Below are 57,671 nucleotides of genomic sequence, written 5' to 3' on the forward strand. Positions count from 1 at the left end.
GTCCCAGCCTCCTTCTTCGATTTGAGATACTATTTCAGAAGGTGTTGTCGAAATAAGATATGTCGAGAGATCATCTCCATGATTATTCGAACTGTAGTGTTTAAAAGCCAAGTTTATGTCAGTTTCAGATTGATCGCTGTATATCAATTTAACAGCTGCTTCATCCTTATATGTACCCAGGACTCCTTCTTTTTGATTGTATTTTATATCAGTTATTTCTTGATCTTTAGAAATAGCCTGGATGAAATCCATGATTACATCACTGTTATTTACAGAGCCACCATTTAATATATCCTTAGAAAGACTTTCTGGTTCAAATTCTTGAATGAAGAGATCCTCATCCTTTAATCTCACTGCAGTAAACAAGAACGTTATGGCTCCTTCTACTGAATTATACTTCTCTGCTACTTCATCATTGTGTAAATGAATGTGGCCGCCGTCCCCAATCTTTTCTTCGTCCGCCCATTTATACAGATCTTCTTCCTGATTCATAACCGTTTGCATATCTTCTAATGTGTCAGCAGATGCTTGCTCAATGTTTATACTATCTGCTTCTTCATCTAAGCTGAAGAATATAAGCAACCCTATCATAATAAGCATCCAGGCACCTATAGAAGCTAAAACAAGCTTCCTTTTCATAATTCCCTCCTAGAATTGAACGTATTTTGCAGGATCTAATTTACCAGACTTGCTAGAATTCCATGCAGGAGAGTGTAGTTCAAAATGAAGATGCATACCTGTTGATTGCCCAGTATTACCCATGTAGCCTATAAACTGACCTTTTTTGACATTAGCTCCTGCTGATACCTTCCTCGAAGCTAAAATAGAGTTTCATACTGTTTTCCTTCTATATTGTGCCTTATGATAATTGTGTTTCCGTATGAGCTTGAAAGATATGATTTTAACTACTACTCCATCTGCAGATGCCACTACCTGTACATTAGATCTACCACCACCACCGATATCTATACCGTTGTGATAAGTTCCCCAACGAGGACCAAAAGTTTAAGTAATATCACCTGTTACCGGTCTCATAAAGGCACCAGAGGTTACTTGTGGTACATCGCCACCATTATTAGGGGTATAAGTCGCTTGTGATTTGAATTTGTTAGCGTTTTTTAGGACCTTATCGACATACCAGTTAGCATGGTTATAGTTATAGATAGCTCCTCTTTGATCGGAAGCATAATTACTCCCAGCCAAGTAATTGGCAGCTGTATGTATTGCATCTTCAATCTGCCATGGATCAGCCTTTCCATCACCATTCCCATCTACACCATATCCACCACCGGCTTTTTGAGGTAAGGAGCGAACTTGGCAAAGGAACGGAAATAGTCATAGCATTCGATCATGATTGAATGCCGGAATCCCTTTTCTGAACCCATGTCTGATTCCGATGATCCGGAGGAAGGGAAATCGATTCAGCGATGGTTCTGTATCTATCCAGGGAGATATTGTTTTTTAATGATGAAGAGATTGGAGGATATCCAATCTCTTTTTTGCTTATCTGCACCTGAAAATGCGATAGCCTAGTATATCTTTATACTGCTTTGTGATCTCCTGGTGCTTTTCCAATATCTCTAATAATGCGTCATCTATATCTTCCGAAAGTGTGAAATCGGCAGCATGCTGCTCGTCGATTTGTTCAGAGGAAGCTTGGTATGTCGTGCTGTCAATTTGTTGAAAACCAGCCTGTTTGAAGACGGTAAGCCATTCGGCTTCGGTCCATAATTGCGGGAAGGTGTAAAAATCCATGATGTGATCCCGTTCGGTTTCTGGAATCGGCTGTTCCAGTACGGTTTCGATTGCAAGTAAGATGCCGTTTGGTTTCAGGACTCTTTTGAGCTCTGGAATGGTGGTGCCGACATTGGTGAAAGCCAGCACGGATTCGGAAAGGACGATATCAAAATTCGCTTCCGGATAGGGGAGATTTTCGGTGTCCCCGAGTTTGATATCGACCGGTGAATCGAGGGAGTTGAATCGCTGCCGGGCTTTCTCCACCATGATGCCATTATTGTCCAGTGCACTGATGCTGCAGCCGTATTGCTGTGCGAGATGGGCGGCTGTTTGCCCGGTACCGCAGCCGATCTCCAGCATTGCTGTTTGTTCATTGATTTTTTCCTCGGACAGGATCTGCTTTGTTAGTCTCAGTCCTCCTGGATGGGCGCCGCCTACGCCAAACAGGGCTAAACAATCGAGGTATGTGTAATGCAAATGAATCCCCGCCTTTCCATGTAATAAGCTATGAGCGCAGGGGAGATTTGTGCTGTATGCAAAAGCAGGACGTGCTCTTCGTGAATAAATTGGTGTTGTGAGGAGGAGTGCTATGAGTGTAATCAGGACAGATGAATGGCTGCTTCATGATTATGAGGATCCAGTCGGGATGTGCGGGCAGCTGACAGAACATTTCCCGGGAGCTTCTGCTTCTGAAATATATGATTACCTCGTCAGGCATGGCATGTATCGCCCGCTGAAGAAGCGGGGGGAACAGCTGCTGGATCAGAAGGTGTGGGAGATAGTGAAGCAGGACGAGGCTTTCCTGCAGAAGGAATGGGGAGGTCCGGATATACCGATCTTTATCTTTCCATCAGATGTGCATAATGAATGGCTCCAAGCACAATTGGGAGGCAAGTCCGGGCTGGCTTTCGGTGATAAGCTTTTTTTATTTATCTCCCCGAAAAACACGGAAGAGGAAATAAAGGCAATATTTACGCATGAATACAATCATGTCTGCCGGCTGAATCACTTTGACAAAAAGGAAGGGATGTACACGCTGCTGGATACGATCGTATTGGAGGGGATCGCGGAAAATGCGGTCAGGGAAAGACTGGGGGAGGAGCTGACTGCAAGCTGGGCATCCTTTTATTCGGATAAGGAAATCGCCAAAATGTGGGCGGATTACATTCTGCCCAAGCGGCGGCTATTACGTGAGGAGCAGGAATTTCAAGCGATTTTATTCGGTCATCGTAAATATCCGAAGATGCTTGGTTATTGTGCCGGTTATCATGTAGTGAAAAGGTATATGGAGAGAAATAGCCTATCAAGCAAGGACTTGCTGCCTGTTGAAGCGGATGTGATTGCCGGCGGGAATTAATGGTGCATGGAGCTTAGTGGATATGGACGATGATCATGGAGTCAGGGTGCACCAAGTCCTGACTTTTCGTCATACCCACTTCTCCATGGCTATGATGCCGTTATCCTGGTCTGCTGAGATAAACATGCTTTAGTTGAATGGTCAAATCCAGAATAGGGAAAGCAAGGCTATTCCTGCAATGGCTCCCAAGGCCACTCCCCAGCCAAATCCCCAGCCGCCGCCATACCCCCAGCCTCCGTAACCGAAGCCGCCCAGGTTCCGGGAGCGGCCAAGTGGCTGCAAATATACTCGGTTCTGATCTACACGCTGAATGATTCCTCTATGGATTCTGCCATCATGGCATCGGATTTCAACTGCTTTACCGCTGTATCTTTGGCATAATGAACGATATCTTCCAACTGACATATCTTCACCCCCATAACGTTTTAAGGATTCAGGGTATTATATGTCCCAAATAAAATATCGCAGGGTACACGTATCTTAGGGGTTTAGCGGAATCTTGGTGTCAAGGGGATCGAGGTGCCATGCTGCAATCTGGATTTGACAAAAAATCCAACAAACATTAGAATGAACGGTAATCAAGCAAAATCTAAATAACTTAATAATAAAGCTATGAATGCTATGGATCACACTATAGCAGGAGCAGCTTCTGGAGAGACCGCTATTTGCGCGGCGCCGAAGGGTTCACAATCTCAGGCAAAAGGACAGAAGAGTATCGGATATGTATTTGTGTTTTGCAGCGCGCGCATGACCAATAGTATTTGTTATTCTTGTGATCAAGAGATTGGAGAACCTCCGATCTCTTTTTTTATTGGGTTTTTGAAGGAGGAGTAAGATTTGGCACAACAAGGGCTGAAAAGGGACTTATCAAATAGACATGTACAGCTGATTGCCATTGGCGGTACGATCGGTACGGGGTTATTCCTGGGATCCGGGAAAGCGATCCAGCTGGCTGGCCCATCGATCATCTTTGCATATTTGATTGTTGGCATTGCGCTGTTTTTTGTGATGAGGGCGCTTGGGGAGCTGCTTTTATCAAAGGCAGGCTATCAATCCATCACGGACATAGCCGAAGATTATCTTGGACCTTGGGCATCGTTTGTGACGGGCTGGACGTATTGGTTTTGCTGGATAATGACAGCGATGGCGGATGTGATTGCTGTCGGGGTGTATGTGAATTATTGGTTCGATATCCCGCAATGGGTACCTGCACTTATCTGCGTCATCGTTTTATTGGGACTTAATTTACTTACGGTCAAGCTGTTTGGGGAATTGGAATTTTGGTTCGCCTTGATCAAGGTGATCACGATCTTGGCCCTGATCGGTATTGGCATCGTGCTGCTGGTGATTGGTTTCCAGACAGATACAGGAGCCGTTTCGGTTGCCAATCTATGGGAGCACGGAGGACTGTTTCCCAATGGGATTCCTGGCTTCCTGCTCGCCTTCCAGATGGTCGTCTTCGCGTATGTCGGTGTGGAATTGATCGGTGTATCGGCAGCCGAAACTGCTGACCCAGCCAAGAATATCCCCTCGGCGATCAATAAGATACCGTTACGGATCCTATTTTTCTACGTGGGCGCACTTTTGATTCTATTGATGATAAATCCATGGACAGAGCTGAATGCAGCAGAAAGCCCATTCGTGAAGACATTCAGCTTGGTCGGCATTCCGCTTGCGGCAGGCATCATCAACTTTGTCGTATTGACATCGGCAGCATCTGCCGGGAACAGCGGCATGTTCTCCACCAGCCGGACTTTATACAACTTGAGCAAGCAAGGACAAGGTCCATCGCAGCTTGCCAAATTGAATAAAAAGCACGTCCCGGCGAACGCTTTATGGCTGTCGGCAATCGTTGTATCCGTGGGGGCGCTCTTAAGCAAACTCATCCCGGATCAAGCCTTCAGCATTGTCACGACTATCAGTGCCATCTGTTTTATTTGGGTTTGGAGCATCATTCTTATCTGTCATATCAAATATAAGAAAACCCGTCCTGCATTGCAGGCAAAATCAACGTTCAAGGCACCGTTTGCGCCATTTGTGAACTATGCTGTGCTGGCGATGTTTGCAGGGGTCCTCGTTATCATGCTGTCGGCGGATGAAACGCGGCCGGCGCTGCTGCTGACGCCTTTGTGGTTTGTATTGCTGCTTGGGCTGTATGGGGGCAGAAAGAAACGGTCTAATTAAGGTAATCGAATGATAGGAACAGCTTCCGGCAAATGGAGGCTGTTCCTATTAATCTATGATATAAGTTAAGTTGTCCATCCAATCTCCACTATAATAGATTCTAAATGAAATGAGCGGGAAGGCGGGTAAAAAATATGCAATTCTTGACGTATGAACTGGCTCAGGAAATTGTCGGACGTACGATGAAGATATTGAATCAAAATATAAATGTCATGAATGAAGAAGGGGTGATCATAGGCTCCGGGGAAAGGGACAGGATCGATCAGCTCCATACCGGCGCGCTGCTAGTCCTGGAAAAAGGAGAAAGCATGGAAATAGATGATGCCAGTGCCGCAGAAATGAAAGGGGCAAGGCCAGGTATAAATTTACCGATACTTTTTAACGATCAAGTCGTCGGCGTGATAGGTATCACAGGGGAACCAGAGCAGATCCGGAATTATGCCCGGCTGGTGAAAATGGCGGCAGAATTAGTGCTGGAGCAGTCGTTTCTATTGGAGCGGGTGCAATGGAAGCAGCGACTTCAAAGTGAGATTGTCAATCAGCTTATCGCAGAAGGGGACTTGAATGAGGCATCAATCAAGCAGCGGGCTGGATTCCTGGGGATGGATGTAGGATGTCCGAGATTTGCTATCGTGATGGAAAAAATGGATGATGCCCAAATTACCACGCAAGGGCTGATCGAGGCTGTCCAATATGAGATTGGCAGAAACGATTTCATCGGAGTCAGTTATAACGAGGAAATAGTGGTTCTGAAGGCGGCAGGATCGAAACGGGAAATGACTCATTTTTTGGAACGTCTGCAAAAGATATCTTCTGAAAATGTACGAATGGGAATCGGCAGGGTGGCGAATCAGCTAAACCAATTAAAAGCCTCCTTCTCCCAGGCTAAAAATGCCATCATGGTCGGGAGTAAGCTTGATCCGGATAGGAACTGCTTCCCATATGAAAAGTATCAATTGGAGATCATGCTGTCGAAAGTGATCCGGGAAGAGGATAAGAGTGCCTTTTCTTACTATGATAATCTGCTGGATCAAGGCAGGAAGGGGGAGCTGATCGATACATTGGAAGCTTATATAAGAGAGGGCGGGGAATTGAACAAGATTGCAGAAAGCTTGTTTATTCACCGGAATACGCTGAGGTACCGTCTTGATAAGATCGCGGAGCTGACTGGAAAGGATCCGCGGGATGCTAAGGATTTGATGGAGCTGTATATGGCGAAGCTGCAGTGTGATTTGAGCTGATTGTGCAAATGCACAACCGAAGTGGAGGTTTTCCGGGACTTTTTCATTCTCTTTCACGATGAATCCATCTTAGAAAACGCTTACAATTGGTGTATAACGATTACACATTGTGTGGAGGGAACAGCATGGACGTTACTGTAAGCGCTTTAGGGGCGATATGTGCCTTGATCATAGCTATTGTACTTATCTTGAAAAAAGTGCCGCCCGCATATGGGATGGTTGCCGGAGCTTTGATCGGAGGCTTGATCGGCGGTGTGAATATCACGGATACAGTCGCCTTGATGATGGAAGGGGCACAGGATATCATTCCGGCGGTGCTGCGGATTTTGGCTGCGGGTATCCTGGCAGGTGTCCTGATCGAATCGGGGGCTGCTTCCTCGATTGCGGAAACGATTGTCAAAAAAATCGGGGAAACACGTGCATTGCTGGCATTATCCATTGCTACGATGATCCTGACAACGGTCGGGGTGTTCGTGGACGTGGCTGTCATCACCGTCTCCCCAATCGCTTTAGCGATTGCCAAGCGAGCTAATCTATCCAAAACGGCCATTCTTTTGGCGATGATCGGCGGAGGCAAGGCGGGGAATATCATGTCGCCCAACCCGAATGCGATCGCTGCTTCTGATGCATTCGGTATCCCGCTTACATCGGTCATGGCTGCAGGAATCATCCCAGCTATTTTCGGTGTGGCTGTTACGTATCTTTTGGCAAAGCGGCTCGTCAAAAAAGGTACTGCGGTGGCAAGCCAGGATGTTGAAATGACAGATAGTACAAAGCTGCCTTTATTTATCACCGCATTGATTGCACCGCTCATCACCATCATCCTGCTCTCCTTGCGTCCTTTATTCGATATCGATATCGATCCGATGGTTGCGCTGCCGGTTGGGGGTATCATTGGTGCCATTGCAATGAAAAAGACCAGGAAGATCAATGAATATGCGATTTCTGGTTTGAGTAAAATGTCCGGAGTGGCCATCATGCTGCTGGGGACTGGAACGCTGGCGGGGATCATTGCCAACTCTGCATTGAAGGATGTCCTGATTGATGCGTTGAATGCCACTGGGCTGCCGGCTTTTGTATTGGCTCCTGTTTCGGGTATCTTCATGTCCGCGGCAACTGCTTCCTCAACGGCTGGTACGGCAGTGGCAAGCAGCGTCTTCAGCGGCACCATTTTGGATTTGGGTGTGTCTGCTTTGGCTGGGGCTGCCATGATTCATGCAGGTGCAACGGTACTGGATCACTTGCCGCACGGGAGCTTTTTCCATGCGACAGCAGGAAGTGTCCATATGGCCATCAAGGAGCGCCTGAAGCTGATGCCATACGAATCCTTGGTCGGGCTGACACTCGCGATCATTTCAACGCTTATATTCGGGATCTTTAAGTTCTTTGGTTAAGGGAGTTAACGCTAATGGAGAGGATGGATTACCATGAAAATTGTATTCGCCCCTGACTCTTATAAAGAAAGTTTATCGGCTCTGGAGGCTGCTGATGCAATGGAGCGAGGCTTTCAATCGGTCTTTCCGGATGCTGTGTATAAGAAAATGCCAATGGCGGACGGAGGGGAAGGAACCGTTCAGTCACTTGTGGATGCAACGAGCGGTAAAATCGAAGAACGATTTGTAACGGGTCCCTTGGGTAAGCCGGTCAAAGCATTCTTTGGCTTGATGGGGGATGGGGGAACAGCTGTCATAGAGATGGCGGCAGCATCAGGGCTGCATCTTGTGCCTGCGGCTGACAGGAATCCGCTGTTGACATCTACCAGAGGAACCGGGGAATTGATGGCCGCTGCTCTTGATATGGGCGTGCATCATATTATCATCGGACTTGGGGGCAGTGCGACAAATGATGGCGGGGCCGGAATGATTCAGGCCCTGGGGGGAAGGCTGCTTGACGAAGCTGGAAGAGAAATCGGTGACGGCGGCGGTGCACTCTCCCAGCTTGCTGCCATAGACTTGGCTGGTCTGGATGACAGATTGAAGGATGTCCTGATCGAAGTGGCCTGTGACGTGGATAATCCTTTGACGGGACCAAGGGGGGCTTCGGCGATTTTCGGTCCCCAAAAGGGCGCCACGCCGGAGATGGTGGAGCAGCTGGATAAGAATCTGTCCCACTTTGCCGATGTTGCAGAGCAAGCGCTTGGGAGCTCCTTCCGGGAGATAGAGGGCGTAGGGGCAGCAGGTGGACTTGGAGCGAGTCTGCTGGCTTTTCTGGATGCAAAGCTGAAAAGGGGAATCGATATTGTCCTGGATGCGGTGAACTTCGATGAAGCAGTCAAGGATGCCGATCTTGTCATCACGGGGGAGGGGCGGATCGATAGTCAGACGATTTACGGCAAAACCCCGATCGGCGTAGCGAAAGCAGCTAAAAAATATGGTGTTCCTGTAATCGGGCTTGCGGGGGCATTGTCGGAAGATGCTGATGTTGTGCATGAGCACGGAATTGATGCGCTTTTCACGATCGTTCCGGGTGTGGTGACACTGCCGGATGCATTGGAACATGCTGCAGATTATATGGAAAGAGCGGCAAGAAACATTGCAGCGACGATGAAGGCGGTTAAATCCAAGCAGCTATCATAGGATACAAAGAAAAGGATCGACCTGGTTAAGATCGATCCTTTTTGGTATTCAATCAATAAGCGCGAGCAAACCAAACGGTATGTTTTGCTTCTTTGCCGCAATGCAGGCAAGTGTGCTTTTCAGCCGGCGGGTTGAATGGGATATTTCGGGTTGTGAATTTCGTTTCTTCTTTTACTTTATCTTCACAAGCGTCATCGCCGCACCAGCCTGCCAGGATCCAGCCAGGAATTTGACCGTTTTGTTCAGACTCGGTCAGATGCTGTTTCAGCTGGTCCATTGTATCGATATGTGTATGGGAGTGCTCTGCGCGGAAAGCTTTGGCTTTTTCGAACAGGCGGGTTTGCATGGTTTCCAGCTCTTTTTGGATCGCTTCGACAATGCCTTCCAGAGGAACCGATACTTTTTCTTCTGCATCACGGGCTTTCATAAGCGCTTGATCATTATCCAAATCACGCGGGCCAAGCTCCATGCGTACTGGCACACCTTTTAGCTCCCATTCATTGAATTTGAAGCCTGGTGATTGATCGGAATCATCGAGACGAACACGGATGCCTTGGGCTTTCAGGGCTGCGAAAATCTCATCCAATTTCTCGATGATGGCAGGGTTTTTCTTCCATGGACCAACAGGAATCAAAACGACTTGTGTCGGTGCCACTTTCGGCGGTAAAACAAGTCCTTGTTCATCGCCATGAACCATGATCATCGAACCGATGAGCCGTGTGGATGTACCCCATGATGTAGTATGCACATGCGTGTGTTTATTTTCTTTGTTCAGATATTTGATATCGAACGCTTCAGCGAACTTGGTACCCAAGTAGTGGGAAGTCCCTGCTTGAACAGCTTTTCCATCCTTCATCATCGCTTCGATCGAGAATGTATCGACCGCACCGGCAAAGCGTTCGGATGGTGTCTTTTGCCCATCATAAACTGGAATCGCAAGCAAATCCTCCACGACTTCCTTGTATATGTTCAGCATTTGCATCGTTTCCTTGCGCGCATCCTCTTCATCCACATGAGCGGTGTGACCTTCCTGCCATAGGAATTCAGAAGTACGGATGAATGGGAGAGTTTTCTTTTCCCAGCGGAAGACATTCGCCCATTGATTGATCAACACCGGCAGATCCCGATAGCTCTTGATCCAATTGGAATATAAATGACCAATCATCGTCTCGGATGTCGGACGCAGCGCTAACCGTTCCTCCAGCTTCTCCCCGGCAGCCTCTGTCACCCAAGGAAGCTCCGGTGAGAAGCCTTCGATATGATCCTTTTCCTTCTGGAAGAAAGATTCCGGAATCAGCATAGGGAAGTAGGCATTGCGGTGTCCGGTTTCCTTGAAACGCTTATCCATCGCTTCCTGGATATGCTCCCAAATTTCATAGCCGTCGGGCTTGAATGCAATACTCCCGCGGACTGGCGTATAATCGACCAAATCGGCTTTTTGAATGGTATCGATATACCACTTGGTAAAATCATTTGTATTCTCGGACATCGTTGTTTCCTCCTAAGTAATATAAAAAAGCATAAAGCGTCCGAAAAGGACGTCTTTATGCTTGATAGACGTGGTACCACCTTCATTCGGCTTAATCATGCATTAAGCCCTCGCAGCGTCTGTAACGGAACGACCCGGTTAGGTTTGCCTAACATCTCCGTGGCAGGGTTCAATAAGAAGAGGTGATATAGCTCTCAGCCAAGGCTATATTTTCTGTTTCACGATCCTTATTTACTTGATCACATCATCGATTGCATATGTATAAATTAATATAGCAATAGGCGGCGGGGAATTCAATAACATTAAGTGCTGCACGGCAAAAAAAATATCCTTCCTGGGGTGCGGGAAGTCTGTCTTAAAGGAATGAAAAGGGGACAACAGCAGAGCATCATTGATAAATTCAGGATTGATTGCGATTATCTGAAGAAAAAAGAAGAAGCTCACCATCAACGATGAGCTTCTTTCCGTTATCTAGTTGAGGATATTTAAAGAAAATACTGCGCTGCCAAGATCTCCTTCTTTAACTGCATTTTCATTTTGATTCTGGTCAGAAAAGCCTGCTAAACCGCTCAGTATGATTGTGCCGATAAACAGAAATGAGAGAACTAGCTTTTTCATATAAAACCCTCCCTATTATAGTAGAGCCAAGGCATAGTATCTGGAAGCAAGTTCGTACTGATTACTTTCAGTATAATATTCTGCCAACTCCTTTGAAAACCTCCTTACATTGTAATTATCGTTAATTTTTGTAAAATAATCTATGCCTTCTTGCCATACGCTTTCAAAATTCAATTTATCTTCATATTTTTTGTGAAGCATGGCAAATTCCCACTTTTTCGCTGTATCATCCTTTTTGGTGCTTATGCTGAAACCTTCTGTGTACGTTTTCAGTGCTTTGGAAGTTTGATTGGTCTTCCAATAGCAATCAGCCAGCAGATATAAGATTTTTAAATGGATGCGTTCTTGATTTCCTTTCAGTGCTTCTTCAAGATAATGAATTGCCACAGCTGGAAGATTGCGTTTGACATACAGGACGCCAAGGTTGAGGTTCGATGAAGTGATGAAATTATGATTTTCAAGTCTCTTGAATGATGTCAAGGCTCTTTGGAGACATGCTTCTGCACGATCATACTTGTGTAAATCCGCAAAATTGAGCCCTTGCATCATTTCTGTACGGGCGAGTAAAAACTCTAATGTCTTATGGGGTCTAAAGGCCTCTGCTGCTCTCTCTCCATGAAGCACAGATAACGATGTAATGTCGAGATAAAAATACGTCATTGCCTTGCGGAGGTGAAATTCGCCTATCTCTGCCGGATCTTCTAATTGATCTAAATATCTTTCGGCTTTCTCGAAGCAGTTCAGTGCTTCCTGGAAACGATTTTCATCGTAGAAGATGATACCTTCTGCTATATGCAAGTGGTGGAGATGAATATCATGGAAGTGGTCAGTGTATTTTTTGGCGTCAGCAAGGGACATGGCAGCATGGACAGGATCTTTATTCATTAAATAGAAGCGGCTTTCCAGCAAGAAATAGGTGATAAGCGTACTGATATCGTAATCGGCGATCATGTTCTTTATATCCTGATGGATACTTGCAGCAGTATCTCTTTTATCTAATCGAATATTGATAGACCAGTTGTCCAATCGATCCACAATATCAGTATGATTAAAGATATTCTCTCCCATAGCGCGAAACTCCTTCAAAAAAGTTATTTATTGTTCGATTTTACCATTTTTTGTCGCATTTCATGGTGGGAATAATTGGATTTTCCGTGAGTGAATATTGCTGGTTTATATGCCTATCTTTCCTGATCTTCTTCATGCAGCAGCTGCCGGTCTTTCTGGTGGATAAATTATAAAACCAGCGTTACTAGAGTTGACATTACCCTTAATTACTGTAATAATAACTTTAATTTGAATACTGGTACCTTTAATTCAGTCCCGTGAGGCTGACAAGGACATTCGGAAACTATGCGGAGTAATGGGATAGCTATACCCTTATATCCCCATGTTCAAAGAGGCTTCCTGTCAGTGATGGCAGGAAGCCTCTTTTCTTTTTCCTCGGTACCAGTTTTAGTCTGACTAAAACAGGAGGAATCACAATGGAAAAGATAGATCATGATTTTTCTTTAAGGGAAGTACCTAAATCGCATCGAAACGGTTTTTGGAGGATGCTCATGGTAATGCTTGGGTTTACCTTCTTTTCCGCGAGTATGATAGCGGGAGGAACGTTGGGACTAGGATTATCCATGACGCAATTCATCTGGATTGTACTGGCAGGAAATTTAATTTTAGGTATATACACAGGCGCGCTCGCTTATATCTCGGCGAAAACTGGCCTCTCCACACATTTATTGACACGCTATGCATTTGGTGAAAAGGGATCTTATGTATCTTCTTTCCTGTTGAGTGCTACACAAATCGGCTGGTTCGGTGTCGGAGTGGCAATGTTCGCTGTGCCAGTTCAAAAGGTGACCGGAATTGATACTGCTATATTGATTGTTATTTTTGGATTATTGATGACAGCTACAGCTTTCTTCGGAATGAAAGCTCTAACGATTTTAAGCTTTATCGCTGTCCCGGCAATAATTGTCCTGGGTGGATATTCTGCTTTTGGGGCAGTGAATGATATTGGCGGCTTGGATATGCTTATGCAGCATAAGCCCACCGAAGTGCTGGGTACAGCGGCAGCACTGACAATCGGTGTCGGTTCGTTCATCAGCGGGGGAACGTTAACACCGGACTTCACTCGATTCGCGAAGAGCCCAAAAGTGGGTGTCTCTACGACAGTTATCGCATTTCTTATCGGAAATTCCCTTATGTTCGCGTTCGGTGCAATTGGCGCAATCGTTACAGGTCAGTCGGATATTTCAGAAGTGATGTTCATGCAAGGGCTTATCATACCGGCAATTATCGTCTTGGGCTTGAATATTTGGACGACAAACGATAACGCGATCTATGCTGCGAGCCTGGGAATCTCCAACATTACTAAAATCAAGAAAAACAAAGTGGTTATCGTAAATGGTATTATCGGCACAATCTTGGCTATGTGGCTGTATAACAATTTTACAGGTTTTCTTACAGCGCTAGGGTCTGTATTACCGCCGATCGGCGCCATTTTGATTGCGGATTATTTCATCGTACGCCGCGGGAAGTATCCGGAGTTCGACACGATGACATTCAAAGCAGTGAATTGGAATGCGATGGCAGCGTGGGCTGTCGGGGCCGGCGCAGCGAAGTTCCTGCCGGGTATACCGCCGCTGAATGGATTGATTGGTGCGGCGGCAGTATATGTGGTTCTTTCAATCATTACAGCAAAAGCAGCGGAAGCGAAACTAAATCTCAATGTGGAAAAGGTGACAGAATCATGATTATTACAAATGCGAAGCTAAGAAATAGAGAAGGACTCTGGCAAATACGAATCACAGAAGGAAAAATCGAAAGAATCGCTCCATCGATCGAATCAAACCGTGACGAGCAAATCATGGATGTGCAGGGCAACCTGGTACTGCCGCCATTTATTGAACCGCATATTCACCTGGATACAACGCTGACCGCAGGCGAGCCGAACTGGAATGAAAGCGGGACATTATTTGAAGGCATCCAGCGCTGGGCTGAGCGCAAAGAGCTGCTGACGCTGGAGGATGTGAAAACGAGGGCGAAGCAAGCATTGAAATGGCAGATTGCCCAAGGCATCCAGCATGTCCGGACGCATGTGGATGTCACGGACCCGAATTTGACAGCATTGAAGGCATTGCTGGAAGTGAAGGAGGAGATGGCTGCTTATGTGGACCTGCAGCTTGTGGCTTTTCCACAGGAAGGCATCCTCTCTTATCCAAGCGGGGAAGAGCTGCTTGAAGAAGCACTCCGCATGGGAGCCGATGTCGTTGGAGGAATCCCGCATTATGAATTCACTCGTGAGTACGGCGTGGAATCCTTACAGAAAGCCTTTGAATTAGCGGAAAAATATGACCGTCTCGTAGACATCCATTGTGATGAAATCGACGACGAACAATCCCGATTTGTCGAAGTAGTGGCAGCCGAGGCATATCGATACGGCATGGGAGAACGAGTGACGGCCAGCCATACGACGGCCATGGGCTCTTATAACGATGCCTATACTTCCAAGCTCTTCCGATTGCTCAAACTATCCAATATCAACATGGTTGCCAACCCATTGGTCAATATACACCTTCAAGGGCGCTTCGACACGTATCCGAAACGAAGAGGAATCACAAGGGTGAAGGAGCTGACAGAAGCTGGAATCAACGTCAGCTTTGGACATGATGACATCTTCGATCCATGGTATCCGCTGGGAACAGGCAACATGCTGCAAGTCCTGCACATGGGCATCCACGTCACACAGCTGATGGGCTATGAACAAATCGTTAATTCCATCGATATGATCACAGCAAATAGCGCAAAAACGCTGCACATCGAAGACAAATACGGCATCGAAGAAGGAAAGCCTGCCAACTTGATCGTGCTGGAAGCAGAGAATGAATACGAAGCGATCCGGAAGCAGGCGGCTGTTCTGTATTCTGTACGGAATGGTGAGGTTATTGCGGAGACGAAGCCGAGGGATACGAAATTGACGCTAGCTGGTAATATTGAAAGAATAACATTTTCTAAATAAATATGATGTAATGATTATCGAAGGAACCCAGATAAAATTTGTCTGGGTTCTTATCTACGTGTCAAACATTTTCTTAACCGACTTCATTGACGAATATTAACGGGTTATATGATGTTGTCCGATATCTATTTGAGCTTAGAAATAGACTTTATATTAATCTTGTATTTGCCATGATCTAATGCTGCTCCATTAGCAAGAAGAAGCATTAAAAAGAGTAATAACCCAACAAATAGTATATAGAGATTACTTTCTGTTATAAATGCCAGTAAACAAACAACAGAGAAAGCTAAGGAAAACAGATATACGAAAGCTGTCCGCATAATAAGTCTAAACTTTGGTCTGCTAGTTCTTATCTGCAAAGTGGGTAAGTGGGAAAAGTCTATATTTCTTTTCAATCTTTGTTTTTGTTTATTCATTAGGAATAAGAAAGTCCAAATTAGTATACCTGTTAGTAATAACGTTATAATGATATTTAAATATAAAGAGCTTTTTATAGTGGCTAAATCAGTTAATGGAAGTAAAAACCCTGAGAACGTTGTAGCAATCCCAGAACCTATAGCGCCGTACTTTAAACTATTGCTAAGATCTATCTTTTGATGGGTGGTAAGTTGCAAAGCAACATCGCGATCTATCTTATAGCCAGGATTACGCAGAAGCCAGAAAAGAAAGGGAAATATGTTTCTCCAAATTGAATTCCCTATATCTATAACATAAAATTCATCATTATAGATGAGGATTCTATACCTATTATTGCCTTTAACTCTTCTAATTTCCCCTCTGTCTGTATTCCTCATAATATCAACACCTAAAGTTCGTTATATTTTTATTCTCGAAAGCTAAAAATGTAGTATATACGTAAATAAAATCAACAAGGAATAGTATAAAGTATCAAGATAATGAAGTAATCTTGATACTTTATCTATTGTGTTATGTCAATGGACCGCTAACAACACCTTTTTTAATATCATTCTCCTCAAGCCACTGCTTATACAAGGAATGGAAACGATCCTCATCACTATCTTTAAATCCTTCAAAGATAACTTCATCAATATTTTCTTCATTAAAGTAGAGGACACTATCTGCCACCAGTCCTTGTGGATAAACACAGGCAGAGTAATCAAACATTTTTTGTTCTCCATCTAGTTCTATGATAGGACCGCGGTTTAAAATCATTAGTTTACTTGTTCCTTCATTTAAGTAGACTATTGAGCCGATAGGTAGCATACATATTTCCTCCTTAAAATTTATGCATGAGTCTTAGGATTCTCAGATTCATAATCAACTTATATTATTTTACAATGATCTTAATAGTATTTCTTCCATGCGGAACAGTTAATATATTAAAGAATAACAACATAAAGAAGAATACGATGTAGGTAACTAAAATAATTATATTTCCAGAAACAATAAAAGCAAACATAGCTCCTATAGCTATTAGCATTGTAAATAAGATCATTAAAGTAAAAGAAAATAATTTTTTAAGAGGGTTTGGAAAAACATATACATTTAAATAGTTAGAATTATTATCTAGATCTAAATCCAAATTCTTATGAATAGATTTTTTATTTTGTATACCTATAAGAAATCTAAAATAAATTAACAATATGGCAAATAATATAACAACTAAACTAGCGACAAAATGAGTTATTGAAATAGAAAAGTAATCTGTAATAAGTCGTAATAAGCTTGCTAGAGTCATTGATATTCCAACGGCAAAGAGACTTAATTTAGCGTTTTTTGTATCTTTATTAGGTATTGTCTGCAGAAGTTTTGCAGATTCCTCACTAATTTGATGAATTTTTTTTGGAAATGCCCAATATAAAAATGGTAAAAGATAAACGAGAAGATATGGTTTATCTTTATCAATGATATAAAACTTATTCTCTATCTTAATAAGCTGATATCTAAAATTCTTTAATATAATAAATACCTCTGAATTCATTCTTAGTTCCAACCCCAATTTATTGGATTTAGAGATTCTATACCTGATTTAATAGCTTCTCCTGTTTTATTAACTGTATTACTTACACTCGTTCCGAAGTCATTCAGCTTATCACCTACATAATCAACTCCCTCATCTATTTTATTTCCGACATAATTTAATCCATCCTGTAAGCCCAAAAAGTTTTCATCATAGGCCCAATTGAAGAAGTGTCCTGCTAACGCACCTACTGCCATAGTGCCCAGAACAGCCCAACCTGCAGGGTTAGAAACTCCTAAAAATGTTAATGCTCCTGTTGTGAACGCCTGAGCTGCGACTCCAGTTCCTAGACTAAATGCAAGAGAAGATACATTATGAGTAATGGCTTCACCAACAGTTTTATCTTTTTTTATCCACATATCCTCAATAAAACCATAACCAGCATTTAAGTAAGGTAGCGCCCTTCCTAATGCATTGCCGCCGCGAGCTAGCTTACTACCAAGAGTAAACTTATTGTTAATTCTATTGGCTCTACCTCTAGCAGTTCTAGTGCCTCCTCCTACAGCCCCTGATGAAATATCTCTAACTAATCTTACGCTATCGGAAAAAGCGGATTTTCCTAAGTATATACCTCTTTGTTCAAGTGCATTGGCAACACCATCCTTAGCAACATCCAAGCCGATCTTATCCCAGTTTTTGTTCGTGTATTCTATAAATGTATCGGTCTTCTCTTCATCAGATCCGTTCTTCTTGCTAGCTGTAATCAGAATGTCGTTATATTCTTTTCTATTTATATCACCTTGCTGAAGACTCTTGTACGCATGCTGAAGGATAGCGAGAGCACCTTCATCCATCCCTTTTTCCGCATTTTTCGTTGCAGCAGCAATCGCAGCCATAGGAAGATACTCAATATTATCCTCCGTGATCTCAATATTTCCATTTCCATAACTTTGCTGAATGACATTATTATAAGCATTCATATCCTGCAGGGATGCAGCATCAAAGTCACTGATTGTTATAGCGCCACTGCTCAATCCGGCAGTCATTTCAGACAGATACTTTTTCATTGTATCCAGATCAGCTTGTGTTTCTTGCAGCTGGGATGCGTGTTTGCTATCGAGTTCGCCAAGATCATTTATGACATCATCTATCTGCTGTTTGCCATCTTCAATACTTGTTTCAAAGTCGGCATAATCGATTTTTGCTACATATGTTATATCCGCCACGCCGGATAATACGGAATTGATGCTCTCGGAGACACTGGCAACCTTGGATTTGGCTTGATCGAGTCCAGGATGCAGTTCATCGTCCAGGAAGCTTTCACTTATGTATCCGTGATGGCTGGGTTCGAAGGATTGTACATCATTTTTCATATTTTCCAGCCTGTTTTTATAATCTTCCATGGATTGAAGCAGGAAGGTGATGAAGGGGGTATGGATTTCGTTGTAAAAGGATCGGATAGCCTTGCCTGTTTCTCCTTTTAAGGCGTCATCTAAGCTATAAAGATTTCTGACTTTTTGCTGGAGGTTTGTTAGTTGTTCGGAAAGCGTGTCTAAATCGAGCTTGGTCGTTTCTGTGCCTTTATGAATCTCCTTTACCGCGAACTCTCTCAACGTACTTTCTCCTCACTTGTTTATTTTAAAGCGATATTATCGCCAAGTGCTTGATCCAATTCGACTAACTCCTGTACTGCTGCCTCTGTAGCTGCTATATTATCTTGAAACAGCGTGATGAACTGTCCGAGAAGGTCTTCGTATTGTTGCTTGATTTCGTTGTAAGCATCACTCATACGTATGTCTTTATTGCCGTCCATCGTTTCACCGAGCTGTTTTTGCAATGCTTGCACGGCATCGCTCATTTCTTGGATGCCTTTTTGAGCTGCGGCTTGGTTGATTTTTATTTCCCCGCTCATGAAAGGGCTCCTTTCCATAAAACTGCTAATTTTACCCTAACGAAACCTTTTTCCATTTTGTAGAGTATTAAGTACCTTTTTCCTTGAGCATTTTCCCTCTGTGCCTAGGGAAATAGTTTTATATGCTCATATCTTGGCTTGGAACGCTGACCTATTACCTGTTTTGTTGGATTCATATGCCAAACAATTATATGTTTTTGATAGAAATGGTTTGGGGGGGATGGAGTGTGACTGTAAAGGTATTTGTCCACATTTTAGGTACTTATATAGATTGTGCAGCGATTATGAATAAATGGGGGAAGAGTATCCCCGCTGGAAATTAAGATACCTAATAACATGGTATATAACCGAGAAATTGGCAGAGAGGTTCAATATGTCGTGAATCTGGAAAACGGCTATCTATTGTAAAATATCCAACCTTTTTACCATTGGAACGTAGCTGCATTATGGTAAAACAAGGAAGAAGTCTTACAGATTTTTTTCTGGGAATCCTTTACAGTATTAGGGGGCAGTATAGAGCGGAGCGTTCAAAGCAAGGAGTGTGATAAAAGATGTCATTGACTTCAATCGATAGTCAAATCCGCAGCATGCAAACTTCAATCAACGGATTAAGCTCCCAAGTTGCCCTGAAGCAAGGGGAGATAAGGGAACTTGAGCGGGCAATATCGGAGATTTCAAGCTTGCAAGGGGATTACGAGGAGAGCAGGAAGCACTGGCAGGATATAGATCTGACTGCGAAAACGTGGAAGGGGGAGCTTGCGGATGAATTTGAGGCTTTCCGTAATGGTGAGCTGGCAGCGAGTTTTCGGGATGTGTCTCATGGCGAAGTGCAGCGGGTGTTGGATGCATTGGAGCAGGCGAAGGGTATGCTTGTTGCTGAAATCGATGCATGTCAGATGCAAATGGCAGCGAAGCAGAGCGCATTGGAGCGGCTGCGTGCCGATAGGAAGAAGGAGCTGCAGTCATGAGTGAGATGAAGTTGAAGGCGGATCTTGTCCAGCAGAAACTGACAGATCTTCAGAGGTCGCTGGCTGACTTTCGTGCTGGAGATCCCGATTCAGGCAGCGGACGTGAAATGCTCGATGTGCAAGCGAGGATCACTGATATCAATGTATCGCTGAGTAGTCTTATTCGGGATTATCAGCAAATGGCGCTGCACCATGCAAAAGCAAGCAGTGAAGCAGTCGATTCCTTGGAGAAGGCAGAGCAGGCAGCGGCTCAAGCGATAGGTATTTTACAATAGGAAAGGGGCGGATTTATATATGTCGATACATGTAAAACGCAATACAGGTATGATGGGTGGATTATCCAAGGTGGATTTGATTGTGGATGGGCAGCGTGCTGCCAAACTTGCCAATAGCGAGAATACAACTGTAACCCCGGATGAAGGCTCGGTAAAGCTGCAGGCGAAACAGTGGTTCTTTGGCAGCAAGGAATTGGAAGTGAATGATGATGCCCATGTAGAGGTGAGAATCAATATGACGGCATTGTTCCTTCTTTTGGTCGCGCTGGTCTGCTTGATCCTTGGTGTCATGATTACCCCGTTACTTACTGCAGCGGCAGGCGTCCTCCTTTTGGTTTGTATCATTTATGGCTCAAAGAACTGGTTCCAATTAATAAAGGTGGAATAGGATATAGGCGAATTTGATTGGTGGTCGCGGGGAAAGGCAGCAGTCCGTGTTTCGATATGATTGTGTCATAAGTTTTTTCACGGAAATATGAAACCTTTATCTCTATGCTGCGTACATAACCTCATAATATCTTTAGAAACTGTAGGAGCGATGAATTTTGGAGTACGCGATACCGGATCAAAAAACAATCATGCAGAAGGTGCTACAGACTTTCCTGATGACACTGCTGCTGGCTACGCTTGGAATTTACGCGGGTCATTTTGTGCCGTCTGTTCTTATTCTTCCATTGATTGTGGTGGAATTGGGCATGCTGATTGCAGCTCTCTGGCTTAGAAGGAAAAAGGCGGTCAGCTATACGTTCATCTATATCTTTGCTGTCATTTCGGGTATTACGACGTACCCAGCAGTAGCGCATTATGCTTCGATCGGCGGCGCTGATATTGTGCTTTATGCCTTCACGACAACATTTGTCATCTTTGGGGCGATGGCGCTGGCAGGAGTTAAATCGAAGAGGGACTTCTCTTTCCTGGGTGGATTCTTGTTCGTCGCTTTGGTCGCCTTGATCGCAACAGGCTTAATCGGAATCTTTGTACCATACAGTGATATGACGATGCTTGTTTTCTCCGGAATTGGTTCGGTTGTATTTTCCCTTTATATCCTTTATGACTTCAATCAGATGGCGAGGGAGAGAGTCACGGAGGAAATGATTCCATTGATGGCGCTGAATCTGTATCTGGACTTCATCAACCTGTTCCTGAACATACTGCGCTTCCTTGGCATCATGTCGAAGGATTGAATAGTGAAATGCCAGAAATCCTTTATGGGATTTCTGGCATTTTTATGTCCATTCATTCAACGATCCATCACAAAACTCGTCTTCGATTGCTGGCTGCTGCTTAGCCAGCCTTCATTTGTCAGAGCTTCCGACCATTTTTCCTGGATATCATCCGCTTCCTCTGCATCATCGGTCTTGGTTGAAATTTCGGCGATGGTTTCTCCTTTGTAATGCCAAATCTCCAGATCCGCATCGATGTCTTCGTAATTCCCTTCGAACTTAGAAACCTCGGCTGGTCCATACGGCACAGCTTGTTCCAGGGTGTCATAGTACCAGTCCTGATCATCCCAGCTGCGATATTTTTTAGGTGCTTGATCACGGAACAAATCAAGAGCATATTCTATGTCTATACCATCATCGTAACTTAGCTTATCATCCGGGTTAAACTTTTCTTTCCTGCTGATGGAGAAACTATCATTGCCTGGCTTCTTATCGATCTCGTATTTGTAATTTGGCATGTCTCCATGGAAGCCATGTTCGGCAGCTTCTGCAATGGCATCTGCTGGAGTCTGATCCGGGAAAGTCTTTTTGTAGGTGATGTTCGTTTTCTTGTCACCATCATAGATGCGCAAGCGGTGAACATAATTCAGCTTGCGGAAGATTTGATCGGGTGTATCGAAATAATAGACCTTCAAATCCTCGTCGTGGCTGGCTTGGAAGGCATCGGCGATATCATCTGCAGTCGCGAACTGACTGACATCCAGCATGAATTTCACTTCATAGCCGGGATTGATGGGACTTTCTTCGGCAAAGGCCATGGCCGGGAATACGGATACCAGCAATAGGGCAATAAGAACAGCGATGGACAGCTTTTTCATAAATAGACGCCTCCGTTCAGAATAAGTTTCTTCGGTATGTGAGCGATAAGTTTTGTGAAGTCCTTCGGTTTGCTGTGAAAGAATACGAGTTGTTCGGCTTGGATTCCGCCCAGCAGCTTTTCGACATCTTTCAGGTCTGGGTGTGCTTTATAGAAAAACTCTGGATGGGCAGGAGAATCAATCGGGATCATCTTCGTGCCTTCCAGCCGGCGGTTTGTAAAATAAATGCCTGATGCGGATGCTTGATCACTGGTTATGCAGGCGATTCGCCCATCAGCCAGCAGGTTCGTAAGCTGCTCCTTCATGCCAGGGCGCAGGTTGGCGGCATAGGATAAGCAATCTGATAAATGCTCCCGCAAAGCGGGATCCAAAAAGAGCCGACGATCAGGAAAACGTTGGTATACAGTCAGGATCAGATCACATGCCTTCCCCGATGGAGAAACAGGTATCCGGTAGCTTCCATCCGGATTTTCCAATGCCTTCAGCAGTGCCTGCTCGCTTGCCTGACAGGATGTGACTTGTCCGCCATGTCCGGAGTCGATGATGGCCAGCTGAAAAGATGACTGAGTGGGTGTTTCTGTTTGGAATGTGACAGAATCCAGTACCATATCCCCTGAATAAAAGAGCGAAGTTCCTCCTAGATGGATGATGTACCAAACACTCCCCAGCATATGGCCGCTGTGCCCCCATTCAAAGGATAGATTGTCCGTCATTATGATCCTTTGGCCTTTTGTAGCGGGCGAGAAGGGGGTGAAGTGCAATGTATCACCCGCTCCTGCCTGGTAAGGGACAGCGGATTTTTGTTTCCAGCGCTGCTGGATCGGACCAATCTGTACGTAGCTTGCTTCACTTAACCAAATCGGTCCTTCATATCCTTTGTCAGCCAGCAGTGGCAGCGCTCCGACATGGTCATTATGCACATGTGAGAGGAAGACGGCGTCCAATGATTGGGCAATCTCCGGTGTAAGGGGGGGATACACCTCGGGCTGGCCATTCTGGACACCGCAATCGAGCATGATGCGTGTGCCGGTTTCTTGGTGTTCGATCAGGAAGCAATTCTTTCCGTACTCTTGAAAGCCTCCTAAAATTTGCATGCTGATCATGGATGTGTCAGTGCCTTTCGTTGCAACCAATTCATGATGGTGATGAATAAAATGGTTAACAGGACGGTGATGACCGCCATCGCCATGCCGACTCCTGCGTCGCCTTGCTCGAATTGGCTGTAAATGAAAGTGGCGCTTGTAGAGACCGAAGGCGGCAGGATCAGCAGCGACCCGACTAGTTCCCGCATGGAGATGATGAATGTCATGATCCAGCCAGCCAGGATTCCTTGTGCCAGTAAGGGCAGCCATATACGTACAAAGACGGTGAAGGTGCTTGTGCCGTAGACTGCGTTGGAATAGTGGATCGATTGATGCAGCTGACTCAACGAACCTTTGGTGTACTGTACAGCATACGGCAGGAACAGCACGATATAGGTTATAATCGGCATCCATGTCGTGTTATAGATTGTCGCGGGCAGCCAAGGCATGTTCCAGAATAAGATGAGCCCGACGACAAACACGATTCCGGGTATGATGTTTGGCATCATGCTGGTGAAATCCATCAGCTGCTGCGGTTTCCGGGAAGCATCCTTGATCGACAGGGCGGTGAACAATCCAATGACGGCCGCAATCGTGGCAGCTGCAAAGGCAAAGCCTAAACTATTCATCAAGGCGTAAAACCCTTCCGAGTGAAGGCTGAATAGCTCCATATAATGGGAGAAGGTCAGATTGTCCCAATGTAATCCGTCACCGCGCACTTGCAATAGCGACGTGGCGATGATGGAAAAGTAAGGAACCCCAATGGAAAGCAGCAGCACGACGGATACAAAGCTCCAGGAAAATACACGGACGGGCAGGCTGTCCCGCTTTTGGGAAGCAGTGCTTGAGCGGCCGGAATGTATGCCATACGTATATTTCCGGCTTATGATATTCTGCAAATACCAGATGAACATGCAGACGCTGAGCAAAATCAGGGACAAAGAAGTGGCAGCCGAGATATTGATTGGCCAGCGGGACAAATATTGATGGATTTCGGTAGTGAATACATAGAATCCGATTTGTTTACCGAAGGTGGCTGGTGTCCCGAACTCTGCCAGTGTCTTAATGAATATGAGCAGCGAAGCCATGGCGTAAGTGGATAGCAGCAATGGCAAAACGATCCGGATCCAATTCATCACCGGGCTTCGTCCGTAGATATCGGCAGCTTCCTGGAAGGATCCATTGATCCGGACGAGTGTATTGCGCAGCATTAAATACAGAAATGGATACAAATGCATGCTCATAATGAAAACCATCCCGGCGAGACTGAAGAATGATGCAGGCGCAGCAGCGGAAAACAAGCTTTCGTAGTAGCCGTTATGCTGCATGAATTGCATCCATCCCATGGAACCGATATAAGGCGGTGTCATGAAAGGGATGGTAAAGACGATATCAAGCCAATGTTTATTGGCAAACTGTGTTTTTGTCCGGATGATGGCAAGCGGCAAGGCAATGATCGTCGTGCCGAGAATGACAAGCAATCCGAGAACAAAAGAGTGCTCCATGGTGGCAAGGATGCGGTCATTCTGCAAAGCCTCTGAAAAAGCCGTGAACGACAACGAACCATCCTCGATGAATGTATAGCCCAGCACCGCCAGAAGCGGAGCTGCAGCCAGCAAACCCAGCAAGGCAAACAGCGTCCAAAAGGGGAGGTGTTTGCTTACATACATAAGTCATTCCTCCATACTCATTGCATCATTTCTGTAAATTTGTCAAGGGTATCCTCTTGTTTTTCTTCTGCTCCATCCCAAGAAACCGGAAGTGCAGGAATCTCGCTTAATGCAGCTCGGTCTTCCAATGGTATATCTTCATTTCCCGGAAGCAAGTATGCATTCGCTACAAGCTCCTGTGCTTCATCGGATGTGAGGAAATCGATGAATTCTTCGGCGCCTTCTTTGTTTTTCGCATCCTTCAGAATCCCGGCGGCGCGCGGACTGATCACTGTTCCGCTTTCAGGATAATAGATATCGATAGGCTCCCCGTCTGCTTTGGCTTTATAAGCCATATAATCCACCGCAGATACGACAACATCCTTGCTTCCTGTAATGACAGATTCCAAGCTTTCTTTGTTTGCCCCGGCCACCAGCAAATCATTGTCCATCAAGCTCTGGATGGTGTCCCATCCGTCTTTTTCCGTGCTGGTCAGCCCATAGAGGAAATCGACGGCAGAGCCTGAGGAAGTCGGATCTGGCATTGTGACGCGGCCCTTCCACTCATCCTCGCTGAATTCCTTCCAGTCCGCGTCGAGCCCCGACACGTTATCTGTGTTATAAGCCACTCCCAGGGCGGATGCGCTGTAGCCATGATAATAGTGCTCCGGGTCGCTCCAGTCTTTGTTCATGCTGGCGTCATTTTCCGATTCATAAGGCTGCAGCTTGTCCTCTGCTTTCAACCCCTCCATGGACGGGATGGAGGCCAGGACAACAACGTCGGCGACAGGGTTGTTTGCTTCGGCTTCCAATCTGGAAAGAATTTTGCCGGTGGTGCCTTGGAACATCTCCACCTTGATGCCAGTCTCTTCTTCGAACTTTGCGGTCATCTCATCGGCCAGTCCTTTTGGTCCTGCAGTATAGACAGTGATGGTATCCTCGGATGTTTCGGAAGCATCCGCCTGTCCGCCGGTGCCGGAGCTGCAAGCGCTCAAAAATAGAGTGGACATGATAAGACCTGTGATTACTGTACTGACTGTTTTTTTCAATTTGTCATACCTCCTGTTTATATAGCGGATGGACTGCATCTTCTTGCACGTACAGCTTTACGATGGAACGGGCTTCATGCGGACGGGAATCATAAAATTGCCATAGCTGTCCGTCCACTTCGGCATGGATGATGTATCTGTCACCTTCAAATAGGCTCTTGCGGACTATGCCGGTGCGGGCTTTCTGCGCTGCATGCGGCTGCAGGTGAATTGCTTCGGGACGAATCAGGTCCTTATCTGCTGTCCAGTTGGCCCGGCCGATCAGATTGGCAACATAAGCATCATTCGGGGCGTGATAGATTTGTTCCGGCGGTCCTTTCTGAATCACTTTGCCTGCCTCCATGATGATCATGCAATCCGACATGGCCATTGCCTCTGTTTGATCATGCGTCACAAAGATGGCTTGGGAATGGATCGTCTGGATGATGGAAAGGATCTCTTCCCGCATTTGTTCCCGCAGGATGGAGTCCAAGGCGCTTAGTGCTTCATCGAACAAAATCAGTCTAGGATTGACAGCGATGGCCCTGGCCAAAGCGACGCGCTGCTGCTGACCGCCGGAGAGCTCCCCGGGCTTGCGTTTCGCCTTGTCTTCCAGCTGCACCTTTTGCAAGGCGTCCATGACGATCTCGCAGCGCTCGGCCTTTGAATGCTTTCCTCGGAGACCGAATGCGATGTTGTCAAATACACTCATATGCGGCCAAAGCCCGAAATCCTGAAAGACCATGGCGATGCCGCGTTTGCTGGGCTTGATATTGATGCTGGCTTCCGATGAGAAAATGACTTGATCATCGAAGCGAAGCTCGCCGGCTGTCGGATCGGTCAAGCCAGCCAGCATTTTCAGAAGTGTCGTCTTGCCGCAGCCGGACTGCCCCAAGATCGTGACAAACTGGTCGGTGATGGTCAGATCGGTCCGACCGACTGCTTGAACGGAGCCAAAACGTTTCTCGATTCCTTGTAATGTAATACGCATGCTATCCTCTCCTTGCTTTTAGTATAGGAAGTGAATGTATGGAGAATATTAACGCGCTGTTAACGTTGAATTAAAAAAAGTATGCAAAAATCATCTCAGTGAAAGAATTTATCTAATATTCTTTAGGAGGATAAAATGGGGATGATTATATGAACCTTCAAAAACTATCCATCTTTGTGACGCTGGTAGAAACGCGGAAGATGTCGGAAACAGCAGCTAGATTGCAATTGACCGCGCCAACTGTATCCTTTCATATTCGGTCACTGGAAAAGGAATATCGCATGAAATTATTCCGGACAAATGCCGGCGGTTATCGACTGACCTCTGGGGGAGAGGTGCTTTATCATTACGCCAAGCGGCTTATCCAAACAAATCGGGCAATGGAGAGATCGATGAAGGATATCAAAGAAGGGATGTCAGGTTCTATCCGATTAGGCGCCAGCGGTGTTCCGGCTCAGCTTTACATGCCGGATCTGATTCACCAGCTTACCGAACGATATCCTCGTGTGAAGGTTTCATTGGACGTAAAAACAGCTCCTGAAATAGAAGCCAGATTAGCTGCCCAGGAACTGGATTTTGGATTGGTGATGGAAACGGAGCAGAAGCAGGAAGAGCTTTCTTATGAGGAATTGACGAGTGATAAGCTGGTATTGGCCTTTAGTAAAGAACATCGCTTGAAGGATAAGGCTGATTGGGGAATCGAGGATTTACATCAGGAGACTTTGCTGGTGCATAATCTTTCCAGTTCCACTGGACACTTCTCCCGGACTTGGCTGGCAGAGAAGGAGATGGAAATGGAGAAAATGGAGCTGGATTCGGTGTCGACCATTACGAAGATGCTCTCTTTTGGGAAATCAGTTGCATTAATATCCAAGCGGCTCATAGAAAAGGAGCCGAATCTATCTTATAAAGAGCTGCATGATTCGACTTTGGAACGGAGAATATTCTTCGTTCATCACCGTGATCTATGGTTTAGCGAGCCATTTCGTCATTTTCAAGAGCTGGTGCGGGAACAGGCAAAGATTTTGGGCGGTGTATAAGAAAAAAGGCGAGCTCACAATAGAAGCTCGCCTTTTTATAATTTATTCCTTATTTACGGATGCATCATAAATGGTATCCACGGCGTCTTTCAAGGCCGCATCGAATTCCTCCTCGGACTGATCCGCATTCAGATCCGCAGCCAAGGCCCTGGAGAAGCTGGCAATCAAACCTTCATTCTCCTTCAGCTTTTCATTTGCTTCGTCACGGGAGTAGCCGCCGGATAAGACGACAACACGGACGACGCGCGGGTGCTCGGTAAGCTCTTTGTAAAGATTTGCTTTTGTGGGGATGGTGAGCTTGAGCATGACGTTCTCTTCCTCGGTCAGGTCGTTCAAATGACGGAAGATTTCATCCCGAAGGATTTCTTCGCATTTTTCTTTATCTTCGCTGTGAATATTCACTTCTGGTTCGATGATCGGGACCAGGCCGGCGGCGATGATGCTTTTGCCGATCTCGAATTGCTGATCGACGACGGCTTTGATGCCGCTGATATTAGGCTCTTTGATTACGGAGCGCATTTTTGTTCCGAAAATATGGCGTTCGGATGCGCGGCCGAGTGTTTCGTTAAGGTCATCGATCGGTTTCATGAGCTGGACGCCGTCTTTTTCTTCAGCCAATCCTTTGTCGACTTTCAGGAATGGAACGATGCCTTTTTCTTCCCATAAGTAATCACCGGTGTATTTGCCTTCTATCTCCCGATCCATCGTCTGTTCGAATAGGATGGCGCCGAGGATTTTATCCTTGTTGAATGACGGAGAAGTGATGATGCGGGTCCGCATGTCATGGACAAGCTTGAACATCTCATCTTCCGTTGAATAGGAATCCTCGGATACGCCATACTCTGCCAGTGCTTTTGGGGTGCTGCCGCCGCTTTGGTCCAGGGCAGCAATAAAGCCTTTGCCGTTTTGGATGATATCGAATTGTTTTTCATTCATCAGTCCCACTCCTTTGATCCATTTATTTCAGAAAAAATACTCCATGTTCACTGTTCCCTTTTATCCAGGTTTTTAACATTAAATGTTTGATAGGGTTTCCATTTTGGGATTGCATGGCGGGGAAGCCGGTTTCGCTCCTCGAAATAGCATCATTTGTTTTATGCCGGGACTCATTGGTGTAACTTAAGTTGGATTGACGGTCACTTTGGCATGTTATAGGGTAAGTTTGACTTATCATCGGCTGTGCGGAAGGAAGAAGTATTCATGAGCATTCGGGTTCGCTTATTCATCATGCTGCTATTATTCATCATCCTGCCTTATTTCCTATCCGTCATCCTTATATATGTGAACAGCAAATCCAGTATCGAGGAACGGGATTTGGCCAAGAGCCGGGAAGAGCTGCAGGAAAGCGGGACCGATTTGGAGCACTATGCCGAGGAGATGGTTCGGCTGCCTTATCGTTTGTTCAATATGCCGGAAGTCCAGCAAGTGCTGGAGCATGGCATGCTGGAGGAAAGCACGGAACATATCCGTGCCTTCGAGAATAGTGTCGGGACATATGCAGCAACGCGGCCGGATATTCGGCAGCTGCGATTTTATTTTCAGCAGGACCAGCAATCAATGACTGTCTATCAGGCGAATGTCAGTGCTCCGAAGCCGGCCCCGGGATACTTGGATGAATCGCCTTTCAAAGCCCTGTACGATTCGGAGGAAGCGTACATGCTGGAAGCACCCCATGTTCTGGAAAATGATAATAATGTGGCGATCGTACCGGAATCGGATAATACGATGGTGCTGCCGATCCATCATAAGATCACCGATGTTTTGAGCGGGGAATTCCTAGGTTTTCTTACGACCGATGTAGAGGTTTCGTCGTTTGCTCCATTGCTGGATGCCGTGACGAGGGAGGCTGGCACGAAGGTCCTGCTTGTCAACGACAGCGGGAGGATCATGTATAGCAAGGACTCGGAACAGCTTGGGGAAAGGCTGGATGAGGTGGACATCGCCGCATCGGATGATCATCTCGTTTTGCAGGAAGAACTGGGAAATCCCCTGGCCGGCTGGAAGCTGATCAAGATTACATCAAAGGATGCGTTATTCCGTGATGCGAGGAATACAGCATGGACGAATGTCTGGCTCGGCATCATCGTCGTGGTGCTAGGGATCGTATTGATATTGGTTATTTCACGGATATTCACCAAACCAGTCATCACGTTAAGCGAAAGGGTGCGCTCCATTGAAGGCGGGCAGATGGATGTCGGCCTGAAGATGGACCGTCAGGATGAAATCGGACATTTGGCGGCGCATATGCAGGAAATGCTGGATAGGATCAACTCTCATATAGCGCGTGAATATAAGCTGGAGCTGGAAGTGAAAGAGAGTCAGCTGCGGCTGCTTAAATCGCAGGTGAATCCGCATTTCCTTTTCAATGCGCTGCAATCGATCGGAGCTGTCGCGCTTCGTTCGAATGACCAGGAGGTATACAAGCTGCTTGTATCATTATCCAAAATGATGCGCTATGCGCTGCAGGCAGATCAGCTGGTGCCTGTGCAGGAGGAACTTGCTTACATCGATGCTTATGTGACGCTGCAGAAAGAGCGCTTCGGGGCAGATTTATCCGTGTCCATCGAAGTGGAGGAAGCGATACAAGCATACCGGATACCAAGCATGCTGCTACAGCCGCTCGTGGAAAACTATTTTAAGCATAGCTTCGAGCAGAAGCGCGACAAAAGCAGTTTCCTTTTGAAGGGGACGCTGAAAGATCGATCGCTGGTATTCCAGGCGATCAGTCATGGCCCTTCTGTCAGCAGGGCAAGGCTGGAGTTGCTGCAGAAGGAAGAAGCCGGTGGAACCGGGCTGCGGAATATAGCGGAACGGCTGCGCTTGCACTACGGTGACGCGGCGGGTTTTCATGTGGATAATCTTGACGGCAGGGGCTTTAGAGTTACGATTTGTATTCCGATAGAGGAGCAGGGAGGTCGTTAGTATGAAGGCGTTGCTTGTCGACGATGAAAAAAATGGTCGAGACGTGCTCCGGCTGCTTGGAGAATGGGAACAGAATGGCATAGATTGTCTTTTGGAGGCGGCTGACGGCGAGGAAGCCCTTCGGCTGATTGAAATGGAGCAGCCGGATATCATTTTCACCGATATCAAGATGCCCCGAATCGATGGCGTTGCATTGATCGAACGGCTCCACGCCATTGGATACCTGGGGAAATATGTCCTTGTCACGGGATATGATGACTACCAATATATGCGGAAAGCCATCCAGTTCAATAGCTTTGACTATCTTTTGAAGCCAATCGAACCGGAGGCATTCGCGGGGGTGCTCAAAAAGGTGACCCAAGCTGTATTATCGGACAAACGATCCGAGGAAAGGGAGGCAGCAGTGCTGGAGGATGCCAAGCGCCTGCGCTTGGAACAGCAGGTGACAGCTCTGCTTACGGAAGAAACAAAGGATATATCTTTTTTACGGGAAGCATTGCCGCAGCTGGATCGGCTCGATGCTACTTTATTGTCCTTTTATCAAATGCACCAGCCAGCGCCATTCATGGATGCATTGGCGGAAGCATTGCAGCAGTCTGCCATCGGCAATGTTTTTCACTTCCTGCACGAGGAGCACATGTATATTGCGCTGACGGCAGCGGATCATTGGCTTCAGGTTGAAAATTGGCTGCGGCAGCACCTGGATATCCCCGTCCGGCTCGTGCAGAAGCCGCTTCCTGTTTTGGAAGGCCTGCCTGCTGCATTCAAACTGCTCCGGGAAGATCTTGCAAAGCATCATTATCGGACGATCAGAAGGCTTGATGAGCTTGAGAGTGAGCAGCGAGGACAAGATATCGTTACCTATGTAAGGAATTATTATATGGAGGATGTCAGCTTGGAGAGGCTGTCAAAGCTGTTCTTCCTGACCAAAGAACATATATCGCGCAAATTCAAACAGGAAACTGGTACGACGCTATCCAGATTCGTGACAAACTGCCGAATGAAGCAGGCAAAACAGTGGCTGGAAGAGACCGACAAGACGCTGTATGATATTGCCTGCCTGCTTGGCTATCAGGATGAAAAATATTTCTCGAAGCTATTCAAGAAGGAGACGGGCCTCACTCCGACTGCGTATCGAGCTAAACTGAGTGGGCAGGAGGAAAGAGTAAGATGATGGGAAAGAAAGCATTCGTCATCCTCATCCTGGTATTCCTATCTGCCAGCAGCCTGCCATTGCAAGAAAACCATGAAGAAAATACGGAGAATACGGTCACTGTCACAATCCGGAATCCGAAGGTGGAAATTGCCGCGCCATTTGAGGATTTGGCGAAGTTATATGAAGAGTCGCACCCGCATGTGCGTATCCGTGTGGAAACAGTCGGCGGAATCTCGGATGATTTCTCGGATCTGAAAACACAGATGGCAATCGGCGAGGGCCCGGATATCTTCACGAATGTCGGGTATGCTGCGACGGGAGAATGGCAGCGCTATTTGGAGGATCTGAGTGAGGAGCCGTGGGTGGAGGATGCGCGTACGGATACACTTTCCCCGATCACACGAGATGGCAAGGTATATGGCATGCCGATGAATATCGAAGGTTTTGGCATCATTTATAATAAGGGATTATTTAAGAAAGCAGGAATCGATAAGCTGCCGGCCACGTTCACGGAGCTGGAAAAAGCGGCGCAAAGGCTTGATGAGAGTGGTGTCACGCCATTTGCGAATGGTTATTACGAGGAATGGAAACTCGGTCATCATTTGACGAGCCTGGCTTTTGCGGAACAGCCTGATCCGGAGGCATTCATGGAGGATCTGGCCGGAAATCGGACGAGCTTCACGGAAAATGCAGGACTGAAGCATCTGCTGCGCTTCATTGATCTGACGCTTGCCTATGGTAATCCGCATGCGGCGACCACGGACTATTACACTGAAATCGATGCGTTCCGGAATGGGGAAGCTGCCATGATTGTCCAAGGGAATTGGGCGGAGCCGCTCCTGGCAGCGCAACAGCCAAAGCTTGATGTGGGGATGTTTCCGATTCCGCTGGATGATAAAGGGGATGCTCAGCTTGTTACGGGCGTACCGAGCTACTGGGTCGTGAATAAACAATCCGGGGAAGCCGAAAAGCGGGAAGCGAAACGCTTTCTGAACTGGCTGGCCGAATCTCCGGATGGGCAAAAGTTCCAAGCGGAGAAGCTGCACTTCATTCCTGCCTTCCGATCCATTCAGCCGCCTGTTGCGGGAATCAGCGGGGATGCCTGGAGGCAATATGAACAGCAGGATCGCCGGAATTTCAATTGGTCCTCTTATTCACCGCCTGTGAGGGAAGCTTTTGGCCGAATCCTCAAACAGTATGTAAATGAGGAAATGTCCAAGCAGGAAACATTGCAGGACCTGGATCATGCCTGGGAGCAGTTTTCCTCCCATCGATAGTGTGGAAGTCCCTCCTTATCGGAGGGACTTTTTGTGTGGATATCAATTTTAGACAAAAAGGAGATCAAGATAAGCCATCCCCGTTTTTGCTTTGCTGTCCTATACTGTGCTCGTAAGGCAGGTTTGCCAAGGCTTGCCTTATCAGGATCAGCAATCATACATAGGAGGAATGCGGGATGAGATTCCGGAAACAGGTGTTAAAAACAAGTGTCGCTTCGTTAAGTGCAGCATTGATACTGGGAAGCAGTCTGACAGTGGCTTCTGCTCAAACGGGAGCGGATGACAATGTGAAGCCGTATAAAGAAACATATGGCACATCACAAATCACGCGTCAGGATATGAAGGAAATGATCGGGCAGCACGGGGACGATCGGTATACCGTTCCTAGTTTCGATGCTTCTTCCATCAAAAATATCGATTCGGCTACGAAGATCGATGAAAACGGCAATGAGATTAAAATGGATGTATGGGACACATGGCCGCTGCAAAATCCAGATGGCACAGTTGCAGATTACAATGGATACCAAATTGTCTTCGGACTCGCTGGTGATCCGAAAGATGCAAGTGATACCTTCATTTACATGTTCTATAAAAAATCAGGTGATGATTCCGTCGATGCATGGAAAAATGCTGGACGGGTTTTCGATGACGAAGATAAATTCAAAGGCGATAAGACGTTAGCCGGTCAGGAAGAAGAATGGTCCGGTTCTGCCACGTTCACAGAAGATGGCAAAGTGCGTCTGTTCTACACGAATCGCGGAGGCTGGAATGAAGCGGAAGGTATCTTTGGGAAGCAATCCCTCACGACAGCCCAAGTGAATGTGTCCGAAAAGAGTGAAGGCACATTGCAGATAGACGGAGTCGAAGACCACAAGACCATTTATGACGGTGGAGACAGCAAAACATACGAAAATATGGATAAAGCCTTCGAAGATCGCAACTTCGCCAACAACCATACGTTGCGCGATCCGCATTATATCGAAGATAAAGGGAAGAAATACTTGGTATTCGAAGCGAATACAGGAACTGAATATGGTTATTCCGGTGAAGAGTCCCTTTATAACCGGGCTTATTACGGAAATGGGATGAAGTTCTTCCGCGATGAATTCAAACAGCTGCAGAACAGTGATAAGAAGGCGACAGCAGAGCTTGCCAACGGTGCCATCGGCATTGTGGAGATCAATGACGATTACACGCTGAAAAAAGAAATGAAGCCGCTGATCGTTTCCAATACGGTGACAGATGAGATCGAACGTCCGAACATCTTCAAGAAAGACGGCAAATTCTACTTGTTCACAAGCACACGCGGATCTAAAATGACGATCGACGGTATCGATGATCGTGACATTTATATGCTCGGATACGTGTCGGATAGCTTGACTGGCCCTTATAAGCCAATGAATAAAACAGGTATCGTCTTGCATCAGGATCTGGATCCGAATGATTTGACATGGACATATGCACATTACGTGATTCCGCAAAAGAACTCGGATGATTTCGTCGTAACAAGCTACATGACGAATCGCGGCTTCTTCCAGGATCACAAATCCACATTCGCACCGTCGTTCTTGCTTGATATTCACGGCAAAAAATCCTCAGTCGTGGAAGGCGGTATTTTGGAACAAGGACAGATTACGTATGACGAGGAATAAATAAGAAGCAGAAAAGGAAATGCCCAAAGAAGGCATTTCCTTTTCCTTCATTTACGCAAAAGTGTGGTGACAGTATGTTTGGCAGGATTTCGAAAAAGGGGTGGACGATGATCGGCATGCTGATTTTACTGGCTGCGGCGATAGCTTCTGCCTTTGTATTGGTGCTGCAAAAGAAGACAGAGCATGCATATCCCTATAAAGCAGGAACGGATTCCTATCGCCCGGTTTTTCATTTCAGTTCTCCTGACAAGTGGAAGAACGATCCGCAGCAGCCGATTTATTATCAGGGAAAATACCACTATTTTTATCTTTACAATAAAGACTACCCCGACGGCAATGGTACCGAATGGCGGCATGCAACCTCGGAGGATCTAATCCATTGGGAGGATCATGGAGTAGCGATTCCGAAATATACGACAGAAAACGGTGACCCGTGGACAGGATCTGTGGTTCACGATAAGAACAATACGGCTGGTTTTGGAGAGGATGCACTTATTGCGATTATCACCCAGCCGACTGGAAAGACGGGTCAGCAGGAGCAGTATCTCTGGTACAGCACGGATGGAGGGGATACTTTCAAGCAGGAAAGTGGGGAGCCGGTACTTGCCAACCCTGGTACACCGGATTACCGTGATCCAAAAGTGATATGGGATGAAGAAAAGAATAATTGGAGCATGCTTCTGGCAGAAGGGGATAAAATTGGTTTTTATGAATCTGCTGATCTGAAGACATGGACATTCACTGGAGATTTTCACACCGATGGAATCGGAGTGCTCGAATGTCCGGATCTATTCCAGCTGCGCGCGACGGACGGCACGGTTAAATATGTATTAGGAATGAGTGCGAATGGAGAGGGAAAAGGCGAGCCGAAAACGTATGCGTACTGGACTGGAGACTTTGATGGCGCAAGCTTTACACCAGATGAAGAAAATCCAAAATGGCTTGATTACGGTTTTGACTGGTATGGCGGCGTCACCTTTGAGGATGGCTTGGCAGAGGATAAGCAAGCCAAGCGGTATGCGCTGGCCTGGATGAACAACTGGTCGTATGCCGATCAGGCACCGACAATGGAATCTGATGGATTCAATGGGACGGATTCGGTTGTCAGGGAAATTTCTTTGCGAAATGGACAGGAGGGGTATTATCTAGCTTCCGAACCGGTCGCTGCATTGGATGAGCTTATTCAGTCGACCGAAGCAGTCGAGGATATCTCCCTTCATGATGACACCCGAACCTTGGATGCCACGGCGGAAACATATCGATTGGATGCTGATATTGCATGGAACGAAAGTCCGAACGTCGGGCTGCGCCTGCGGGAATCGAATGATGGGACTCGTCATTTGGATGTTGGGATAAATGCCGCTGGGGGGTATTCCTACGTGAATCGGACGCATACACCCAATCCAGATGCTTCTGGTTCTTATCAGGAAAGCAAGGCGCCGTTTGATGCGGGGAAGAAGCAAGCGCATTTGACCATTCTCATAGACAAAACAACCGTGGAAGTGTTTGTTGACGGAGGAAAAGTCGTGCACAGTAACTTGGTATTCCCCCAGTCGCAGGATCAAGGGATCGGCCTATTTGCAGAAGGAGGCAGTGCGGAGTTTGATAATATTTATATAACTAAAATGGGGAATTCACCATAGATTTTTTAAAAAGGTCTAATACAGGCCTTTTTTTATTATTTAAAATGCATTAACAGATGAGTTATCATGTTAGGTTATTTTACATCTTGTGTAAGTAATAATTTTCGAGTTATAATGATTATTGTTTATTAAATATTTGTGATAATGTAAGAAAAGCAGTACATAATACGAATGATTTGTAAAAATCATTACATAAGGGGGATTACCATGGCATCAAAAGAGAATGAACTGCAGCAGAAGCAGTCTCCTTCCAAAGGAAAATGGGGTGTCCTGTTAGGTGCGGCCTTCCTCATGGGATCATCGGCCATCGGGCCAGGCTTCCTGACACAGACAGCAGTCTTCACAGATCAATTATTAGCCAGCTTCGGCTTTGTTATTCTCATGTCCATCATTTTGGATGTCGGTGTGCAGATGAATATATGGCGTATCATTGCTGTTTCCAGAATGCGCGGACAGGATATCGCCAATAAAGTATTGCCTGGTCTTGGCTACTTCCTTGCTTTTGCCGTTGCGCTGGGCGGGCTGGCCTTCAATATTGGCAACGTCGGCGGGGCTGGACTGGGTTTGAATGTTATCTTTGGTCTTGACGCTCGAATCGGTGCTATCATAACAGGTATCATAGCGGTTGGTATTTTTCTTTCCAAAGAAGCCGGGGCAGCGATGGATCAGATTGCCCGAATACTCGGCGTCGTCATGATTGTTTTGACATTATATGTAGCGTTTCAGAGTGATCCGCCTGTCGGAGAAGCAATCACACGCACATTTGCGCCGACAGAGATCGATGTATTTGCCATCATCACCCTTGTCGGTGGTACAGTCGGCGGCTATATCACCTTTGCTGGAGGCCACCGTTTATTGGATGCAGGTATTTCCGGGAAGGAGAATCTGCCGTATGTAACGCGAAGCTCTGTGACAGGTGTCTTGATTGCTTCCATCATGCGGGTATTCCTATTCCTTGCTGTTTTGGGTGTGGTGGTCACTGGGGTGTCATTGGATGCAAATAACCCTGCAGCGACAGTCTTTTTGGAAGCAGCTGGGACTATCGGCTATAAGATGTTCGGCTTGATCCTATGGGCTGCGGGTATTACGTCGGTGATTGGTGCTGCCTATACCTCTGTTTCTTTCTTGAAAACCTTGTCCAAGAGCGTTGAGCGTCATCAGAAGCTCGTGACCATTGGTTTCATCGTCGTTTCGACAGTGATCATGGTCTTGGTGGGCCAACCTGCCACACTGCTTGTCATTGCAGGTGCGGTGAACGGTTTGATCCTGCCGATTGGTTTAGGCGTATTGCTGATCGCAGCTTATAAGAAATCCATTGTCGGTGATTATAAACATCCATTATGGCTGACGATCTTTGGGGCAATTGTATTTGTCGCAACGGCATATTTGGCGATTGTCACATTGATTGATAAAGTACCGCAGCTGTTCTAATTCGAGAAGGAGGTCCCAAAAATGAAGCTTACCTATAATCCATTAGGGGATACGGGCATCCAGCTTGTTTTCGGGCAGACGATCTCAGAGGAAACAAATCAGGAAATCCGGATGTTTGCAGAGCTGTTGAAACAGGAGCGGATCGAGGGGATCATCGAATGGGTGCCGGCATATACGACATTATCCATTTTTTATCGCCCTGATAAAATCCGCTATCAAGCGCTGCTGGAACAATTGGAGCGTCTATATGAAAATATGCAAGGAGGAGTGGCTGAGGCTGCTTCTCTTGTTTATGAGATTCCGACCTATTATGGCGGGGAGACTGGTCCTGATTTGGATTTCGTCGCGGATCATAATGGCCTGACGGCAGATGAGGTCATCCGTATCCATTCGAGTCGGGATTATTTGATTTATATGATGGGGTTTGTCCCTGGATTCCCTTATCTGGGCGGGATGCCTGAAGAAATTGCCACCCCGCGCCGTGAGGATCCCCGTGCGAAGATCGCCGCGGGTTCAGTCGGCATCGCAGGATCGCAGACCGGCGTTTATCCGTTGGAAACACCGGGCGGCTGGCAGATCATCGGCCAGACGCCGGTGAGATTATATGATCCAGGCCGTGAGGAGCCGATTTTATTATCCTCCGGTCATTATCTGCGGTTTGTGCCGATTTCAAAAGAAGAATACGATGATATTGCGGCAGCAGTCCAGCTTGGGGAATATAGGATTGTCAGTAAGGAAAAGTAAGGAGGTACTGGTATGAAGACAATCGATCTTAACAGCGACTTGGGCGAAAGCTTTGGTGCCTACACGATCGGCAATGATGAGGAAGTACTGAAATACATATCATCCGCCAATATTGCGTGCGGATTCCATGCGGGGGATCATAATGTCATGCTGGAAACGGTCAAAACAGCAGCTAGCCTTGGAGTGGGCATCGGTGCTCATCCAGGCTTCCCTGATTTGGCAGGATTCGGCCGCCGCGAGATGAAATTGCCGCCGGATGAAATCCATAACCTTGTGGTCTACCAGGTAGGAGCGATCCAAGCGGCAGCGAGGGCTTGCGGTACCTGCGTCCAGCATGTGAAGCCGCATGGGGCGCTTTATAATATGGCTTCGAAGGATTCGACCATGGCAGAAGCGATTGCAAAAGCAGTGCATGCGGTCGATCCTGATTTGGTTTTATTCGGACTGGCGGGCGGTGAGCTTGTACGCGCAGGAAAAAGGGTCGGCCTGCGTGTGGCGCAAGAGGTCTTTGCGGACAGGACGTATCAGCCGGATGGAACGCTGACACCCCGTTCGCAGGCAAATGCGATGATTCATGATGTGGCGATTGCGGTCGATCGCGTCATCCGTATGATCCGAGAAGGAAAGGTGACCGCTGTGGATGGCGAGGATATCTCTATTCAAGCGGATACGATTTGTGTGCATGGAGATGAGCCGGAAGCGTTGCGATTTGTCCAGCAGCTCCGGGAGAGACTGCAGGCAGAACAGATAGAGATCCGGAATTTCGGAGTGGGAAGACATGAGTGAAAAGCTGTTTCAAGTGATCAAGCCGGGGCTGATGACGACTTTCCAGGATCTCGGCCGGACTGGCTATCAGGAATACGGTGTTGTCGTAGCTGGTGCCATGGATGATTTTTCCCTCCAAATCGCCAATCTGCTCGTCGGGAACGGTCGGGATGAGGCAGGACTTGAGGTGACGATGATGGGTCCGGCACTCAAGGTGCTGAAGGATGCTGTCATTGCCATCACGGGAGGGAATTTGTCCCCGAGGGTGAATGGCCAGCCTGCGCCGATGTGGAAGAGCTTCGCTGTCAAAGAAGGGCAGCTGATTGAATTCGGACAGCCGCTGGAAGGGATCCGGTCCTATATCAGTGTGGCTGGCGGCTTCGACTTGCCGGAGGTCATGGGCAGCAAATCCACATTCCTGAAGGCAAAGATCGGCGGGCTGAACGGACGTGCACTGGAGAAGGAAGATATACTGTATGCTGCGGGTGATACACACGCGATTACGGGACGTTCCCTCCATTATGATGAGATCCCGAAATATCAGAAGGAGATCAATGTACGTGTCATCCTTGGGCCGCATCAGGAGGCCTTTACAGACGAGGCGATCCAGACCTTCCTGACTTCTGCATATGAAATCACCCCGCAATCAGATCGAATGGGCTTTCGTTTGAATGGACCGGAACTGGCGCATAGAACGACCGCTGATATCATTTCCGAAGCAATCCCGCTCGGCGGAATCCAAGTGCCGGCCAATGGCCAGCCGATCATCCTGATGGCGGATCGGCAGACGACCGGAGGATACACGCGAATTGCAACGGTGATTGCGGCGGACATTCCGTTGCTCGCACAGGCTGCACCGGGAGCTGTGGTCCGGTTCGAAGAAATAGATGTCAAGGAGGCGCAAGCCCTTAATCTTAAAAGAGCAAAAATAATTCGAGTCCTTGAGAAAATAACGTAAATGGGATTTTTCTAAAAAATCTCAACTAAATTCCTTTTACTCCGATATATGAGGTACTAAATACTTTATTGAGGAGAAACTGATGACTGTTAAGATTGCATGTTATGGTTCTTGCATTACTAGGGATAACTTCAACTCGAAGCTGAATAAAAATTATAAAGAGAGGTATGAATGTGTTGCTACCTCTTTGCATACGTCGATAATCAGTCTGGTTTCACCACAAGTTCCTTTTGATGAAGCGAAGTTGGACCATGTGGATATCAAGAGTGCTGACAGGAATAAACGCATTGTCATGGAGGAGCTGAACAGGACTTTCTTGGATGACTTAAAAGAGAGCCAGCCAGATTATTTGATCATGGATTTCTTCCCGGATATCTATTTTGGAGTAGTCTTCTCGCAAGACCGCATCTTCACAAATAATGACTGGTATATAACAAGAACCTCTTTTTACAGGGAGATGCAAGAAAAGTTCATCCTGGACATCGGAGACAATTCGACCGAGTATTTGAGCGTTTGGTTACCATCCATCCACAAGTTCATGGAATTTGTAAAGGAGCATGTGCCGAATTGTGAAGTGATCATCAATAAGGGAAGGTTCAGCAATCGATTGATGCGTGATGATGGGAATATTTCGTATCTTACACCTTTTGATGGTTATAACGAGGTTTGGAATGTGCTCGATAACTTTGTGGTTTCAAAGTATGACTTGAAATATATAGAGTTGGATCATTCCGAGTACTATATCTCTTCTAAACCGACACTTGGCTGGGACATTTTTCAATTGCATTATCAGGATGATTATTACCATGACTTCCTGAAGCAGCTGGATGGAACAATCCGTCACAATGCTGGTATGAATGCTTGATCTTATACAGATAATATGTGATTGATCTTGTAAAAGGTCAAAAGCGTGCGCTAATCAGATAGCGCACGCTTTTTTTTAATTTCGGATCAAGTAGTCGAATGCACCAAGTGATGCAGTCGCTCCCGATCCCATGGAAACGATGATTTGTTTGTATGCAGTATCTGCACAATCTCCTGCGGCAAACAGGCCGGGGACGTTTGTTTGGCCGTGTTTGTCGACGATGATTTCGCCCATTGGAGTGCGCTCGACGACATCTGCGAGCCATTCTGTATTTGGCACTAGGCCGATTTGGACGAAGACGCCTTGCAAGGCGATGTGTTTTTCTTCGTTTGTGTCGCGTTCTACGTAAGTGATGCCGTTGACGCTGTCATCACCAGTAATTTCTGTCGTTTGCGCGTTTGTGATGATGGTTACGTTCGGCAGGCTGTAAGCGCGCTGCTGCAATACTTCGTCTGCTTTCAGTGTGTCGTTGAATTCAAGCACGGTAACATGTTTTACGATGCCAGCCAAATCAATGGCTGCTTCGATACCGGAGTTACCGCCGCCGATGACGGCGACGTCTTTTCCTTCGAATAGTGGACCGTCGCAATGCGCGCAATATGCGACGCCTTTGTTCTTGAATTCCTGTTCCCCGGGAACGTTGACATTGCGCCAGCGTGCGCCCGTAGAGATGATGACGCTTTTGCTTTTCAGTGTTGCGCCGTTTTCCAATTCCAGCTCGAATAGATCATTTTTGGCGATCTTTGTTGCTTTTTGGAGGTTCATCACATCGATGTTATATTCCTTCACATGCTCTTCCAGGCTTGCGACAAGCTTCGGGCCTTCTGTCTCTTTGACAGTGATGAAGTTCTCGATACTCATCGTATCCAATACCTGGCCGCCAAAGCGTTCCGCTACGATACCCGTGCGGATCCCTTTGCGTGCAGCATAGATGGCCGCACTGGAGCCTGCTGGACCGCCGCCGACAACCAGGACGTCATAAGGATCTTTATTATCGAACTCAGAGGCATCAGCTCCGGATCCCATTTTAGCGAGCATTTCTTCAAGCGTCATCCGGCCGCTGCCGAAGTTTTCGCCGTTCAGGTAAACTGTCGGCACTGCCATGATGTTCTTGCTTTCCACTTCCTGCTTGAAGGCTGCACCATCGATCATCGTGTGCGTGATGTTCGGGTTCAGCACGCTCATCACATTAAGTGCCTGCACGACATCCGGGCAGTTGTGGCAGGTCAGGCTGATATAAGATTCAAAGTGGAATTCGCCTTTGATGTTCTTGATCTGCTTGATCAGCTTCTCCTCAACCTTCGGTGCACGCCCGCTTACTTGCAATAGTGCCAGGACTAGCGATGTGAATTCATGCCCGAGCGGGATGCCGGCGAATGCAATGCCGGTATCTTCGCCGGCGCGGTTCACGGTGAAGCTTGGTGTACGTGTCAGTTCTGCTTTTTCCACTGTGATTTTAGGCGACATGGCCGCAAGTTCTTCAACCAAGGAAAGCATGTCTTTGGAAGTGTCATCTGCACCAGCACTTACCTTGAGCACGATAGGGTTTTCCATCAGTGCCATGTATTGGTTCAATTGAGCTTTGATGTTTGCATCAAGTACCATATTCAACGCACTCCCTTAGATTTTGCCTACAAGATCCAAGCTAGGTGTCAGTGTTTCAGATCCTTCTTCCCATTTTGCCGGGCAAACTTCACCTGGGTTTTGGCGCACGTATTGTGCTGCTTTGATTTTGTTCACAAGCGTGCTTGCATCACGGCCGATACCGTCTGCATTGATTTCGACAGTCTGGATGACGCCATCTGGATCGATGATGAATGTACCGCGGTCAGCAAGACCAGTTTCTTCGTTCAATACATCGAACTGACGGGAAATGGCCTGGGATGGATCGCCGATCATTGCATATGTAATTTTACTGATTTTTTCAGAGCTGTCATGCCAGCCTTTATGAACAAAATGTGTATCTGTGGATACGGAAAATACTTCTACGCCAAGCTCTTGAAGTGTGCTGTATTGATCCTGAAGATCTTCCAGTTCAGTCGGGCATACGAAGCTGAAATCTGCAGGGTAGAAGCAAACGACACTCCATTGGCCTTTAAGATCCGCTTCTGTTACTTCGATGAAATCGCCGTTTTTGTAAGCTTGTGCTGTGAATGGTTGTACCTCTTTGCCGATTAATGACATAAATAAGTAGCCTCCTAAAATATCTTGATAATTAGAAACTTAGAATTACTTGAACAAAATAATTCTAAATTTATATTTGTTAGTAAGCGTAGAATACGATAGATTTCATGTCAAGAGAATATGTGAAAGTTGTCACAATAAAATATTGACGTGACGCCTTTTGTTCGGTGTTTCCAGTATCCGTCGGATGCATATGCCATCCTTATATTAGGGAAAACTTGCAACTTGTCAGCTTTTTCAGTTGAAAAGGCTCTTTGAGAAGAAGGATTTCTGCAACAGGCTGAAAGTGAATCTGAGGATTTTAGCACTTTATCTCCATGATCTTTTTAGACTGCAGATAAAAATAGTATTAATGAGTCGGCAGTTTAGAAGATTAGGGGGAATCTTTTAAAAATGTGTCAGCCAAGACCCTATCCTCCGATGGCCGGTACCGCTGACTGATGCAGCATGGCGCTCTTTCCCTGGTTGTTGGATCTCCGGCAGATGATGGCCTGGCGCCGAGGAGCTGCAGGGACTGCTGGGGTTCAAATTATAAATCGGATAAGCGGCCCGAAAAGGAGTCGCTTTTTTGTGTAAAGATTTGAGTGGCGAAGGCTTCGGTTTGCGTATCAGCTGGTAAGAGGAGGAATCGGTCGTTTTATGACTAACTTTGTCGATTATGGATTTGGGTATATATAACTGCGTGCCATATATAATTTTAAATTGATGGGTATAATTAACTATTATTGAACGACTCGTTTAAAGGCAGTCTATTATGATTTAGCAGGAGATACTGTAAAATGATTAGACTCAAATTAAACCGTAATGCCTATTAATATAGTCTCGTGCATGATGGGGAGCAAATATATTCCAAAAAACCCAATATATTATTTAACGATAGCTTTATAGAACATTAACATCACATTAACAATCACCTTATAAAATTACCCTCGTACACGACCTAATTCTATTAACTTTTTCGATGGATTGGTGAAGGTTTTTATAATCGGTGAGATGGAGGAATGCGAAATGAAGCTGAGCAAAAAATTACTAGGGGTGACGCTGGCCGGTACGCTTGCGGTTGGTTCACTTGGTTTGACGGGACTTGAAACGGAAGAGGTAGAGGCGAAAAAGGATAAGAAAGTGAAGAATGTCATCCTCCTTGTCAAGGATGGGGTGAGCTCTACAACCACTACGCTTTCCAGATGGTACAAAGGCGAGGATTTGGCCATGGATGAAATGGTATCGGGCGGTGTGCGTACATATTCTGCAGAATCGGCAATCACAGATTCAGCACCTGCCGGCACGGCAATGGCGACTGGCAATAAAACGAATGACAAGTTTGTCGGTGTGCTTCCGGAGAAGGTTGCTTCCCCGGGAGTGGATGAGGATCTTGCCGATGACCCGTATCGCCCGGTGACGAATGTGCTGGAAGGTGCCAAGCTGAATGGAAAAGCGACAGGGCTTGTTTCCACATCCGAGATACAGCATGCGACACCTGCAGCGTTCTCCTCTCATGCAGAGCATCGTCAGCAATACGATAATATCGCTGAGCAGCAAGTCTATCAGAATATCGACGTTGTCCTGGGCGGCGGGAAGGATTCACTTGAGAACGGGAATAGAGAAGATGGCGAAGACTTGCTTGAAGTAATAGATGATAAGGGTTATGATTTCGTCGAAAATCGTGATGATTTGCTCGATTCAAAATCGAAGAAAATCTGGGGCTCCTTTGCACCGGCAGCACTTGCTTACGATATGGACAGGGAAGTGACACAGCCGGAAGAACCGACACTGGCGGAAATGACGAAAAAGAGTATTCAGACATTGTCCAAGGATAAGGATGGTTTCTTCCTATTCGTGGAAGGAAGTAAACCGGATTGGGCAGCGCATGCAAATGACCCTGTCGGCATGATCAGCGATACGCTGTCATTTGATGACGCGGTGAAAGAAGCACTTGATTTTGCCAAGAAGGATAAGCACACGATGGTGATTGCCGTTTCTGACCATGGTAATAGCGGAATATCCATCGGTAATGAAAATACGGACGGCAGCTATCCTTCTACACCTGTCTCTGCTTATGTGGATCCGCTGAAAGAAGCGCAAATGACGCTTGAAGGCGCTATGTCCCAGTTGAATGAGGATGGATCCAACAGATTGGAAGTGGCAGAGCTATACGGTATCACGAATCCTACCGAGGAAGAGAAGAAAGCAATCAATGAATCAGAGGATCTTGAAGGCACATTGGTTGACCTCCTGGCGCAGCGAGCCAATCTTGGATTTACGACTGGCGGGCATACAGGAGAGGATCTGTTCCTTTACGCTTATGGACCAGGCAAACCATCAGGTATGATCGAAAATACGGATATTGCCCATACAGTGGCGGATGCGATGGGCTTCAAGCTTGATAAGCTGAGCAAAAACATGTTCATTGAAGCGGAAGAAGCCTTCGGCAATTGGGGAGAAGTGAGCATCGATTCTTCTGATGCAGCCAATCCGGTATTAGTAGTAGAGAAAGGACGCAAAAAAGCGGAATTCCCTGTGAACAAGAATATCGTTGTCGTAAACGATCGGGAATATGAGCTTGATAGCGTAACCGTTCAAAGCGGCGGCAAGTTCTATGTATCCAAGGATGCCGTGAAATTGGTGAAGAAAGCAAAATAAATCGGAAAGCACCCTTGCAGACCAGGGGTGCTTTTTGTATACGCTGATCGAAAGAGTGAAAATAGCAAAGTTTGCCTTCCTTCTGTGACAACCAATGAAAGAAGAGCCCGCACCGATGTTCCTGACTTTTTAGGGGGAATCACATCGTTATGGCGGACTCTTTATCACTTTCGCATCTCTTCTCGTACCTGCAGCTTGTGTCTGTATAATGGGGAGGGAGGTGGCAAATTGTTTTCCAAGACGTTTTTCTATCGGCTATTGCTTATCTTTATTGGTCTATATATTCTATATACCTTCGTTGATAATTACATATTGGATCACCGTGCATCCTTCTTCCTCGAACAGAAGGTGGAACTGCGTGATTCCTTCCGTTTACCGGTCTGGCTTGATGTCATGTATGTACATGTATTCGTGGCTTGCTTGGCTGCGCTGAGCGGAGCGGTGAACTTTTCAAGGGGGCTGGCTTGGCATAGGCGGAAGTTCCATCGTATAAATGGTTATGTGTATGTGATATCGGTCATGCTTGTGTCCTTGACATCAGGATACCTGGCGCCTTACGCAACGGGAGGAAGGCTGGTCAGTGTACCATTCAATATGGTGAATCTGTTTTGGCCGATCATGACAGTGATTGCCGTCGTCCATGCCAGGAAAGGCAGGCTGGATGAGCATCGGCATTGGATGCTTCGCAGCTATATGTTCTGTTTTACAAATTTGTTCATTCATTTGATTTCTTCGGTTTTATGCAAGGGGGGATTGGATTATACGCTGAGTTATACCATCGGGGTGTATGGTTCGATTGCAGTGAATGTCCTGATTGCGGAGACTATCATCCTTTATGTGAGGAAGAGATGATCGGCTGCGGGCGGTGAAAATAGCTGGATGGAATGGTCGGTACAAGCTTCGGGAATGAGGGATCAAACGAGCCATTGTAATTTTTTATGTCGGAAAATCTCCTCTAATACATTATAGAATGCCAGGTCTCTGGCATGATGGAAAAAAGCTGCAAAAGGGAAGGGGATGGCAGATGAATTTAAAAACGGCTCCTTTATTCGTCCTGCTAGCTGCGATGTTATGGGGGACGACTGGTACGGCACAGGCTTTCGCTCCATCAGATGCGCACCCGATTGCGGTTGGGGCAGCCAGGCTGGTGATTGGCGGCGCGTTTTTGCTGGTAATGGTGTTGCTCTTCGGGCGGTTCAGCATGAAAGGGTGGCCAATCAGGCTGACAGTCCCGGCTGCCATATGCATGGCGTGCTACCAGCCATTATTCTTTTCGGCGGTGCAGCAGACTGGTGTGGCTGTAGGAACGGTCCTTGCAATCGGCAGTGCTCCGATAATGTCCGGGCTGCTGGAGCTGCTGTGCTTCAGGCGGCGTCCTGGGCGTATATGGTGGATGGCGACGCTGTCATCGATTATGGGCTGCGTGCTGCTGTTTCAGACCGGTGCTTCGCTGGCCATCGAACCCATCGGTGTTTTGCTGGCACTGGGAGCTGGGCTCTCTTTTGCTGGTTACACACTGCTGAGCAGACAAATTGTACAAGGCAGGGGCCCACTTGAGACGGCGGCCATTATCTTTGGAATGGGCGGGGTTCTCCTATTTCCATTCTTTTTCTTATTTGATATGGAATGGATTCGTCAGCCAAGCGGCTTTGCTGTAAGTATGCATCTGGGAATCGCTGCGACAGCTGCTGCGTATTTCTTGTTTTCAAAGGGTCTGCAGCAAGTCCCGGCGTCCTCGGCTGTCACGCTTTCCTTGGCCGAACCGCTTACGGCGGCTGTATTAGGTGCAGTGCTGGTGGGCGAGGAGCTAAGTCTCTTATCTTGGGCGGGCATTGGATTGCTGCTGGCGGGTATAGTCATGATATCACTTGCTTCCAAAAGGGCCGAGCCTGTATGATGGAGTTTTTTGTTGAGGACTTAAACGGCTTGGTCCTCTAAAAATCACTGGTCGTAACTGGTAATTTTAACTCGGAATATCCGATATGGTGTCAAATTGTACAATATCTTATCGATAAATTAATACTGCCATCACAATTCCTCATTAGAATTTACTTGTATGACTAATGATGAGGAGTGAGTGAATGGCGAATAAGTATAATGAAAAAAAAGGGAAAAAATCCAAGTCCAAGATCCCTGTTCTATTATTAACGGCTGCTTTTTGTTTTCAAGGCACAGATTCTGTTTTGGCAGCAAACAGCCTGGATGAATCAGCGATTGCTCCGCAAGAAGCAGCTTATGGGTATTACGTCGATAACTATGCAAAAAATGACAAGGCCAATATGACTCCTGATACAAACCCCTCGATTGGTGTGCTTTCCAAATTTCATGACATTTGGGAACCTGGGTCTTCCTGGGATAATGGCACCGTGTTGAATGCCGATATACATAATCAGAACATAGCGACATCCATCTCCATTACACAAAATCGCACAGATGAAGAAGCAAGGATGGCTTATTTGATCGATCGCCGTCATCAGAATTACAGTGCCATTGCAGGGCTCGGGCCTTATGCTGATAATTTCATTGCTGGTGCCAATGCTGGGACGACGATTCCGGACGAGATCCCGGAAGATGCGACAAGTGTTGGTTATGAAGATGGAAGCAACAGCAATGGTGTATGGGCTGATCAGGGTTCGAGTCTTGGAAGCATGGTCGAATTAATCGATAATATACGCTCGACTGGTGCATCGACATCGTCAGCCAAAGCTTATTATGCTTATAAACGGCCGTTCCGCTGGAGTGAGGAGGTCAGTGTGATACCGACACTTGTCCCAAGGATAAAGGACGATCCCAGCAGTGATGGCGGTTTCCCGAGCGGGCATACGAATGCAGGCTATCTTGCATCCTATGGTTTTGCTTATGCAGTTCCGGAGCGCTATGAAGAAATCATGACAAGGGCCTCTGAGATGGGGCATAGCAGGATCGTCGCAGGCATGCATTCCCCATTGGATGTCATGGGCGGCCGAGTGATGGCAACCGCTGTGGCGGCAGCTGCCCTGAATGATCCGGCCAACAAGAGTGTGAAGGAAGCTGCTTATGCGCAGGCACATGAAGTACTGCTTACACAAGAAGGTACATCTGAAGACAATTACAGTGACTATGAAACGAATAAGAAGAAATATACGGAGCGCCTGACATATGGTTTTGCGCAAACTGGCGACACCACGAAGCCAATGGTTGTGCCAAAAGGTGCAGAGGTCCTGCTTGAGACCCGTTTCCCATATTTGGATGATGCGCAGCGCCGCTGGGTGTTATATACAACAGGTTTGCCGTCCGGCTATCCGGTGCTGGATGATACAGAGGGCTGGGGAAGGCTGAATATGTTCGCTGCCGCGGGCGGATATGAAGCATTTGAGAATAATGTGTCAGTGACAATGGATGCTTCCAAGGGCGGCTTTCATGAAGCAGATACTTGGAAAAACGATATCAGCGGTACCGGGAAATTGACTAAATCAGGTGCGGGCTCCTTGACGCTTTCAGGGAATAATTCTTATTCTGGCGGCACCCTGCTGGAAGAAGGAACCTTAGTTGCGGATTCCGGGACTGCTTTTGGTGAAGGGAAAGTTGAAAATACAGAAGGTATCCTGAAAGAGAATGTTTCGAGTGTTGTGACGATCGGCAATGATTTTACCCAGTCCGAGGCGGGTACGCTTGAGCTTACGATCGGAAGTAAAGAAGATGTGCTTGATATCAATGGTCAGGCAGCATTTGGCGGGACCCTGAAGCTGAACTTTACAGATGGTTACGTCCCTGAAGCGGATACACCGATCATCTCCTACGATGAACTGGCGGATAAGAATGCCTTTTCCGCGGTTGAGATCACAGGTCTCCCGGATGAGTATGAGGTTGTCTATGAGGCAAATGCCATGTATGTCGTGAATACAGAAGAAGTGAAAGAAGAGGAAGAGAAGGAGAATGAACAGCCGGTCGTACCGCCGGCTGAAACAGGAGACGATAATCCGGCACCGGAATCGGGCAGCGATGACGGATCGGCAAACGATACGGTCAACGAGGAAGATCCGGGTAATACAACCGATGGGAAGGAAGACAGCAAGACGCCGGATGCTGCAGCTGACGGAAATGACGGCAAAACCACGGTTAAGCCGGATGATACGAATGATGAAGGGGAACATCAGGTTACGCCTGTGACTTCGAGCGAAACGAAAGAAGATGTGGTGAAGAACCCTAAAACCGGGGATGACACAAATATCCTTCTGTATGTCGGGTTGTTGGCGGCTTCCGCCATTGCAGCAGCAGCTGTTTTCTTGCAAAGAAAATTAAAAGGCAGAAACTAAACAAGGTCCCTTGCAGCGAAAAGGCAACTGCTGCCATGCAGCTGCAAGGGGCATCTTATCTGTATCGATAATAATTGATCGTAAAGGTATGGGCAGAGAATGAATAAAAATCAGAAGAAAAAAATGAGCTGGCTCCAAAAAATGGTTCTTCTCACTTGTTTGGCGTTTTTTCTGTTTTCCCTTATCAAATTAGGAACGATAGGCTTGGATTACGCTCAAAGTGAACAAGTGATGAGTGAAATCCAAGAGGAATATAAAGACAATCTTCGAAGCAGCAATACTGCAATTGCTGCACCCTCTGAGAATCAAGTTCGTCCGCAATTTAAATCCCTTTTACAGACCAATCCAGATATCGTCGGTTGGATTGCGATCAATGATACAAAAATAGATTACCCTATCTTGCAGGGTTCCGATAATAGTCATTATTTAGATCGGGATTACAAAGAAGCTGCATCCAAATCCGGCAGTATTTTCATGGATTATCGAAATGATGCATCATCCCTGGATAGACAAACGATCATTTACGGACATCAGATGAAGGATGGCTCGATGTTCGGGCAGCTGGATAAGTTCTTAGACAAGGATTTTTTCTCGCGGCATGAACAATTTCAATTCGATACGCTTTACGAAAGCTATAAGGTAGAGGTTTTCTCGGTATACGCAACGACCACTGATTTTAATTATATTGAAACGGATTTTACCAGCGAAGCCGAATATAAGGATTTCCTTGAGATAGTGAAGGGGAAATCAACCGTGCCGGCAGATGTCAAAGTAACGGAAAAGGATAACATCATCACCCTATCAACATGCAATGAATTACTGGATTCGGATGAAGGCAGATTGGTCCTGCACGGGAAATTGACAAAGATCGATTAAGAGGCCCCTTCCCAGTAAAGAGTTGATGATCAGCTAGGATTTACTCCTATCCTGTCTGTACTGTCTTGGCGTCATGCCATATTTCGCTTTGAAGAGCTTTGAAAAGTAACCTTGCCTTGTATAACCGACCTCTTCGGCAATTTGCTGCAGGGGCCAGTCCGTAGTCAAAAGCAGCAGGCGGGCTTGGTGCAGCCGATAAGCTGCCAAGTATTCGAGCGGTGTGCAATGATAGATTCGTTTCATGCATCTGGCCATATAATTTTCGTGTACGTGGAAATGCTTTGCCAAGGTGCTGTTTGTGATTGGATGGCTATAGTGCTGCTTGATGTACATTTCGATTCGCTCGGCCAGACGTAAGGTGGCTTGCTGCGGTGCTGGGTTATAGGAAAGATGCTGCAGCACCTGCATGAATAAATACTGTGTTTCCCAAAAAGCAAAGGAGCGCGGCTGGATGGTGGATTGCAGCAGATTTTCCACTGCATCAAACAGTACTTCGGGATAGGCCATCGGCTGATATTTCGGCAGATGCAAGGTGGTATTCGCTGTATGATAATGCAGGGATGGCATTGTTTCATGGGATGAAATAGGAGAGGAGGTCATTTGTTCCCTCCAAGCTGATGGGCTTTGCATATGCAGCCAATAGAATGTGGTATCAGCTGCACAGCGAGCCGTTGGGTAATGGAATTTCCCAGGCTCAAGGATCAATGCCTCGCCGGCGGAAACGTCCCATTGCAGTCCTTCTTCACCGATGTATAAAATGCCATTTTGGACGAGGATGATATCGAAGAATCCAAGATTCCTTCGTGCCGGGTGCCGCTGTCCTTTGCGAAAGGTCGTGCGGTCTCCTTCCACAAAGTAATGCAGAGGCGGAACGGCGAATGATAAGTAGGAAGTCTCCATTGCTGTGTCGCCACCTTTTGGGTGAAATAGTGTAAATCGAGGTTGAATCTGATACTATATCACTTCTATTTTAAATGTTAAGCTACCTCTTGAAAACGCTTAACAAGGGAGTGGGAAGATGGAAACCGCAAAAAGTCCTAAAGTGATGGTAGAGGATGCCTTTTGGTCGAATTATAAGAAACTCGTCGCAGAAAAGGTCATTCCCTATCAGTGGAAGGCGTTGAATGATCAGCTGTCCGGCACTGCCCCAAGCCATGCCATCGAAAATTTCCGCATAGCAGCAGGAGAAGCGGCTGGCGACTATTATGGCACAGTCTTCCAGGATAGCGATGTGGCCAAATGGCTGGAAACGGTAGCGTACAGTTTACGTCGCTTTCCGGATCCAGACTTGGAAAAAGCAGCCGATGATGTCATTTCGCTGATGGGCAGGGCACAAGCCGTAGATGGATATTTGAACACCTATTACATGCTCGTGGAGCCTGAAAATCGCTGGACGAATTTGCGGGACAATCATGAATTGTATTGTGCGGGTCATTTGATCGAAGCTGCGGTTGCCTATTATGAAACGACGGGAAAGCGTGCATTCCTTGCCATCGTGGAAAAGTATGTGAAGCTGATCCGGAATACGTTCGGAATCGAAGAGGGAAAGCTGCGAGGCTATCCAGGGCATCCGGAAATCGAGCTGGCCCTGCTTCGGTTATTTGATTTGACAGGGAATGCTGAGCATCTGGAGCTTGCTGCATATTTCATCCAACAGCGCGGACAGGAGCCGCATTATTTTGATATGGAAAAAGAGCGGCGCCGTAACTTGGATGCGGCGCCGACGTGGAATGACCGGCATACCAATTTCGGACTTGGATATGCCTATATGCAGGCACATCTTCCTGTGCGGCAGCAGACAGAAGCAGTTGGCCACGCCGTCCGGGCGATGTATTTATATGCAGCAATGGCCTATCTGGCGCGGCGGACAGATGATGCCCAGCTGCAAGCGGTATGTGATGCCTTATGGGAGGATGTGACAAACAGGAAGATGTATGTGACCGGGGGACTGGGCTCAGCTGTCAATGGCGAGGCGTTCACGGATCCGTATGACCTTCCCAATGACAGTATGTATTGTGAGACATGTGCATCTGTCGGATTGGTTTTCTGGGCGAAGCAGATGCTGCTGCTATCACCAGACAGGAAATATGCAGACGTGCTGGAACGGGCTATCTACAATGGGACGATCAGCGGGATGGACTTGGAGGGAGAACGATTTTTTTATGTGAACCCGCTGGAGGTGAATGCATATCAAGGCGGACGCAAGGATCAGGAGCATGTGAAGCAGGAGCGGCAAAAGTGGTTTGCCTGTGCTTGCTGTCCGCCGAATCTGGCTCGTCTGCTTGCATCCATCGAGGATTATGCATTTACGCAGACGGGGGACACCTTATATACACATCTTTATATGGCTGGAAGTGTGCAGACAAGGATCGATGAGCTGCCTGTTAAGCTGATGCAAAAGCATCATTATCCATGGGATGGCAGCATTACCGTGACGGTGGAAGGGACTGGGCAATTCAAGCTGGCGTTTCGTATACCTGGCTGGTGTGAGGGCGCGGCGGTCTCCATCAATGGGGAGGCTCTTGCGGCGGATGATCTGGTGGATGGTTATCTGGTGTTGGAGCGTATGTGGAAGCTCGGCGACAAGATCGAGCTGTTTCTGCCAATGCCGATTATGCGTGTATATAGCAATCCGGAGGTCGGGATGAATCAGGGGCAGGCTGCCTTGCAGCGGGGCCCTGTCGTCTATTGTATAGAAGAAAAGGATAATGGAAGCAATCTTTCTGGTCTCCGTCTCCCAAGAGAAAGCACTTTTACGATATCCTATAGGGAAGATTTGCTGAAGGGGGTAGTCAAGCTGGAAGCAGACGCATTTCGTATCGTTAAAACAGAGCATCTTTATCAGACAAGGACACCTGAAGCGGAGCGGGTCTCCATCCATGCTATTCCATATTTTGCATGGGGGAACCGGGGAACTGGCGAAATGCGGATTTGGATATATGAAAATGCGGAGTAAATGAAACAGAAAGCTGTCCCTCATCGGGGCAGCTTTCCGTCAAGATAATTTGAGGTCGAGTTCGTGAATATTTTCCAAAACGCGCTGGAAAGAAAATGCGCCGGGCGTTTTCGGGAGTTCACTATGCTCGTATGGCTCCCCGAGCAGGCGGAAGAACTTTTCAAACAAACCAGAAGCCAGGAACCCGATGAATTTCGTATGATGGACGTCCAGGCGGAAAGAATGTTCAATGTGTGCCGGAACATGCAGGAAATCTCCTTTTTCCAAATGGAATTCTTCTCCGTCCGCCCACATCGTCATCTTCCCTTCAAGGCATAGGAAACATTCCGTGTGCTTCTCATGATGATGCACTGGTACCGCTTCTCCCGCATAGCCTTCTGTCATGACAGCGAGATACTTTTTATCAGTGGTTGCTTGCGTAGCGAGAAAGGTAAATAGCTGATCGGCGGCCAGCATGCTTTCACCCGCACCTGATTCGACGACATATGGAACAGCGGCATCAGGAAGTTCTGCTGCTGTGATTTGCTTGGCAGCAATCAGCCCTTGCGGAGGATCAGTGACAATCCTGTAATCATGATCCAAATCGTGTAAGGCAGCAGCTGTGATAGAATCGGCTGCCTCACTGTGGGGCACCGTGTATGCATATGGTTCGGCAATATTGCGGTACATGTCTGCCATGCTGCCGTCGGTTGAGAACGAATAGAACCGCGTGCGATTACGCAGCGTTTTGTATTGATGTACAGTGCCAGCTGGCAGGTGAGCGTAATCCCCGGAAGCAAGCGTATGTATTTCATTATTGATTGTCAATTCCAGCAAACCGTCTATCACATAAATGGATTCATGCTGTTGGTCGTGCACGTGAAGGGGAGACGCTTCACCTTTACTGCCAGTGATCTGCACAAGGCTGAACAGGTTCCCTGTACTTGCAGCATCTGCAAGAATTTTAATAACCTGCTTGTTGATGATGTAGCATTCGCCCTCTTCATTGCGCAATAAATAGGCTTGTTTATTTTGGGGCGTTGTTTTCTGCTGGAGCGCAGTCATTTTTCTCTCCCTCTCTATTTTTGTATCTATAAATTATAAAAATATCATCATTCAGCCTGCAAGAGTAAAAAGTACTCTGATGAAGGTCTGGTATCAAAAATGAGCTGCCTCCCTAAAAGGAGTGCAGCTCATTCTCATATGTTTTCCATCAAACGCTTCGCAATACGTGCATAGTCATCCCGGTCGATGCCCGGAGCGAATTGCTCGGGCAGCTCCTCAAGGTCCGGGATCGGACCGCCCCTTGGCGCGCCTTGTTTCACGACGAGTTCACTGCCGTTCTCTGGATTCTTCCCTTTCCAGATTTTTCGGATGTCTGCATATTCGCCCATGTCGTTCCAGGTGAAAAGGATATTGCCAAGCCCTTGATTCTCGAATTTACGGGCATGATCGAATTTTGTATTGGATAGATCGGGGACAGGCACCATCTTTGAGACGTCTACTCCCGTTGCGATTTCCAGCGCTTTGGCATAAGCCAGCACATGTGTGCCGCCGCGTACGAGCAGATAGCCGATCATTTCCCGGGCTGTTTCATGCTCCGTCATTTCATAGACACGCATCTTATGCGTACGTGCGCCGCATTCCAGGAAGAAGTTATGGAGAAGGTCGAGCACGAGATTTCCGCTGGAAAAGACATTGTCCCCACTCCAGGCGCGACCCATGGAGTCGCCGGCCAAAGCTGTTTGGGCTGTAGCGATGAAGTGATATGTATTGCGGCTGTCCAGGCCTGTGCGCAGGGGCGTGGCATCTGGATCCCCGGTGTAAAATGTATTGCCGCGTGATAAAAGGTTTATTGTATTGGCCACCAGTTCCACGTGTCCGAATTCCTCTGCAGTGATACTTGCAACTAAGTCATAAAAAGGCTTCAGCTTCTTTTTATGGCGAAAGTTGAATGATTGATACATATAATTATTCAATGTGGACATCTCACCGAATTTTCCGCCAAGCAGTTCCTGCACAGCTGCAGCTGCGTTCGGGTCGCCATGCTCCGGGATGGGTAATTCAATTGCAAGTCTGTTTTCACGTTTGAACATCGGTTTGCCTCCTTATCCTTTTGGAATGACCCAAACGATTTGTGCAGTCCGGATGTGGAAAGGTGATCCTCCTGATTCGACGACAATATGATCCGGACGAACGGTGCTCAATCTGCCTGTAACGGATCCACGTACGGTCTCCACGATGATTTGCTTATTCCTGGCTCCTTGTAAGGTTTGGTAGATATATGGATCGACACTGCTGACATAGGTTGTTTGCTGAGGCTGGTTCATGCTGATCGCTCCTTTGATAGATAGAAACGATATACTGTATGCAGTTGATGGATGTCCTCATGCATAGGTGATGGATGCAGGCATCATTTTTTGCGGAATGTCGGCTCTGTGCTAAAATCATCTTAATGTGAAAAGGGGTGTCACGATGAAAATTGAAATATGGTCAGATTTTGTCTGTCCTTTCTGTTATATAGGGAAACGGAAGCTGGAGCTTGCTTTGGAACAATTCGAGCATAAGGACAGTGTGGAAATAGAATTCAAGAGCTTTGAGCTTGATCCGAATGCCGGGGTGTATGATGGGAAAAGCATCCATGAAGCGCTTGCTGAAAAATATGGCATGACGATCGGCCAGGCAAAGGTGAACAATATGCAAATCGGCCAGCACGCAGCCGAGGTCGGTCTTACATTCAACTTTGATGAAATGAAGCCGACAAATACATTGCATGCACATCGATTAGCTAAGTTTGCCGTGACAAAAGGCAAGGAGAAAGCAATCACCGAGAAACTTCTTCATGCATATTTCACAGAATCCAAGAATCTCAGTGAGAGAGAGACACTGCTTGATATTGCAGAAGCCTCAGGCTTGGACCGAAGCGAAGCAGGGTGGATCCTGGATGATGAATCCCTTCACCTGGATGAGGTAAGAGCCGATGAACAGCTGGCGCAGCAGTACGGGATCACAGGTGTCCCTTTCTTCATCTTCAATAATAAGTACACTATCTCGGGCGCACAGCCGATGGAGACATTCGTCGGTGCGCTGAATCAGGTATGGAAGGAAGAAAACGAACAGCCGAAGTTCCAGAATTTCGGTTCTGGTGATGTTGGTGTGTGCACAGATGATAATTGTTCCATCTGATATATGATGGGCCTG

General features: G+C 46.7%; 54 protein-coding genes, 1 riboswitch and 1 other annotated feature. Of the genes, 29 read left to right on the forward strand and 25 right to left on the reverse strand.

The features are described 5' to 3' along the window. The 4 genes from CHH53_RS10915 to CHH53_RS10930 all read right to left on the reverse strand — a co-directional run. On the reverse strand, positions 1-639 hold a 639-nt coding region (locus CHH53_RS10915; RefSeq protein ID WP_143594492.1), incomplete at its 3' end, for a hypothetical protein. Positions 640-648: 9 nt separating this feature from the next. Continuing rightward, complete coding sequence (locus tag CHH53_RS10920; RefSeq protein ID WP_095216167.1) at positions 649-825, reverse strand: M23 family metallopeptidase; 177 nt, start codon at positions 823-825, stop codon at positions 649-651. Positions 826-1,005: 180 nt separating this feature from the next. Then, entirely contained in the window at positions 1,006-1,236 is a 231-nt protein-coding gene (locus CHH53_RS10925) for a lysozyme family protein (protein WP_095216168.1), read from the reverse strand. Between the two features lie 267 nt (positions 1,237-1,503). Next, positions 1,504-2,214 (reverse strand): class I SAM-dependent methyltransferase, encoded by a 711-nt coding sequence (locus tag CHH53_RS10930; RefSeq protein WP_095216169.1) that lies wholly within the window; start codon positions 2,212-2,214, stop codon positions 1,504-1,506. Between the two features lie 112 nt (positions 2,215-2,326). On the opposite strand from CHH53_RS10930, the gene CHH53_RS10935 reads away from it, so the two are divergent. After that, positions 2,327-3,094 carry a DUF2268 domain-containing putative Zn-dependent protease gene (locus CHH53_RS10935; RefSeq protein ID WP_095216170.1) on the forward strand — a complete coding sequence of 256 codons (768 nt, stop codon included), beginning with the start codon at positions 2,327-2,329 and terminating at the stop codon, positions 3,092-3,094. A 141-nt stretch (positions 3,095-3,235) separates the two neighbouring features. Here CHH53_RS10935 and CHH53_RS10940 read toward each other — a convergent pair whose 3' ends face one another. Continuing rightward, positions 3,236-3,499: a hypothetical protein gene (locus CHH53_RS10940; RefSeq protein ID WP_095216171.1), complete on the reverse strand. Its 264-nt coding sequence runs from the start codon at positions 3,497-3,499 to the stop codon at positions 3,236-3,238. Positions 3,500-3,733: 234 nt separating this feature from the next. Then, positions 3,734-3,812, forward strand: a riboswitch (glycine riboswitch). A 119-nt stretch (positions 3,813-3,931) separates the two neighbouring features. On the opposite strand from CHH53_RS10940, the gene CHH53_RS10945 reads away from it, so the two are divergent. From CHH53_RS10945 to CHH53_RS10960, 4 genes are all read left to right on the forward strand, one after another. Continuing rightward, positions 3,932-5,278, forward strand: coding sequence for an amino acid permease (locus CHH53_RS10945; protein WP_095216172.1), 1,347 nt, complete (start codon positions 3,932-3,934; stop codon positions 5,276-5,278). A 134-nt stretch (positions 5,279-5,412) separates the two neighbouring features. After that, positions 5,413-6,519, forward strand: a complete 1,107-nt coding sequence (locus tag CHH53_RS10950; protein WP_095216173.1) for a CdaR family transcriptional regulator — start codon at positions 5,413-5,415, stop codon at positions 6,517-6,519. A 125-nt stretch (positions 6,520-6,644) separates the two neighbouring features. After that, entirely contained in the window at positions 6,645-7,913 is a 1,269-nt protein-coding gene (locus tag CHH53_RS10955; RefSeq protein WP_095216174.1) for a GntP family permease, read from the forward strand. Positions 7,914-7,946: 33 nt separating this feature from the next. After that, on the forward strand, positions 7,947-9,095 hold the full coding sequence (locus CHH53_RS10960; RefSeq protein WP_095216175.1) for a glycerate kinase: 1,149 nt from the start codon (positions 7,947-7,949) through the stop codon (positions 9,093-9,095). A 52-nt stretch (positions 9,096-9,147) separates the two neighbouring features. Here the strand turns inward: CHH53_RS10960 and proS are convergent, their stop codons facing one another. The 3 genes from proS to CHH53_RS10975 all read right to left on the reverse strand — a co-directional run bounded on the left by proS (position 9,148) and on the right by CHH53_RS10975 (position 12,270). Continuing rightward, the gene (gene proS / locus CHH53_RS10965) at positions 9,148-10,584 is read right to left on the reverse strand and encodes a proline--tRNA ligase (protein WP_095216176.1); all 1,437 of its coding nucleotides are present in this window, start codon (positions 10,582-10,584) and stop codon (positions 9,148-9,150) included. A gap of 42 nt (positions 10,585-10,626) precedes the next feature. After that, positions 10,627-10,841, reverse strand: a binding site (T-box leader). 214 nt (positions 10,842-11,055) lie between these two features. Beyond that, the gene (locus CHH53_RS17375) at positions 11,056-11,202 is read right to left on the reverse strand and encodes a hypothetical protein (RefSeq protein ID WP_158221545.1); all 147 of its coding nucleotides are present in this window, start codon (positions 11,200-11,202) and stop codon (positions 11,056-11,058) included. Between the two features lie 15 nt (positions 11,203-11,217). After that, the gene (locus tag CHH53_RS10975; protein ID WP_095216178.1) at positions 11,218-12,270 is read right to left on the reverse strand and encodes a tetratricopeptide repeat protein; all 1,053 of its coding nucleotides are present in this window, start codon (positions 12,268-12,270) and stop codon (positions 11,218-11,220) included. A gap of 416 nt (positions 12,271-12,686) precedes the next feature. Here CHH53_RS10975 and codB point away from each other — a divergent pair, with 416 nt between their 5' ends. Further along, positions 12,687-13,955 carry a cytosine permease gene (gene codB / locus CHH53_RS10980; RefSeq protein WP_095216179.1) on the forward strand — a complete coding sequence of 423 codons (1,269 nt, stop codon included), beginning with the start codon at positions 12,687-12,689 and terminating at the stop codon, positions 13,953-13,955. Continuing rightward, on the forward strand, positions 13,952-15,220 hold the full coding sequence (locus CHH53_RS10985; RefSeq protein WP_095216180.1) for a cytosine deaminase: 1,269 nt from the start codon (positions 13,952-13,954) through the stop codon (positions 15,218-15,220). The genes codB and CHH53_RS10985 overlap by 4 nt, the downstream gene beginning before the upstream one ends. Before the next feature lie 125 nt (positions 15,221-15,345). Here CHH53_RS10985 and CHH53_RS10990 read toward each other — a convergent pair whose 3' ends face one another. From CHH53_RS10990 to CHH53_RS11010, 5 genes are all read right to left on the reverse strand, one after another. Then, positions 15,346-16,014 (reverse strand): DUF443 family protein, encoded by a 669-nt coding sequence (locus CHH53_RS10990; protein ID WP_095216181.1) that lies wholly within the window; start codon positions 16,012-16,014, stop codon positions 15,346-15,348. Between the two features lie 133 nt (positions 16,015-16,147). Then, a complete protein-coding gene (locus tag CHH53_RS10995; RefSeq protein ID WP_095216182.1) occupies positions 16,148-16,444 on the reverse strand; it encodes a DUF4176 domain-containing protein in 297 nt (98 codons plus the stop codon). 64 nt (positions 16,445-16,508) lie between these two features. Continuing rightward, on the reverse strand, positions 16,509-17,162 hold the full coding sequence (locus tag CHH53_RS11000; protein WP_095216183.1) for a DUF443 family protein: 654 nt from the start codon (positions 17,160-17,162) through the stop codon (positions 16,509-16,511). A gap of 2 nt (positions 17,163-17,164) precedes the next feature. Then, on the reverse strand, positions 17,165-18,754 hold the full coding sequence (locus CHH53_RS11005) for a ribonuclease YeeF family protein (protein ID WP_095216184.1): 1,590 nt from the start codon (positions 18,752-18,754) through the stop codon (positions 17,165-17,167). Between the two features lie 20 nt (positions 18,755-18,774). Then, the gene (locus CHH53_RS11010) at positions 18,775-19,053 is read right to left on the reverse strand and encodes a YwqI/YxiC family protein (RefSeq protein ID WP_095216185.1); all 279 of its coding nucleotides are present in this window, start codon (positions 19,051-19,053) and stop codon (positions 18,775-18,777) included. Positions 19,054-19,604: 551 nt separating this feature from the next. Between CHH53_RS11010 and CHH53_RS11020 the strand changes: the two genes are divergently transcribed. From CHH53_RS11020 to CHH53_RS11035, 4 genes are all read left to right on the forward strand, one after another. Next, the gene (locus CHH53_RS11020) at positions 19,605-20,021 is read left to right on the forward strand and encodes a YwqH-like family protein (RefSeq protein WP_095216187.1); all 417 of its coding nucleotides are present in this window, start codon (positions 19,605-19,607) and stop codon (positions 20,019-20,021) included. Further along, a complete protein-coding gene (locus CHH53_RS11025) occupies positions 20,018-20,296 on the forward strand; it encodes a DUF5344 family protein (RefSeq protein WP_095216188.1) in 279 nt (92 codons plus the stop codon). The genes CHH53_RS11020 and CHH53_RS11025 overlap by 4 nt, the downstream gene beginning before the upstream one ends. 19 nt (positions 20,297-20,315) lie before the next feature. After that, a complete protein-coding gene (locus CHH53_RS11030; RefSeq protein ID WP_095216189.1) occupies positions 20,316-20,684 on the forward strand; it encodes a hypothetical protein in 369 nt (122 codons plus the stop codon). Between the two features lie 190 nt (positions 20,685-20,874). Then, positions 20,875-21,480 (forward strand): Bax inhibitor-1/YccA family protein, encoded by a 606-nt coding sequence (locus CHH53_RS11035; protein WP_095216245.1) that lies wholly within the window; start codon positions 20,875-20,877, stop codon positions 21,478-21,480. Between the two features lie 56 nt (positions 21,481-21,536). Here the strand turns inward: CHH53_RS11035 and CHH53_RS11040 are convergent, their stop codons facing one another. From CHH53_RS11040 to CHH53_RS11060, 5 genes are read right to left on the reverse strand one after another with little or no spacing between them, the layout of a single operon-like run. Then, a complete protein-coding gene (locus tag CHH53_RS11040; RefSeq protein WP_095216190.1) occupies positions 21,537-22,337 on the reverse strand; it encodes a CYTH domain-containing protein in 801 nt (266 codons plus the stop codon). After that, on the reverse strand, positions 22,334-23,440 hold the full coding sequence (locus CHH53_RS11045) for an MBL fold metallo-hydrolase (protein WP_095216191.1): 1,107 nt from the start codon (positions 23,438-23,440) through the stop codon (positions 22,334-22,336). The genes CHH53_RS11040 and CHH53_RS11045 overlap by 4 nt, the downstream gene beginning before the upstream one ends. Beyond that, positions 23,437-25,089 (reverse strand): ABC transporter permease, encoded by a 1,653-nt coding sequence (locus CHH53_RS11050; RefSeq protein ID WP_095216192.1) that lies wholly within the window; start codon positions 25,087-25,089, stop codon positions 23,437-23,439. Before CHH53_RS11050 ends, CHH53_RS11045 begins: the two co-directional genes overlap by 4 nt. 17 nt (positions 25,090-25,106) lie before the next feature. Next, positions 25,107-26,117: an ABC transporter substrate-binding protein gene (locus CHH53_RS11055; RefSeq protein WP_233135044.1), complete on the reverse strand. Its 1,011-nt coding sequence runs from the start codon at positions 26,115-26,117 to the stop codon at positions 25,107-25,109. A gap of 4 nt (positions 26,118-26,121) precedes the next feature. Continuing rightward, positions 26,122-27,087: an ABC transporter ATP-binding protein gene (locus CHH53_RS11060; protein ID WP_095216193.1), complete on the reverse strand. Its 966-nt coding sequence runs from the start codon at positions 27,085-27,087 to the stop codon at positions 26,122-26,124. 149 nt (positions 27,088-27,236) lie between these two features. On the opposite strand from CHH53_RS11060, the gene CHH53_RS11065 reads away from it, so the two are divergent. Continuing rightward, complete coding sequence (locus CHH53_RS11065; RefSeq protein ID WP_095216194.1) at positions 27,237-28,127, forward strand: LysR family transcriptional regulator; 891 nt, start codon at positions 27,237-27,239, stop codon at positions 28,125-28,127. A 42-nt stretch (positions 28,128-28,169) separates the two neighbouring features. On the opposite strand, the gene CHH53_RS11070 is transcribed toward CHH53_RS11065, so the two are convergent. After that, the gene (locus CHH53_RS11070) at positions 28,170-29,063 is read right to left on the reverse strand and encodes a fructose bisphosphate aldolase (protein WP_095216195.1); all 894 of its coding nucleotides are present in this window, start codon (positions 29,061-29,063) and stop codon (positions 28,170-28,172) included. A gap of 264 nt (positions 29,064-29,327) precedes the next feature. Here CHH53_RS11070 and CHH53_RS11075 point away from each other — a divergent pair, with 264 nt between their 5' ends. The 10 genes from CHH53_RS11075 to CHH53_RS11120 all read left to right on the forward strand — a co-directional run bounded on the left by CHH53_RS11075 (position 29,328) and on the right by CHH53_RS11120 (position 41,540). Next, positions 29,328-31,049 carry a cache domain-containing sensor histidine kinase gene (locus CHH53_RS11075; protein ID WP_095216196.1) on the forward strand — a complete coding sequence of 574 codons (1,722 nt, stop codon included), beginning with the start codon at positions 29,328-29,330 and terminating at the stop codon, positions 31,047-31,049. A 1-nt stretch (position 31,050) separates the two neighbouring features. Then, on the forward strand, positions 31,051-32,223 hold the full coding sequence (locus CHH53_RS11080) for a response regulator (protein WP_095216197.1): 1,173 nt from the start codon (positions 31,051-31,053) through the stop codon (positions 32,221-32,223). Further along, positions 32,220-33,482 (forward strand): ABC transporter substrate-binding protein, encoded by a 1,263-nt coding sequence (locus CHH53_RS11085; RefSeq protein WP_095216198.1) that lies wholly within the window; start codon positions 32,220-32,222, stop codon positions 33,480-33,482. Before CHH53_RS11080 ends, CHH53_RS11085 begins: the two co-directional genes overlap by 4 nt. A gap of 176 nt (positions 33,483-33,658) precedes the next feature. Continuing rightward, the gene (locus tag CHH53_RS11090; RefSeq protein WP_095216199.1) at positions 33,659-35,134 is read left to right on the forward strand and encodes a glycoside hydrolase family 68 protein; all 1,476 of its coding nucleotides are present in this window, start codon (positions 33,659-33,661) and stop codon (positions 35,132-35,134) included. 107 nt (positions 35,135-35,241) lie between these two features. Beyond that, positions 35,242-36,777 (forward strand): glycoside hydrolase family 32 protein, encoded by a 1,536-nt coding sequence (locus CHH53_RS11095; protein WP_095216200.1) that lies wholly within the window; start codon positions 35,242-35,244, stop codon positions 36,775-36,777. 207 nt (positions 36,778-36,984) lie between these two features. Next, positions 36,985-38,208, forward strand: a complete 1,224-nt coding sequence (locus tag CHH53_RS11100; protein ID WP_095216201.1) for an NRAMP family divalent metal transporter — start codon at positions 36,985-36,987, stop codon at positions 38,206-38,208. Positions 38,209-38,229: 21 nt separating this feature from the next. Beyond that, on the forward strand, positions 38,230-38,952 hold the full coding sequence (gene pxpB / locus CHH53_RS11105; RefSeq protein ID WP_095216202.1) for a 5-oxoprolinase subunit PxpB: 723 nt from the start codon (positions 38,230-38,232) through the stop codon (positions 38,950-38,952). Between the two features lie 12 nt (positions 38,953-38,964). Beyond that, positions 38,965-39,738: a LamB/YcsF family protein gene (locus CHH53_RS11110; RefSeq protein WP_095216203.1), complete on the forward strand. Its 774-nt coding sequence runs from the start codon at positions 38,965-38,967 to the stop codon at positions 39,736-39,738. Beyond that, positions 39,731-40,675 (forward strand): 5-oxoprolinase subunit C family protein, encoded by a 945-nt coding sequence (locus CHH53_RS11115; protein WP_095216204.1) that lies wholly within the window; start codon positions 39,731-39,733, stop codon positions 40,673-40,675. The genes CHH53_RS11110 and CHH53_RS11115 overlap by 8 nt, the downstream gene beginning before the upstream one ends. Positions 40,676-40,757: 82 nt before the next feature. Next, positions 40,758-41,540: a DUF6270 domain-containing protein gene (locus tag CHH53_RS11120; protein WP_095216205.1), complete on the forward strand. Its 783-nt coding sequence runs from the start codon at positions 40,758-40,760 to the stop codon at positions 41,538-41,540. 75 nt (positions 41,541-41,615) lie between these two features. Here the strand turns inward: CHH53_RS11120 and ahpF are convergent, their stop codons facing one another. Next, positions 41,616-43,145: an alkyl hydroperoxide reductase subunit F gene (ahpF, locus tag CHH53_RS11125; RefSeq protein ID WP_095216206.1), complete on the reverse strand. Its 1,530-nt coding sequence runs from the start codon at positions 43,143-43,145 to the stop codon at positions 41,616-41,618. 15 nt (positions 43,146-43,160) lie between these two features. Next, the gene (ahpC, locus tag CHH53_RS11130; RefSeq protein ID WP_095216207.1) at positions 43,161-43,724 is read right to left on the reverse strand and encodes an alkyl hydroperoxide reductase subunit C; all 564 of its coding nucleotides are present in this window, start codon (positions 43,722-43,724) and stop codon (positions 43,161-43,163) included. Positions 43,725-44,732: 1,008 nt separating this feature from the next. On the opposite strand from ahpC, the gene CHH53_RS11135 reads away from it, so the two are divergent. From CHH53_RS11135 to srtB, 5 genes are all read left to right on the forward strand, one after another. Continuing rightward, entirely contained in the window at positions 44,733-46,364 is a 1,632-nt protein-coding gene (locus tag CHH53_RS11135) for an alkaline phosphatase (protein WP_095216208.1), read from the forward strand. 228 nt (positions 46,365-46,592) lie between these two features. Next, the gene (locus CHH53_RS11140; RefSeq protein ID WP_369819882.1) at positions 46,593-47,216 is read left to right on the forward strand and encodes a DUF2306 domain-containing protein; all 624 of its coding nucleotides are present in this window, start codon (positions 46,593-46,595) and stop codon (positions 47,214-47,216) included. A 172-nt stretch (positions 47,217-47,388) separates the two neighbouring features. Next, the gene (locus tag CHH53_RS11145; RefSeq protein WP_095216209.1) at positions 47,389-48,261 is read left to right on the forward strand and encodes an EamA family transporter; all 873 of its coding nucleotides are present in this window, start codon (positions 47,389-47,391) and stop codon (positions 48,259-48,261) included. A gap of 184 nt (positions 48,262-48,445) precedes the next feature. After that, positions 48,446-50,659 (forward strand): phosphatase PAP2 family protein, encoded by a 2,214-nt coding sequence (locus CHH53_RS17835; RefSeq protein ID WP_095216210.1) that lies wholly within the window; start codon positions 48,446-48,448, stop codon positions 50,657-50,659. Positions 50,660-50,758: 99 nt separating this feature from the next. Beyond that, entirely contained in the window at positions 50,759-51,535 is a 777-nt protein-coding gene (gene srtB, locus CHH53_RS11155; RefSeq protein WP_095216211.1) for a class B sortase, read from the forward strand. Positions 51,536-51,568: 33 nt separating this feature from the next. Here the strand turns inward: srtB and CHH53_RS11160 are convergent, their stop codons facing one another. Beyond that, positions 51,569-52,435 carry a helix-turn-helix transcriptional regulator gene (locus CHH53_RS11160; protein ID WP_095216212.1) on the reverse strand — a complete coding sequence of 289 codons (867 nt, stop codon included), beginning with the start codon at positions 52,433-52,435 and terminating at the stop codon, positions 51,569-51,571. A 118-nt stretch (positions 52,436-52,553) separates the two neighbouring features. On the opposite strand from CHH53_RS11160, the gene CHH53_RS11165 reads away from it, so the two are divergent. Beyond that, positions 52,554-54,491, forward strand: a complete 1,938-nt coding sequence (locus CHH53_RS11165) for a glycoside hydrolase family 127 protein (protein ID WP_095216213.1) — start codon at positions 52,554-52,556, stop codon at positions 54,489-54,491. Positions 54,492-54,530: 39 nt separating this feature from the next. Here CHH53_RS11165 and CHH53_RS11170 read toward each other — a convergent pair whose 3' ends face one another. The 3 genes from CHH53_RS11170 to CHH53_RS11180 all read right to left on the reverse strand — a co-directional run bounded on the left by CHH53_RS11170 (position 54,531) and on the right by CHH53_RS11180 (position 56,800). Next, entirely contained in the window at positions 54,531-55,535 is a 1,005-nt protein-coding gene (locus tag CHH53_RS11170) for a quercetin 2,3-dioxygenase (protein WP_095216214.1), read from the reverse strand. Positions 55,536-55,669: 134 nt separating this feature from the next. Continuing rightward, the gene (locus CHH53_RS11175; RefSeq protein WP_095216215.1) at positions 55,670-56,566 is read right to left on the reverse strand and encodes a manganese catalase family protein; all 897 of its coding nucleotides are present in this window, start codon (positions 56,564-56,566) and stop codon (positions 55,670-55,672) included. Positions 56,567-56,578: 12 nt separating this feature from the next. Then, positions 56,579-56,800, reverse strand: a complete 222-nt coding sequence (locus tag CHH53_RS11180) for a YuzF family protein (protein WP_095216216.1) — start codon at positions 56,798-56,800, stop codon at positions 56,579-56,581. A gap of 145 nt (positions 56,801-56,945) precedes the next feature. Between CHH53_RS11180 and CHH53_RS11185 the strand changes: the two genes are divergently transcribed. Continuing rightward, the gene (locus tag CHH53_RS11185) at positions 56,946-57,656 is read left to right on the forward strand and encodes a DsbA family oxidoreductase (RefSeq protein WP_095216217.1); all 711 of its coding nucleotides are present in this window, start codon (positions 56,946-56,948) and stop codon (positions 57,654-57,656) included. The last annotated feature ends 15 nt before the right edge of the window (positions 57,657-57,671 follow it).

Origin of the sequence: Terribacillus sp. 7520-G, assembly GCF_002271665.1 — a bacterium.
GTDB lineage: Bacteria > Bacillota > Bacilli > Bacillales > Amphibacillaceae > Terribacillus.

Bases quoted from the DNA above. Each gene is read 5' to 3' on its own strand.
- CHH53_RS11175 (WP_095216215.1), bottom strand. From the start codon at position 56,566: ATGTTCAAACGTGAAAACAGACTTGCAATTGAATTACCCATCCCGGAG.
- CHH53_RS10985 (WP_095216180.1), top strand. From the start codon at position 13,952: ATGATTATTACAAATGCGAAGCTAAGAAATAGAGAAGGACTCTGGCAA.
- CHH53_RS10940 (WP_095216171.1), bottom strand. From the start codon at position 3,499: ATGTCAGTTGGAAGATATCGTTCATTATGCCAAAGATACAGCGGTAAA.
- CHH53_RS10960 (WP_095216175.1), top strand. From the start codon at position 7,947: ATGAAAATTGTATTCGCCCCTGACTCTTATAAAGAAAGTTTATCGGCT.
- CHH53_RS11065 (WP_095216194.1), top strand. From the start codon at position 27,237: ATGAACCTTCAAAAACTATCCATCTTTGTGACGCTGGTAGAAACGCGG.
- CHH53_RS11070 (WP_095216195.1), bottom strand. From the start codon at position 29,063: ATGAATGAAAAACAATTCGATATCATCCAAAACGGCAAAGGCTTTATT.
- CHH53_RS17375 (WP_158221545.1), bottom strand. From the start codon at position 11,202: ATGAAAAAGCTAGTTCTCTCATTTCTGTTTATCGGCACAATCATACTG.
- CHH53_RS11180 (WP_095216216.1), bottom strand. From the start codon at position 56,800: ATGAACCAGCCTCAGCAAACAACCTATGTCAGCAGTGTCGATCCATAT.
- CHH53_RS11110 (WP_095216203.1), top strand. From the start codon at position 38,965: ATGAAGACAATCGATCTTAACAGCGACTTGGGCGAAAGCTTTGGTGCC.
- CHH53_RS11030 (WP_095216189.1), top strand. From the start codon at position 20,316: ATGTCGATACATGTAAAACGCAATACAGGTATGATGGGTGGATTATCC.
- ahpC (WP_095216207.1), bottom strand. From the start codon at position 43,724: ATGTCATTAATCGGCAAAGAGGTACAACCATTCACAGCACAAGCTTAC.
- CHH53_RS11100 (WP_095216201.1), top strand. From the start codon at position 36,985: ATGGCATCAAAAGAGAATGAACTGCAGCAGAAGCAGTCTCCTTCCAAA.
- CHH53_RS11060 (WP_095216193.1), bottom strand. From the start codon at position 27,087: ATGCGTATTACATTACAAGGAATCGAGAAACGTTTTGGCTCCGTTCAA.
- CHH53_RS17835 (WP_095216210.1), top strand. From the start codon at position 48,446: ATGGCGAATAAGTATAATGAAAAAAAAGGGAAAAAATCCAAGTCCAAG.
- CHH53_RS11040 (WP_095216190.1), bottom strand. From the start codon at position 22,337: ATGAAAAAGCTGTCCATCGCTGTTCTTATTGCCCTATTGCTGGTATCC.
- CHH53_RS11095 (WP_095216200.1), top strand. From the start codon at position 35,242: ATGATCGGCATGCTGATTTTACTGGCTGCGGCGATAGCTTCTGCCTTT.
- CHH53_RS11025 (WP_095216188.1), top strand. From the start codon at position 20,018: ATGAGTGAGATGAAGTTGAAGGCGGATCTTGTCCAGCAGAAACTGACA.
- CHH53_RS11120 (WP_095216205.1), top strand. From the start codon at position 40,758: ATGACTGTTAAGATTGCATGTTATGGTTCTTGCATTACTAGGGATAAC.
- CHH53_RS11085 (WP_095216198.1), top strand. From the start codon at position 32,220: ATGATGGGAAAGAAAGCATTCGTCATCCTCATCCTGGTATTCCTATCT.
- CHH53_RS10950 (WP_095216173.1), top strand. From the start codon at position 5,413: ATGCAATTCTTGACGTATGAACTGGCTCAGGAAATTGTCGGACGTACG.
- CHH53_RS11185 (WP_095216217.1), top strand. From the start codon at position 56,946: ATGAAAATTGAAATATGGTCAGATTTTGTCTGTCCTTTCTGTTATATA.
- proS (WP_095216176.1), bottom strand. From the start codon at position 10,584: ATGTCCGAGAATACAAATGATTTTACCAAGTGGTATATCGATACCATT.
- CHH53_RS11035 (WP_095216245.1), top strand. From the start codon at position 20,875: ATGCAGAAGGTGCTACAGACTTTCCTGATGACACTGCTGCTGGCTACG.
- CHH53_RS11115 (WP_095216204.1), top strand. From the start codon at position 39,731: ATGAGTGAAAAGCTGTTTCAAGTGATCAAGCCGGGGCTGATGACGACT.
- ahpF (WP_095216206.1), bottom strand. From the start codon at position 43,145: ATGGTACTTGATGCAAACATCAAAGCTCAATTGAACCAATACATGGCA.
- CHH53_RS11160 (WP_095216212.1), bottom strand. From the start codon at position 52,435: ATGGAGACTTCCTACTTATCATTCGCCGTTCCGCCTCTGCATTACTTT.
- CHH53_RS11000 (WP_095216183.1), bottom strand. From the start codon at position 17,162: ATGAATTCAGAGGTATTTATTATATTAAAGAATTTTAGATATCAGCTT.
- CHH53_RS10995 (WP_095216182.1), bottom strand. From the start codon at position 16,444: ATGCTACCTATCGGCTCAATAGTCTACTTAAATGAAGGAACAAGTAAA.
- CHH53_RS11165 (WP_095216213.1), top strand. From the start codon at position 52,554: ATGGAAACCGCAAAAAGTCCTAAAGTGATGGTAGAGGATGCCTTTTGG.
- srtB (WP_095216211.1), top strand. From the start codon at position 50,759: ATGAATAAAAATCAGAAGAAAAAAATGAGCTGGCTCCAAAAAATGGTT.
- CHH53_RS11050 (WP_095216192.1), bottom strand. From the start codon at position 25,089: ATGTATGTAAGCAAACACCTCCCCTTTTGGACGCTGTTTGCCTTGCTG.
- CHH53_RS11170 (WP_095216214.1), bottom strand. From the start codon at position 55,535: ATGACTGCGCTCCAGCAGAAAACAACGCCCCAAAATAAACAAGCCTAT.
- CHH53_RS11135 (WP_095216208.1), top strand. From the start codon at position 44,733: ATGAAGCTGAGCAAAAAATTACTAGGGGTGACGCTGGCCGGTACGCTT.
- codB (WP_095216179.1), top strand. From the start codon at position 12,687: ATGGAAAAGATAGATCATGATTTTTCTTTAAGGGAAGTACCTAAATCG.
- CHH53_RS11080 (WP_095216197.1), top strand. From the start codon at position 31,051: ATGAAGGCGTTGCTTGTCGACGATGAAAAAAATGGTCGAGACGTGCTC.
- pxpB (WP_095216202.1), top strand. From the start codon at position 38,230: ATGAAGCTTACCTATAATCCATTAGGGGATACGGGCATCCAGCTTGTT.
- CHH53_RS10975 (WP_095216178.1), bottom strand. From the start codon at position 12,270: ATGGGAGAGAATATCTTTAATCATACTGATATTGTGGATCGATTGGAC.
- CHH53_RS10990 (WP_095216181.1), bottom strand. From the start codon at position 16,014: ATGAGGAATACAGACAGAGGGGAAATTAGAAGAGTTAAAGGCAATAAT.
- CHH53_RS11075 (WP_095216196.1), top strand. From the start codon at position 29,328: ATGAGCATTCGGGTTCGCTTATTCATCATGCTGCTATTATTCATCATC.
- CHH53_RS11010 (WP_095216185.1), bottom strand. From the start codon at position 19,053: ATGAGCGGGGAAATAAAAATCAACCAAGCCGCAGCTCAAAAAGGCATC.
- CHH53_RS11145 (WP_095216209.1), top strand. From the start codon at position 47,389: ATGAATTTAAAAACGGCTCCTTTATTCGTCCTGCTAGCTGCGATGTTA.
- CHH53_RS11045 (WP_095216191.1), bottom strand. From the start codon at position 23,440: ATGATCAGCATGCAAATTTTAGGAGGCTTTCAAGAGTACGGAAAGAAT.
- CHH53_RS11090 (WP_095216199.1), top strand. From the start codon at position 33,659: ATGAGATTCCGGAAACAGGTGTTAAAAACAAGTGTCGCTTCGTTAAGT.
- CHH53_RS11020 (WP_095216187.1), top strand. From the start codon at position 19,605: ATGTCATTGACTTCAATCGATAGTCAAATCCGCAGCATGCAAACTTCA.
- CHH53_RS10935 (WP_095216170.1), top strand. From the start codon at position 2,327: ATGAGTGTAATCAGGACAGATGAATGGCTGCTTCATGATTATGAGGAT.
- CHH53_RS10955 (WP_095216174.1), top strand. From the start codon at position 6,645: ATGGACGTTACTGTAAGCGCTTTAGGGGCGATATGTGCCTTGATCATA.